The organism is Heyndrickxia sp. NPDC080065 (assembly GCF_050281185.1).
In the GTDB taxonomy this organism is placed as follows: domain Bacteria; phylum Bacillota; class Bacilli; order Bacillales; family Bacillaceae_C; genus Heyndrickxia.
In genome coordinates this window covers 230685-275963 of the sequence record NZ_JBNNWS010000007.1, presented here as the reverse complement: position 1 = coordinate 275963, position 45279 = coordinate 230685, and the positions used below count along the sequence as shown (strand labels likewise).

Below are 45279 nucleotides of genomic sequence, written 5' to 3'. Positions count from 1 at the left end.
ACGATAAGTACCTTGCGCTTCCTTAGTGGTTGGACGATGTGTACCCCCACAGTGGACTTTCACCACCAAGATAGTTGCCATGCCTGGCACACATAAAAAAAAAAAAAGGCGGATTTCTCCGCCTTGATTATAATGGTTTGAATGGTTCAGGTCTTTCATCGATCTCTTTGAAATAGTATTGGATTGCTTGAACAATCCTCCTCGATGCTTGTCCATCTCCATATGGATTGGTTGCCTTTGCCATTTTTTCGTACTCTGCTTCATTTGTTAACAATTCTGTTGCAAGTCGATAAATGGTTTCTTCATCCACACCAGCTAATTTAAGTGTACCAGCTTCAATTCCTTCTGGACGTTCAGTTGTATCACGAAGAACTAATACTGGTACTCCTAGTGATGGAGCCTCTTCTTGAACTCCACCAGAATCAGTTAAAATAAGGTGAGCGTGCTTAGCAAAATTGTGGAAATCTATCACATCTAATGGTTCGATGAGATGAATACGCGAATCATTTCCAAGAATTTCATTTGCTAATTCCCGTACAACTGGATTTAAGTGAACTGGATAGACAACTTGAACATTTGGATGATCTTCAACCAATCGCTTTACTGCGCGGAACATTTGACGCATGGGTTCTCCAAGGTTTTCACGGCGATGGGCAGTTAGCAGAACTAATCGATCATTCCCCAGCTTTTCTAGAACATTATGAATATATTCATTTTTAACCGTAGTTTTTAATGCATCAATCGCTGTATTTCCAGTGATAAATATGCTTTCCGGCTTTTTATTTTCTGCCAATAAATTATTTGCTGCTTTTTCTGTTGGAGAAAAATGCAAATCCGCAATGACACCTGTCAATTGACGGTTGATCTCTTCAGGAAAAGGTGAATACTTATTCCATGTTCGAAGTCCTGCTTCGACATGTCCAACTACAATCTTATTATAATAGGCTGCTAGGCTTGCAACAAAAGTGGTTGTCGTATCACCATGTACTAATACAATATCAGGCTTTGCCTCTTTCATTACACGGTCAAGGCCTTCTAATCCTCTAGTCGTAACATCTATTAGTGTTTGCCGATCTTTCATAATATTTAAATCAAAATGTGGTTTAATATTAAAAATATCAAGCACTTGGTCAAGCATTTGTCGATGCTGAGCTGTGACCGTTACTATCGATTCAATTGTATCAGGGTATTTCTGCAGCTCAAGAACAAGCGGGGCCATTTTAATCGCTTCTGGTCTCGTTCCAAAGATTGTCATTACTTTAATTGGTCTATTCATGTCCTGTCTCCTTTTTTGAGATGGGAAGAGTTTGGAGGAAATCGGCAAAAGCCGATTTCGGACTCTTCTTCCAATGAATTCTACTTTTTAAAGAAATAAAAACCCATACTTATTTTGTACCGAATAATCGATCCCCTGCATCTCCTAATCCAGGCACAATATAGCCTTTTTCATTCAATTTCTCATCTAATCCAGCAATATATATATCGATATCTGGATGCGCTTCTTTTATTGCTTCTACACCTTCTGGGGCAGCAATTAAACACATAAACTTAATGCTTTTTGCTCCGCGTTTTTTCAAGGAATTAATCGCTTCTACAGCTGAACCTCCCGTAGCTAACATTGGATCAACTAAAATGAAGTCCCTTTCCTCAACATCATTAGGAAGTTTTACATAGTATTCAACAGGCTTTAGTGTCTTAGGATCACGATATAAACCAATATGACCTACCTTGGCAGCTGGAATTAAATTCAACACACCATCAACCATACCGATCCCTGCGCGAAGAATTGGTACAATCCCGATCTTTTTGCCTGATAAAATTTTTGCTTTTGCTACGCTTACTGGTGTTTCAATTTCGATTTCTTGAAGCGGCATATCCCTTGTAATTTCAAATGCCATAAGCGCCGCTACTTCATCAACTAGCTCACGAAATTCTTTTGTTCCTGTATTTTTATCGCGTATGTACGTTAACTTATGTTGAATAAGAGGATGATCAATTACGTAAACATTTCCCATCTTTTTCTCTCCTTTTTATATCATTTATAATAAGTTTATTTTTATTACAGATTCACCATTCCCATTCTACACGAAAAAGGAGTTTGTTCTCAAGGCAGACCTGCAGAACAAACTCCTTTCTTTATATTACTTTTGTGGATATAATGGGAATTTTTCGGTTAATGCAGCAACACGAGCACGTGCTTCTTCTAGTTTTTCTTCATTCTCATGATTTTTCAGTGTATTTCCGATGATTGAAGCAATTTCGTCCATTTCTTCAATTCCAAAGCCGCGTGATGTTACTGCAGCTGTCCCAATTCGAATGCCACTTGTAACAAATGGGCTTTCAGGATCAAATGGAATGGTGTTCTTATTAACTGTAATGCCAATATCATCTAACACCTTTTCGGCTACTTTACCAGTTAGACTTAAAGTACGTAAATCTACTAATAATAAATGGTTGTCCGTTCCGCCTGAAACAAGACTTATACCTTCTTTTTTTAGAGATTCACCTAAGCGTTTTGCATTATCCACAATCTTTTGTGAATATTCTTTAAAACTATCTTCAAGTGCTTCACCAAACGCTACTGCTTTTGCAGCAATAACATGCATTAATGGACCACCTTGAATCCCAGGGAAGATAGACTTATCAATCTTCTTAGCAAATTCTTCTTTACACAAAATCATTCCACCACGTGGACCACGTAAAGTTTTATGTGTAGTAGTTGTAACGAAATCAGCATATGGAACAGGGCTTGGGTGTATACCTGTAGCCACTAGACCAGCAATATGAGCCATATCTACCATCAAATAAGCTCCTATTTCATCTGCAATTTCACGGAACTTTTTAAAATCAATCACTCGAGGATACGCACTGGCACCAGCAACGATTAATTTAGGTTTATGTTCACGAGCTTTATTTAATACATCTTCATAATCAATGGTATGGCTTTGTTCATCTACACCATACTCAACAAAGTTATACTGTACACCACTAAAGTTAACAGGGCTGCCATGTGTTAAATGGCCTCCATGAGAAAGATTCATTCCGAGAACAGTATCTCCAGGTTCAAGAACAGTAAAGTAAACGGCCATATTTGCTTGTGCGCCAGAATGCGGCTGTACATTTACATGCTCTGCACCAAATATTTTCTTAGCACGATCACGTGCAAGATTCTCGACTACATCAACATATTCACAACCACCATAATAGCGGCGTCCTGGATATCCTTCAGCATATTTATTCGTTAATACAGACCCTTGTGCTTCCATAACCGCTTCACTAACAAAGTTCTCAGAAGCAATCAATTCAATTTTTGTCTGCTGACGTTTAAGCTCATCTTGAATCGCTTGATACACTTCTTTGTCTTGCTCTGCAATCTTACTCATTTAAGTCCCCTCCTGCGTCAACAAATAGTCAAATACTTTCTTCATGTCTAGCTCCAGCGCCTAGCCCCTCGAGGTCAAATGAACTTTCACCAATGAAGTCAAAGAGCGGACTTCCTTGGTGAAAGTTCATTTGCTTGTCGGGGCTGACCAAGGCGCTTACGCTTTTCTTATTTTATCATAGTTTTCTTACAGGCAAATCAATTAATTCTAAAAGTTAAAAATTTCATGATATAAAATTTTAATATAAGGCTTTGTTAAACAATGTTGTTGTTTCATATAAAACCCTGTATGGTATGTGTTCAGCTAGTTTTACTTCGTAAAGAAGGCGCTTCACACATACCATACAGGTGATTTTATCAACAATAAGCTTTGATAAAGCCTAATATAAAAGAAAATCCCGCCATAACTAGCAGGATTCTTGATCATTATAAGTTGGATTTTCATATACTGCCCTAACTCCACCGATAAGTTTTGGACGAGTTTTTGCTAGAGTGACATGGGCAGAGCCTAGCTTATTTTGTTTAACTCTCACTGGAATAACAACATGTTTTAAATGCATCCCGATGAATGTATCACCTATATCGATCCCTGCATCCGCTCTTATATGTTCTACTACAATAGGATCGTTTAATTGCTGATAAGCTAGTGTTGCCATAGCACCACCTGCTTTTCGTACAGGGATAACCGAAACCTCTTCCCATCCCTTACTTTCAGCTACTTCTCTCTCAATTACTAAACTTCTATTTAAATGTTCACAACACTGAAATGCTAGATAGAGATCATGTTGTTTTGCAAAATCTGTCAACTCACTATATATCATAGACGCTACTTCTTCATTTCCTGATGTACCAATTCTTTTACCTATAACCTCAGAAGTAGAACATCCAACAATTAATACCTGTCCTTTTTTAAAGGAAACTTGAGATGAATAATCGTTTAATATTTGTTTCAACTGCTGTTTCCATTCCAAAATGTCAATTGCCATCCTAATTGCCTCACTTTTAGTGAAATTATATTTAGGAGCTTTTATCAGTTTTGATCCTCATAATTTGTAATTTTTTCAATCCGGTGCTCGTGTCTTCCACCTTCAAATTCAGTTGTCAACCATACCTTCGCAATTTCTAATGCTAAACCTGGGCCTATTACCCTTTCACCCATTGCTAACATATTTGTATTGTTATGCTGACGTGTAGCTTTTGCACTAAATACATCATGTACTAAAGCACAACGGATTCCCTTTACTTTATTTGCAGCTATACTCATACCAATTCCTGTACCACAAATTAAAATGCCACGATCAAACTCTCCACTTGCAACCTTTTTTGCAACAGGTAATGCATAATCTGGATAATCGACAGAACCTTCACAATCACATCCAAAATCTTGATACTCAATACCCATTTCCTCTAATAGATTACGGATTTCCTCACGAATATGGATTCCACCATGATCTGACGCTAAAGCTACTTTCATTTTAATTCCTCCGCTTACTTAAGTTATCCTTCTTAATCATATTTTTGCATACATTGATTATTTTATAAAGTATGTTCTTATTCTTTAATTACAATCCTTTAAAACATATTTAGATAGCAGTTGTTGAAAATTATCCAGTTCTTTCGTATGTTGTAGATGGGGACACGTATTTAAGGAAAGCAGTGAACTTTCTATCAAGAAAAGACGCGGCTTCTTATTATTTATCAGTTCCTCTTGTATGAAATCGAGCAACTGAAGATATTTCTTTCTTTTATTTTCATTTTCAATGACTGCTGCGATTGTTTTCTTTAAAGCAGTTGAAGAATTGAGTAGCTCATTAAAAAAATCATCATTATTATTAGAGGAATTTGATAACCAAATATTTAATAAATTGGGCTTCAATAATTGAACATGTGAACAACTTACATCATCAACTATTTTTTTTAGTCGATCGACACAATAGCGAATAATTTCAATTTCTTGAGTTTTTGATCCTTTATCCATAAAGTTATAATGAAGCATTTGCTGCAGCATCCCTGAAAAAACTATAGTACAATCCAAAAGATATGGCTTCTTCTCTTCTCCAAACAAGTCGAGAAAGCGGTTATACATCCAACTTATATGCATGAGTTGGAAACGCTTAATAAATTGTTTGAGTTCGGAGTCATTTGAAACAAATACCTCTTCTACAAGTCTAAATAATTTATTTTTTTTATTTGATTGCATCATTAGGTCCAGTTGTTTAACAAACACTTCAATGTCATCGAGATTTTCCCCAATTAATAATTCATTTCGTTCTCTTTCATATTTATTTTGAATGGAGAGAAAAACCGCTTTAATCAATTCGCTTTTAGAAGGGAAATAGTTGTAAAAAGTTCCTTTTGAAATCCCGCTATAATCTAAGATATCCTGTATGGACGTGGCTTGGAATCCTTTTTCAATAAATAATTGATGTGCCTTTTGTATGACTTGTTGTTTTCTTTCGTACATATGTATCACCTTTATCCAAAATCAGCTCATTAAAAAAGGGGGTTTTTAATGGTTGCTGCTAATTCCTATTAATAAAATAAAAAAATCCAACTTATTAAAAGTGTTCCCTTTGTATAGGAACTTTTCAAAATGAAGTTGGATTTCTTATTTTTTCTTTAAGCTCTTTTCGTATAAATTGTTGTTTTTAGACAATAAACTTAGTCCGTTGATTTCCGCTCCAGACACTTGCTTTCCGCGGGGAGGGATGGGAGCCTCCTCGGCGTTACCGCCTGCGGGGTCTCCCACTTCCCTCTTTTTCCCGCAGGAGTCAAGTGCCCTCCGCTACAATCAACTCAGATTGTTAATAAAATATCACTAAAATAGCAACAAACTTTACGAAAACAGCCTTTCTTTAATTCAAATGAAACTTCGAAATCGTTGCTTTTAATTTTTCTGCTTCGTCTTTTAGTTGGAAAACGAGTTGTTCGACATTTTCCATTACGGATGCTTGTTCATTGGTTGCTTCTGTTACTTCTTCTGCACCAGCTGAAGTTTCTTCGGCAATCGCTGCTACTTCTTGAGACTGCCTAGAGGTGAGCTGGACGCTTTCCATTTGCCTGTCAACGAGTGTCGAAATGCTTTGTACTTTATTTGCTACGATATGAATTGTATTGGTCATTGTTTCAATAACTTCATTTGTCTTTGCACCTTTTGAGGCTTCGTGATTTGCGGTAGCTACTTGATCTGTAATTTGTTTGACAACACTCTCAACACCATTTTGAATATTTTGGATTAATTCAGATATTCCTTGTACTGCCTTGGCACTTTCATCCGCTAATTTACGAACCTCTTCTGCTACTACAGCAAACCCTTTTCCGTGTTCACCTGCACGTGCAGCTTCAATGGAAGCGTTTAGAGCGAGCAGATTCGTTTGTGCAGCAATGTCACCTACTAAAAGGATAATTTGTTCTACCTTTTTAGCATTCTCTTCTAAATCAAGCACCACTTGTAATGAATTTTGATTTTCATTTGCTAACTTATCAATCCCACTAATAAGGGAATTAACAACTTCTTTACTTTCTTGTAATTCTTTCACCATTTCTTCTGATACTTGTTCAGAGGACTTTGCATTTTCTTGTACTTCATAAGCGATTTGAATAATATCCTCAACTGACTCTGCAGTAGCTTGAATCGCGATGGCTGAACTTTCCGCCCCTGCCGAAATCTCACTTATCGTGTGAGCAATGCTCTCAGCTTGTCCAGTTGCTCTAGTTGTTTTTTCCGAAATAGCAACGACTTTTCCATTTGTTTGTTGGAAATTATCTTCTATACTATGTACCATTACACGTAAATTTCCTAGCATTTGATTAAATGCCATTCCAAGAGAACGAATTTCATCATCAGACTTTGGCAATACAACATCTTTTTGAATGTTTCCTTGACTAGCATCAATGGCAGCATGCTCTAATCGTTGAAGCGGTTTAGTAATCACACCTGCTACAAAATAAGCTAACAAGCCCGTCCAAAAAATTCCTAAAAGAAGGGTAATACTATTAAAAAGAGATTCATCTATATTTGCAGCAAACTTCGAATGAACAATGCTAATAAAAAAGAAACTAGTTGAATAAGTAATTATTGCTAATAAAGTAACGAATAAAACTAATTTTTTTCTCAACCCAAACTTATATCTTTTTTTCATGTTAGCCCATCTCCCCTTGCTATTCCCTCTATGATATATTTTTGATTATTTTTTCTATAAGTTCTGTTAACTCATTATAAGTTTTCCGATAAATATCTACACTACCACCGTATGGATCTAAGACGTCGTGGTTTCCCTTATGTTCGTTTACAAACTCTTTAATAGTAAAAGTTTTATTGGCAGCAGAAGGGTATGTTTCTACTATGAAAAATTTATGATTTGATGTCATTGTAAAAATAGTAGAAGCCCAGTTAACATCCTCTTCTGTTAACATTTTGGATGAATGATTATGCTTAATATTGTGTTCTTCAAGAACTTTCTGAGCCTGTTGTGATGCATTTTGGCCATCCATTGCATAAATACCTGCAGATCTTACTGATATCCCTTTTATATTTTTATCTTTTAAAATAGCCTCCGCCATTGGACTGCGGCACGTATTTCCAGTACAAATGAATAATATATTCAATGAAAAAATCCCTCCAAATGCATGACTATCGATTCACTCTTCTTTCTTTATTATAGTCGAAAAGACTTAACTTCAATAGTAAGCTTTTGAAAATAATTTGAAAATTTAAAGACAAGTAAAAATAGTATCTTTTACTTGTCTTTAATGTCTTACTTTCATTTACTTGGCTGTTTTCGAATTAATTGTTAAAATCCTAATCACTTGATTCTACAAATACTTGGTTTATGAAAAACGCTAATTAGAAAAAAAACAAAAGCTTTAATCCAAATGCAAATAATATACTTCCGCCTAGCACTTCGCTGTATGTACCGATAACACCTTGAAACTTTCTCCCGATAATGAGACCTGCCCATGTTAATAGCGCTGCTGCAAATCCAAAGCAAATAACAACTGCAGCTGAACGAGCACCAAATATACCAAGTGAGAGGCCCACTGAAAAACTATCTAAACTCGAACTTAAAGCAAAAAAAATTAATCCCCAACCAAAAGGTTTGATAATTGTTTTTTCTTCTTTTTTAAAGCCGGATAGAGCCATTTGTATGCCTAAAATAATTAGGAGAATGCCACCGATATATTGCGCGAAGATTCCGAATCTATCCGATAAAAAATGCCCTGCAAATATTCCTAACATAGGCATCCAGATATGAAAAATTCCTATCGTTAAACCAATATAAAAAATTTGCTTATACCTCAGCTGGAACATGCCCATTCCAAGTCCAATCGAAAAGGCGTCCATACCTAAAGCAAATGCCATCAACATTAATGTAAAAAATTCTGCGATGATTGCTACCATTCAGGTTCCTCCTTTGGACGTGCCTATTGACAACATATGCATGTCCAAGGAGGATTAGAATTTTATTTTCTTTTCCTTTTAAAATTTCCTATTGTTCAAATCAACAACCCGAGATTCTATTGATTTTGATGTATCCAGCGATGTCCAGCAGCTTTTTCCAGGCGATTCATAATCGCCAGGCCAATTCCCTCTAATGGAAAGGTTTCCGAATAGATAATGTCGACATCTTTGCTGTTAAATGTCCTTAATGTTTCATAAAGAGAATGAGCGACCGATTGTAAATCGCTCCTTCTGCCACAAGCTAAAACAACATCTGCATGATAATCCTTTTTTGTTTCTTCTGTTGCAATCACACCAACTTTTAATCCTTCTCTTTGCTTCTTATTCACTAAATCCTGTAGAAAACTAAAGGTTCCATTCACTAAATAAACGGGTGCATCTGGTGCATAATGTGTATATTTCATTCCCGGCGATTTTGGACGACTAGGTGTCTCCTCATTTATGCTGGGATCAATGAAAACTTCACCAACCACATTTTCAATTTCTTCCTTTGAAATGCCGCCTGGGCGAAGAATCATAGGGATTTCTTGTGTACAATCAATGACAGTTGATTCAACACCTACACCGGTATCCCCACCATTCACCACTCCAGAAATTTGGCCATTTAAATCTTCTAACACATGCTCTGCTATCGTAGGACTCGGTTTTCCGGAACGATTAGCACTTGGAGCAGCAATAGGAAGTTGTGCTTTACGAATCAATTCAAGAGCAATTGGATGATCCGGCATCCGGATTGCTACTGTATCCATCCCAGGAGTTACCTTCTCTGAAAGAATATTAGGCTCCCTATTTAAAATAATTGTTAGTGGACCTGGCCAAAACCTATTGATAAGCAAGTTAGCTTTTTCTGGTACAAAAGTAACTAATTCTTCTAACTGATTAAGTTCTGCAATGTGGACAATCAGTGGATTATCACTCGGCCTTCCCTTTGCCTCGTAAATTTTTGCAACTGCAAGGTCTGATTTAGCATTTGCTCCCAACCCATATACCGTCTCTGTTGGAAAAGCAACCACTTCATTTTTCTTCAACAGATTGGCAGCTTCATCTAATTGTGGATTACTCATTAAATTATCCACATCTTTATCCACATACCACTGAATTGTCTTCATAACTTTCACCTTTTCTATAATGTTAAGTTTTTTCTAAAAAAGTAGGTATTTGTCGAATTTCCCCTTATTACTCCTTGAAAGTATATTAAAAATTGCTGATATAAACAAGTATTATCCACAATATGTGGATAATTTCAACAAAATAGTGGATAACTTTTAGGAATAGTGTGAATAAATAATTCCTTTCACATTACTTTTTCCATATAGATTGCTTGTTCATATGTTAATAACTGTTTTCCATATAATGAGTTGGCAAATTCCTTTGGAAGCGACTCCCGTTCTACTTTTTGAAACCCCATCATATGAAATAATCGGATTGATGTTTCGTTAACGGTTGTTAAGTATAGTGTGGATAAATTTTTTGCTATTGCTAACTTATACACATGTTGAAAGATTATGAGCAAGTCTTCTTCTTTCATTACCGGCTTAACGACCATTGAACGAAGAATGCCTACTTTCCCAGCTGGTTCTACCCCTAAAGTTGCTAAAAGATTTCCCTCGATGTCCTCAATTAACACAAAGTAATTAATAATAGATTCCACCCCTTCAGTACTTATCTTTGCCTCTGTAAGAAAAATTTTTACCTTTTCAATGTCCGGCTTTTTTCCCGTACGTATCATGTGCATGATCATTACTCCCTATCATTTTTTTACTTCTATTAATCTTCTTGTACAAACTATGAGAGAAAATAAGAAATAGACCAAAAAAGAAGAAGCCTGTTCTAGACTTCTTCAAAAAATTTTCTTAAATAGTTCTACGATGAAAAATTTAACCTTTACTTGATCCTCCTCTTCTTTCACATAGAGAGGCTGTTTTTGTTTTTTTGTTTGATCTTTGTTAATAACTGATTTTTTGTTTTCATCACTGATTTGCTGTTTTTCTGTTGTAGGTTCCTTTGAAGTCTCTTTTGCATTTTCATTATTTCCATCAAATCCAGGGCTTACTGCAACACCATTAGAAAAATCCATAAAACAAAGCGGGGGATAAAGGACACACCACCAATTTGCCCCTTCACCTTTTCCTAGAGTAATTAACACGGCTTCGTATTCTCCAGCAGGATATAAAAATTGCCCATAGAGTTTAGTAGGAAATTGAACTTGACCAAACTCGACTCGAACAGATTGATTACTCTTCTCTTCGCGGATGACTTGCTTGGCTATTTTTTCAATCTCAGGTAAATGAGCTTTTATGACTTTTCTAGCATCCTCTATAGAGGTTAAATTTTCTACCCATTTCGTTATCTCTTTATTTACCTCATCTCGTATTTTTCTTTTTAATGACTGATCCTTTTCTGTATCACTATTTGCTAGAATTCGAAGACGAACAGCCTCTTTAGGAATCACGATTGCTTCCTTTGCTGCAATTTCCTGTTTCGGTATATATAAACTTAATATAGTTCCAATCGATAAGATCATAATATAAATCCAAGCATAATTTTGTTTATTCATTTCTCCCCACCGTCCCTTCACTAAGACAGTTTGGACAAGAAAAGGGAATCTTAAACTAGTAAACTAAAAAAATGAATAAAATTTATTACATTAAGAAAATGCACCAAGATTGATTGAATTATCTATAGCATTTCAGATGTTTTGTTATACATTTTTTAGCGTCCGAAATATAAAAAAAGTGCCAAAATACTATTTAATAGCATTTTAGCACTGGTTAATATCATATGGTTGTCTTCGCATATATTGTTACTTTTCGTATATAGCTCTATCCTTAAATAAATTGACTTCGTGCTCTTTTCTTCATCCCATACTAATTTTGTTAGCAGTAAACAACCGTAAAAATCCTACTACCGATTTTTACTCTGTTACAAAAAGCAACAAAGTTTACGAAAGGAGCCTATTATAAAATTTCGCAAAAAACCATGCGATCCTTACCATTGATGTCATTAACAATTTCAACATGACTGTTAGGAAAAGTTTCTTTTAACAGATCGGCGACTTGTTCTCCCTGACCCATTCCAATTTCAAAACCAATCAATGCTTTCTTTTTAATGATTAACGGAATTTGTTCCATTAGTCTTCGATAAAAATCAAGACCATCTACTCCACCAAATAATGCTTGATGTGGTTCGTAATCCTTTACTACCTCCGACAATATTTCAATATCTTTATTTGGGATATAAGGAGGATTCGATAAAACAATGTCTACCTTTTCTCTATTTTCAATCATTGGCTGAAGTAAGTCTCCCTGAATAAAGGAAACATCTGCATGTAAATTTGCAGCATTCCTCTTAGCAACATTTAATGCCTGCTCAGAAATATCTATCGCTGTTACCGTTAATGGCGCACATTCCAGCTTCATGGTTATTGCTATAATGCCGCTTCCTGTCCCGATATCTACAAGCCTTAAGCCTTCCTGAATTGAAAAATTCCTCTTTACTCTTTTCAATGCTTCTAATATTAATTCTTCCGTTTCTGGCCGCGGTATAAGTACATTCTGATTAACGAAAAATTCTCTTCCGTAAAATTCTTCAAAGCCAATAATATGCTGGACCGGAACACCCTTCACATGCTCGTTAACTGCTTTATGAAAAGAAGCATACGCTGCTTCGGGAATAAGGAGCTGTTGATTTGCAAAAAGCTGTGCTCTATTCATTTGCAGTATATGACGGAGTAGAATTTCTCCTGCATTGGCATCTCGTCCATTTTCCTGTAAAAAAGAAGAAGCCCATTTCAGAGCTTCAAAAACCTTTCGATTTTGAACCATTAATCATTCACACTCTCAAGCTTATGAGATTGATCTTCCAAAATTAATGCATCAATGACTTCGTCAACTTTTCCTTGAAGAATTTGATCAAGCTTTTGAATCGTTAACCCAATACGATGATCAGTCACACGATTTTGCGGGAAGTTGTATGTGCGAATTCTTTCCGAGCGATCTCCCGTTCCAACAGCTGATTTACGATTTGCATCGTACTCTGCTTGTGCCTCCTGTTGAAACTTATCGTAAACACGAGCACGTAAAACCTTCATCGCTTTTTCTTTATTTTTAATTTGGGACTTTTCATCCTGACAGGACACCACTGTTCCTGTAGGTATATGAGTTAATCGAACCGCAGACATCGTTGTATTAACACTTTGGCCGCCAGGACCACTTGAAGCAAATGTGTCAACACGAATATCCTTTTCATGGATCTCCACTTCTACTTCCTCTGCTTCAGGCAAGACAGCTACTGTCGCAGTAGAGGTATGAATTCTTCCACCTGATTCTGTTTCTGGTACACGCTGAACACGATGGGCTCCATTTTCAAATTTTAATTTTGAAAAAGCTCCCTTCCCATTAATCATAAAGATAATTTCTTTATAGCCTCCAACACCAGTTGAGCTTGCCTCGATAACTTCCGTTTTCCAACCTTGTGATTCTGCAAAACGGCTATACATGCGGTATAGGTCGCCAGCAAATAATGCTGCCTCGTCTCCGCCAGCAGCTCCGCGAATTTCCATAATAACGTTTTTATCATCATTAGGATCTTTCGGTATAAGAAGAATTTTTAACCGTTCTTCCAAGTTTTCAATTTGGATTTCTAATTCATTGATTTCTTCCTTCACCATTTCCTTCATATCAGCGTCAAGCTTTTCTTCAAGCATAGCTTTAGCATCTTTATACTGTTGTTGTACTTCTTTATATTCACGATAAACCATTACTGTTTCTTGGATATCTGATTGTTCTTTAGAATAATCTCTTAATTTTTTCGTGTCATTAATGATTTCTGGGTCGCTTAAAAGCTCATTTAGCTTATCATAACGATCTTCTACTGCTTGTAATCGATCAAACATGGCATATCACCTCTTTTGTATACCTATCATTAAGAATGTATTATCGTTTCATTTTACCCATAACAGTACTATTATAGTATATACGCAAAATAAGGTAAAGATGAAATGCAGGAAGGGTGCTTGATTAACGAAAAAGCTTATTAAAAGAACAAAAGCGCAAGCGCCTTGCTCATCGGCGTACGGATTTCGTAGTCTTTGACTGAGATAAAGGAAACACGGCGAGGGACGAGCTGATGTTGACTTATCGTAGGGAGGAGACGGAGAAATCCGCTAGCCGATAGGCGCTGGAGCTAGACGTAAACCTCGCTCTTCGTAAAGTTATTCACAGTGCGAGTATTTTATAATTTTCTAAACGATCAAAATACCAGATCCTTTGGAATCTGGCATAGAAAACATGACAACTTATTTTTCTTCAATTTTCACATTAATATCATACCGTGGCAATGCTTGAATGAGCTTTTTATGGAGCTGTGCTTCTCGCTTCATACGCATATGAGGGGAAAGTCGTTCTCTCGTATGAGCAGTAACCCACATATTATTCCCATTAACCCAAACCGACACAGGTACATAATCTTTGTAGCTTTTCACTACTCCTTTTGCCTTATTCACATCTGATCCAATAGTTGGTGCAGGATTCCCCTTTTTTAAATCAATCATATTTGGATTCTCATCTGTAGTACTAGTTGTAATCCTTCTATATTTATTTTTTTCCCCCGTATTTGTAAGAGACCTATCATTCAATTGGTTAGAAGCGCATCCTGTTAGTAACACAATCAAGGAAAGAAAACCTATTGTTTTTCTCCACATAAAAACACCTCCATAATAGTAGGTTTTCCTTATGGAGAATACTTATGTAAAAAAAAATGTCTCCTAAAACCAGTTAGGAGACTCATTTCATATTATTTACGATTTGTTCAGAGGAAACACTCATCCCAGACGGCACTTCATGATGATGGCGGCATCGCGCCTCATATGCCTCAGATGCTCCGACTAAAATAATTGGATCGTCAGCACATGCTGGCTTTCCATTAATTAACCGTTGAGTGCGGCTTGCAGGTGATCCACAAACAGTACATACAGCTTGAAGCTTCGTAATTAATTCCGCGATCGCCATTAATTTTGGCATTGGCCCAAAAGGAACACCACGAAAATCCTGATCAAGTCCAGCCAAAATTACTCGATATCCACTATTCGCCAATGTTTGAACAACATCAACTATTTCTTCATCAAAAAATTGTGCTTCATCAATAGCAATGACATCGATACTTTTATGTACCATTCCAAAGATATCACTTGCTTTTTCGATCGGATGTGCAATAACAGAAGAACCATTATGGGATACAACCGCTTCTTTGCTGTAACGATCATCTAATCTTGGTTTAAAAACAGCAATCTCCTGTTTGGCAAATTGTGCCCGTCGTACACGTCTAATCAACTCTTCAGATTTCCCCGAAAACATACTGCCACATACAACCTCAATCCAACCCGAATGATTCATAACATACATTGTGGACTATATCCTCCCTCCGATTCATAAGAAAAGCGTAAGCGCCTTGGTTAGCCTCGGCAAAAACGTTCTCTAACAGGAAAGTCGGCGTTAGGACTTTCCCAGTAAATGAAGTCCGCTATTTGACTTCATTGATTGCTGGTTTTTGACCTCGAGGGGCTAGACGCTGGAGCTAGATATGTTAGAATTTATACTAATATACAGAAATAAAAAACAGGCAAGCTTTCTTGCCTGTTTTTTTACTATTATTATTTAAGACCGTATTTTTTATTGAATCGATCAACACGTCCATCAGCAGATGCGAATTTTTGACGGCCAGTATAGAATGGATGGCATTCAGAACATACCTCAATGCGAATCTCTTCTTTTACTGAACCACTTTCAAATTCATTACCGCAAGCACATTTAACCATTGCTTTTTTGTATCCTGGATGAATTCCTGCTTTCATTCTTTTCATCTCCTTTGCCCTGAGTCATTTCGAAACAGAGTTATATATTTCTATATGGAAAAATCAACATGCTGATTTTCCTCATTAGAATCTTTCTAAACACATGGATATATTATAACAAGCTAGTATTTGAATTGCAACAACACAATATTAACAATTACTATCTGTTTTTCCCAATTCTTACTATACGCTACGTCTACCTGTTGTACTACTTTTCATTTCGGAAGCTAAAATTCCAAAAAACTCTTCATTAGATTTTGTTTTCTTCAATTTTCGTAAAAATCTTTCCACAAAATCAGGAGTATCTGACATAGATTTTCGGATCGCCCATAGTTTGTCCAGGTGTTCTTTTGGAATAAGCAATTCTTCCTTACGTGTTCCAGAACGACGAATATCAATAGCAGGGAAAATACGTTTTTCAGATAATGAACGATCTAAATGAAGCTCCATATTTCCGGTTCCTTTAAACTCTTCATAAATAACATCATCCATTCGAGAACCTGTTTCCACAAGAGCTGTTGCTAGTATAGTTAGACTTCCGCCTTCTTCTATATTACGTGCTGCTCCAAAAAATCGTTTTGGTCTATGGAAAGCAGCTGGATCAATACCACCTGAAAGGGTTCGTCCACTTGGAGGAATAACTAAATTGTAAGCACGTGCTAACCGGGTAATACTATCCATTAATATAATAACATCACGCTTATGTTCAACAAGACGCATTGCTCTTTCTAATACTAATTCTGCAACTTTAATATGATTTTCAGGTACTTCATCAAATGTTGAACTAACTACTTCTGCGTTAACAGAGCGTTCGATATCTGTAACCTCTTCTGGTCGCTCATCAATTAATAAAACGATTAGCTCTGCATCAGGATTATTTGTTGTAATCGAATTGGCAATTTCCTTTAAAAGCATCGTTTTTCCGGCTTTTGGAGGTGCAACGATTAAACCACGCTGTCCAAATCCAACAGGGGAAACAAGGTCCATAATACGAGTAGATAATTTATTAGGCGCTGTTTCTAAAATGACTTGTCTATCCGGATATAATGGGGTTAATGCTGGAAAATGTACACGTTCCTTTGCTGTTTCGGGATTATCTCCATTAACAGCTTCTACATGAAGTAAACCATAATAACGCTCATTTTCCTTTGGAGGCCGCACTTTTCCAGAGACCTTATCTCCATTTCTTAAATCAAAACGGCGAATTTGAGAGGCTGAAATATAAATATCTTCAGAGCTAGGGGAATAATTAATCGGTCTTAAAAATCCGAAGCCTTCAGATTGAATAATTTCAAGAACACCTTCCATAAAGAAATAGCCTTCTTGCTCAGCACGTGCTTTTAATATCGCAAAAATTAGTTCTTTTTTTGTTAATTTACTATAATATGAAACTTTATACTCTCTTGCTAATGTATAAAGTTCCTTCAATGTCATATTATCAAGACTTGAAATTGATAAACTTTCCATATCTACACCACACTTAAATTTAATTATAAAATTACTAGTTAATATTCAATTCAGTAAAAAAGGCAATGAAACAAAAAAGTTTCAGTGGGAATCCCGTTTTTCATTTATAGAAATCTTTCTCTTATATAATAAATGAAACACAGCATCTGGTATTTTTTAAAGAGCTCAAGAAAAGGTTATAATCTGAAAATATTGAAGATTTAGAAGCTTCGGAAGTGCGCAAGCAAAAAGACTAAAAACAATATCTATTGTAACCATAATTATAAAAAAGAATCAATAAAAAGGAAGGAAATAAATTTGTACAGGTTACAACCCGTACAAATTTATTTTATTGAAAGGATTTTGGTTATCATTTAATGACAAGATTCGGCTTTTTCTTCAGGCTATGCTGCCCTTCGATAAAACGCACTGTCCCAGATTTTGCGCGCATAACAACTGAGTGTGTAGAGCCATAAGATCCTTTAAATTGAACTCCCCGAAGAAGTTCTCCATCTGTAACACCGGTGGCTGAAAATATTGCATCGTCGCCACGTACTAAATCTTCCATTCGTAAGACCTTATTAATATCATCTAGCCCCATTTTAGCACATCTCTGTATTTCTGCATCATTTTGTGGAAGAAGTCTGCCTTGTAACTCTCCCCCTAAACATTTCAACGCAACAGCTGCAATAACTCCCTCAGGTGCACCACCGGAACCGAAAAGAATATCCACTCCTGTGTGATCAAACGCCGTATTAATTGCACCTGCTACATCACCATCATTTATCAGTTTAATTCTTGCTCCTGCCGCGCGGAGCTCTGCAATAATATGCTCATGTCTTGGTCTATTTAGAACAGTTGCAACAACATCCTCAATATCCTTGTTTTTTGCTTTTGCTACAGCCTTTAAATTATCTAAAACGGAAGCATTAATATCAATTTGTCCAACTGCTTCTGGTCCAACGGCAATTTTATCCATATACATATCCGGAGCATGAAGTAAGTTTCCATGATCGGCTACTGCTAAAACAGCTAATGCATTCCATCCTCCAGAAGCAACAATATTTGTACCTTCGAGAGGATCAACTGCAACATCTACTCTTGGACCATACCCTGTTCCTAGCTTTTCGCCTATATATAACATTGGAGCTTCATCCATTTCTCCTTCTCCAATGACCACTGTGCCTTTCATCGGGATTGTATCAAAGACATCACGCATAGCTGAAGTTGCTGCTTCATCTGCTTCATCTTTTTTTCCTCTACCCATTAAACGAGCGGAGGCAAGTGCAGCAGCTTCTGTTACACGAACTAATTCCATGGATAAACTTCTTTCCATCTTTCTTCCCCCTATGTTATCAACATATAATTGTTGATTAATCCATAAATGGTATAACACAATTCCTTTATATTGTAGCACAATCAAGCGAATTTGTGTGTACTAATTTGGATTACTAATAGAGGTATTAATACTATAGGCTTTTTTGCTGCTCCATCTCTTCTTCAGTCATTTTTTCACGCCAAATCGTTGCGCCTAATCCTTCGAGCTTTTCAACGAGATTACTATAGCCTCGATCAATATGTTCTAATCCTGTAACTTCAGTAATCCCTTCAGCCATTAAACCTGCAATGACCAACGCCGCTCCGGCTCTTAAATCACTAGCTTTGACCTTTGCTCCTTGTAAAGTAACAGAACCATTAATGATTGCTGAGCGGCCTTCAACTTTAATGTTAGCATTCATTCTTCTCAGTTCATCGATATGTTTGAAACGTGCTGAATAAATTGTATCTGTTACTACTGAGGTTCCTTCGGCTTTCGTTAATAGGGAAGTAAATGGCTGCTGCAAATCTGTAGGAAAGCCAGGATAAACGAGCGTTTTAATATCCACAGCTTTTAATGAATCTCCTTTTCCAATAAAAATTTGCTCATCACCAACCTCAATTGGAACCCCCATTTCACGAAGCTTTGCAGTTAAAGATTCCAAATGATGAGGAATTACATTATCAATCAAAACCCCTTCACCAGCAGCCGCTCCAAGAAGCATAAATGTTCCCGCTTCAATCCGATCTGGGATAATCGTGTGACGGCACCCATTTAAATTGTCCACACCTTCAATCCGAATGACATCGGTTCCAGCGCCTTTTATTTTCGCACCCATATTAGTTAATAGTGTAGCAACATCAATAATCTCAGGTTCTTTAGCAGCATTTTCTATGATAGTCTTCCCTTTTGCTTTAACGGCAGCTAACATGATATTTATGGTTGCCCCAACACTTACAACATCCAAGTAAATTCTCGCACCACGCAATTCATCAGCTCGTAGATAGATGGCACCTTGTTCATTTGTTACTTTTGCACCTAAAGCTTCAAATCCTTTAATATGTTGGTCAATTGGTCGAGGTCCTAAATGGCATCCTCCAGGCAATCCTACAACTGCCTTATTAAAACGACCTAACATAGCTCCCATTAAATAGTAAGAAGCTCTAAGTTTTTTTACCTTTCCGTTAGGAAGCGGCATTGATACCATTTTTGTCGGGTCAACCACCATTTCTCCATTATTAAAAGTGACATTCCCACCAATTTCTTCCAATAGTGTTTTCAAAGTTTCCACATCAGATATATCTGGCAATCCTTCAATTGTTACAGGGGATTCAGCGAGGATAGTGGCAGGAATTAAAGCAACAGAGCTATTTTTAGCCCCACTTACTTTAATAGTTCCTTTTAAAGGATATCCCCCTGCAATCTTTAATTTTTCCATTTTAGACTCCCTTCCACAATTATGGGTGTTAGAATTGCAAAAGCCCTTGATTTCCTTCAAAATGTTTAATTTATCATATAGTATTAACGTTTTTTTGTTAAAACATAATTTGATACGCAGTTTTCTCATAATTTGCTTCTTTTGTATAGCAGCTTAAAATAGTTAAGAATAGGGGCATCTTTTCGCAAATAAAATTCATACAATCTATTTCCACGTTTGTTTAATTAAGATGTTGGATTAAAAGCACCACAGTTTACGAAAAGAGAATATTATTTATTTTGGAGATGACTGCTCCAATCCTGTAAAAACTGATCTATACCTTTATCTGTTAATGGATGCTGAAACAGTTGGTTAATCACTTTTAATGGCACAGTTGCAATATGAGCTCCAGCTAAAGCGGCATCTGTAACATGTTGTGGGTGTCGAATTGATGCAGCAATAATTTCAGTTTCTATTTGATGGATTTCAAATATTCCGGCAATAGTGGATACAAGTTCTATCCCATCATGTCCAATATCATCAAGTCTTCCTAAGAAAGGTGAAACATAGGTCGCTCCGGCTCTTGCTGCCAATAATGCTTGATTAGCACTAAAAATTAACGTTACATTTGTTTTTATTCCTTCAGAAGAGAAAATATGTACAGCTTTTAATCCTTCTGGAGTCATTGGGACCTTAATCGTAATATTCGGAGCAATTTTTGCAAGTTCTCGTCCCTCTTGCACCATACCTTCTGCATCTAATGCAATAACCTCTGCGCTTACAGAACCTGGAACTAGACTGGTGATTTCCTTTAATCGGTCATGAAATGATATATTTTCCTTTGCTACAAGACTAGGATTGGTTGTTACACCTGATAAAATCCCTAGTTCAAATGCTTGTTTAATTTCATCTAGATTGGCTGTATCAATAAAAAATTTCATATAATTTCACCCCATATTAAAAAATTTAAATACACGGAAACCGCCCCAATAAGGCGGTTTCAATGCTGTTATTTCATATGGATGACTAGCATCTATTTGATTATTTAGGCTTTATTAGAAGATCCGAATTCGCGGATTTTACCAATGACTGTTTCTTTTATTACGTCACGTGCTGGTCCAAGATATTTACGTGGATCATACACTTCAGAATCTGCAGCAAGAACTTCACGAACTTTTTTAGCAGAAGCAATTTGGTTTTCAGTATTTACATTAATTTTCGCTGTTCCTAACGAAATAGCTTTTTGAATATCTTTAGTCGGGATACCTGTTCCACCATGAAGAACTAAAGGAAGTCCAGTGGCAGCACCAATTTCCTCCATTTCCTTAAACCCTAAATTTGGTTCACCTTTGTATGGTCCGTGAACAGAACCTAGTGCTGGTGCAAGAGTATCAATTCCTGTACGTTTCACTAATTCTTGACATTCGTTAGGGTCTGCGTAAATGACACCATTTGCAACAACATCATCTTCCTGACCGCCAACTGTACCAAGTTCAGCTTCTACTGATACACCTTTAGAATGTGCATACTCTACCACTTTTGAAGTAATTTCAACATTTTCTTCAAATGGGTGATGAGAAGCGTCGATCATAACAGATGTAAAGCCTGCATCAATGGCTTCTTTACATTTATCAAAGCTTGATCCATGGTCTAAATGAATCGCTACTGGCACAGTAATATTATAATCTTCCATTAATCCTTCAACCATTTTTACTACAGTTTTAAAACCACCAATATATCTGCCTGCACCTTCAGAAACACCAAGAATAACCGGTGATTTTTCTTCCTCAGCCGCAAGAAGAATTGCTTGGGTAAATTCTAAATTATTAATATTAAATTGACCAACAGCATAATGCTCATCTTTTGCTTTATTAAGCATTTCAGTCATAGAGACTAATGGCATGATTCATTTCCTCCTTCGAATACCTTGTCAAAATGTTTTCATCTTGGCGGTTCATTAAAATCTTATTAAACGAAGATTTCCTTTTTTATAGATTAAACAAACAAATTGACATCATACAAAATTTATTTTCATTTTCATCATACCAAACTAGTTTTTCTTTTACCAATGAACATGTTTTAGTTTTTAAAAATATAATTTTCAAAAATTTCTACCTATTGACAAATAAATGATCTTTCACAGCTTTCCGTATATCATCAATATCGAACGGTTTTGCAAAATGGGTTAGTGCGCCTAAATCTTTTGCTTCTTGGATCATATCCAATTCTCCATACGCTGTCATAATAATTACTCGAATATCAGGTTCAATACTCTTCATTCTTTTGAGTATTTCGATTCCATCCATTCCAGGTATCTTCATATCTAGCAGCACAAGATCGGGAGAGTGAGTTTTAGTTATCTCTAATGCTTGTACTCCATTCGCCGCCTGAAAAGTTCGGTATCCTTCTTTTTGCAGGACTTCATTTAATAAAATTCGAATGCCAAATTGATCATCTACAATTAGAATCTTTTCTTCCACTATTCTTCCCTCCCATTTTCAACCTTTATATAAAGGTAAGAAAGTATAAAATTTACTAAGGATATTAGACATGAAAAGTGTCTGCTGTGTCTAGCTCCAGCGCCTATCGGCTAGCGGATTTCTTCGTCTTCTCCCTACGATAAGTCAACATCGGCTCCTTACTACCTCGCCGTGTTTCCTTTATCTCAGTCGAAGACTACAAAATCCGTACGCCGATGATCAAGGCGCTTCCGCTTTTCTTATTTGCTTTTATATATTACTTATGTATGATCATATTGAAATATATTCTATTTTAGTTGAACATTTTCCTGCTAAAATGAAACTATTTAAATTCCCAAAAAATCTTCCCTATTAAGGAGTGTACACCTATGAAAATGTTGTTAACCCAAATAAATGGGCTATTTTCAAGAATTTACGAAAAAGAACAATTATCTATTGAAGATAGTGCTAGACTTTTAGCTCAGGCTGCAATTGGAGAAGGCAAAATTTATATAAAAGGGTTTAAAGAAATGGAAGCAATACCCCTAGAAGCAATAAATGGAGCTGAACCCATGAATTCCGCCAATCTATTAACAAATGTAGCTAACTTAACCAATGCTGATCGTGCAATTATCATTTCCAGATTTTCAAATGATTCTGAAGCAGTAAAGCTTGCTAAAGAGCTTGTACAACAAAAGGTTCCTTTTACAGCTATTTCAGGAAATTCCTCAAACGATGAGATGGATCTTACTCAACTAGCTGATGTACATATTAATACATCCATACTAAAGCCCATGCTGCCTACAGAAACTGGAGAAAGAACCTGCTTTCCATCTTCCATGGCTGCACTATTTATTTACCATTGCATAAAGCTTACATTTGATGAAATTATCGAAGAATACTAAAGATCAAAAGCGCAAGCGCCTTGCTCATCGGCGTACGGATTTTGTAGTCTTCGACTGAGATAAAGGAAACACGGTGAGGTAGTTCACGAGCCGATGTTGACTTATCGTAGGGAGGAGACGGAGAAATCCGCTAGCCGATAGGCGCTGGAGCTAGACGTAAACCACGCTCTTCATAAAGTTATACACAGTGCGAATATTTTACAATTTCCTAAACAATAAAGAAAGGCTGTCTGACACTTTGCTTTTCAGACAGCCCCTCTTTTTATCCCTAATTATAAACTTACTTATTATTTAATGCTGCTTCTATAAATCCACGGAATAAAGGTTGTGGACGTGTTGGTCTTGATGTGAATTCAGGATGGAATTGAGATGCTACGAACCACGGATGATCCTTAACCTCAATAATTTCAATCAATCGTCCATCAGGACTTGTACCAGAGAAAATAAATCCTTCTTTCTCCATTTGTTCACGATACTCATTATTAAACTCATAACGGTGGCGGTGACGTTCACTCATTTCTTCGTTCTGATAAACCTCATATGCTTTTGTACCCTGTTTAATTTTAAAAGGATATAACCCTAAACGTAATGTACCGCCCAAGTCCTCAATATCCTTTTGCTCAGGCAGAAGATCAATAATAGGATACTTTGTATTCGGGTCAAGCTCAGAAGAATGAGCACCTTCTAAACCAAGAACATTACGAGCAAATTCAATAGAAGCAAGCTGCATTCCTAAGCAAATACCAAGGAATGGAACTTTATTTTCGCGTGCGTATTGAATCGCAAGGATTTTCCCCTCAACTCCACGATCTCCAAATCCGCCCGGTACTAGTATTCCGTCAGCATTCTTTAAAATATCTTGTACATTTTCCTTTGTTACATGTTCCGCATTAATCCAGTCGACATCAATATCGGTATCAAACGCATAACCTGCATGCTTCAATGCTTCTACAACTGAAATATAAGCATCTTGGAGTTCAACATACTTTCCAACTAAAGCAATTTTCGTTACTTTTGATAAGTTCCTTACTTTTTCAACAAGTTTAACCCATTCTGTCATATCTGGCTCATGGCATTGTAATTTTAAATGTTCGCAAACAATTTGGTCGAGATTTTGATCACGTAATGCAAGTGGAATGGAATACAATGTATCAGCATCTCTTGACTCAATGACAGACTTTTCATCTATGTCACAGAATAATGCAATCTTATCTTTCATATCCTGTGAAATCGGCATTTCTGTACGAACAACAATAATGTTTGGCTGAATACCCAGACTGCGTAATTCTTTTACACTATGCTGTGTAGGCTTTGTTTTCATTTCTCCAGCAGCTTTAATGAATGGTACAAGTGTACAATGGATGTACATTACATTGTCACGGCCAACATCACTTTTAATTTGACGAATGGCTTCCAAGAAAGGAAGAGATTCAATATCACCAACGGTTCCGCCAATTTCAGTAATAACAACATCAGAATCAGTTGCTTCACCCGCACGGAATACACGGCTCTTTATCTCATTGGTAATGTGAGGGATAACCTGAACAGTACCCCCGAGATATTCTCCTCTTCTTTCTTTTCTTAACACTTCAGAATAGACTTTACCAGTTGTTACACTACTGTATTTCGTTACATTGATATCAATAAAACGCTCATAGTGACCTAAGTCTAAATCTGTTTCAGCACCATCATCTGTTACAAAAACTTCTCCATGCTGATAAGGGCTCATTGTTCCTGGATCCACATTTATATATGGATCAAACTTTTGTGTCGTTACTTTCAACCCACGATTTTTTAATAATCTTCCTAAAGATGCTGCAATAATTCCTTTTCCAAGTGAAGATACTACTCCACCTGTTACAAAAATATATTTTGTCACAAATTCTTCCCCCTTCAACATACATTATTGTTTCACAATATAGTATCAGTTAGTCTGATATAAGTAAGATAATGAGGGTAAAAAATAAAAAAGCTCCCCTTATTTTACTAAGGGGAGCATTCGTATACTTTTTTGTCCCTTTTAAGGGAGCCCAAATAAAATACTACCTTCCTAATGAAAAGAAGTCAAGCGGATTATTTATCCTCTTCTTCCTCTTCTTTATCAAATTCCTCGTCATCTTCATCTAAATCATAGTCATCTTCACCAATTAGTTCTTCATCTTCGAAAACTTCATCGTCGTCGTCATCATCAATGTCTTCAAAGTCATCTTCATCGATTTCTTCATCATCTTCGATAAGATCTTCTTCATCTTCAAAGTCATCTAAATCATCATAATCAAGATCTTCTTCTTCAATGAATTCATCCTCTTCTTCTTCAACGACTTTCTTCGCCTTTTTCTTCTTCGATTTAACAGGTGCAGTAACTTCCTCATCAATTTGATCATATGGATACCAAGTTCGCAGTCCCCATCTATTTTCTCCAAGACTGATAAATCGTCCGTCAATATTTAAATCGGTATAGAATTGAACCATTCGCGAACGGATTTCATCCTTTGACAAGCCGATTAGATTTGCGATTTCATCTACTAAGTCAGTAAAGGATATAGCTTGTTTGTTTTCCTCCAAATATTGATGAGCTAGCTCAATCAAAGACATTTCATGTAAATCTTCTTTTGATAATTGCTGTAAACTCAAATTCCGCACTTCCTTCCTCTGCTCAAACTCTTATTTTTTCAGGACCAAAAAAGGGCATGATTTTATATAATGGCAAAATACATATTTACCATTATAAACAAATTCAAAACATTTATGCTACCTTAAAAATGTCCTTTACTATGTTTTTTATTACACCTGATTACATAAAGATGATTGGTTTAAAGCTTTATTCCTTTTTAGAACGCTTCATATGACGAAAAGATATGTAAAAAAGTATGATGGATAAAAGCAAAAATGGAATGGCGCCTAACTGTTTCGTATATAGAAAATATCCAAAAATAACAAAAGAAAGGATACCGATGTATTTCAGTAATTTTTTGTATTGCATCATCTCACATCCTATTTAGGCAGCATCCATTATAACTAAATAATTTTATTTCTATATTTGATTTTACCTTTTACTTGATCCATCATACAATAGCTTCATAATAAATTTCTATTTTCTCGTCCTGTTTAAAGGCTATTTTCCTTTAGATTGTAAAAATTTATATCGATATTTACTTCGTAAAATCTTTGCCGATTTTAAGTTGTATCGAATTGTAACAAAGTTTACGAAAAGAGCTTTTAAAAAAACTCCTCAGCTAGGTCTGCTAAGGAGTCCTTTTATAAAGGAGGTGTTTTTCACTACATATTTCTGCGATATTGACCACCGACTTCATACAATGCCTTTGTTATTTGACCAAGACTTGCTACCTTTACGGTTTCCATTAACTCTGCAAAAATATTTCCACCATTTACCGCGGTCGATTTAAGTGTTTGTAATGCTTGAATAATTTTATCTTTGTTGTTTTCATTAAATAGATTTAGATTACGAATCTGTGTTTCTTTTTCTTCCTTTGTAGCTCGTGCAAGCTCTATACTATTCATTTCCTCTTCGGAAGGAGGATTTGGATTTAAATAAGTATTTACACCAATAATCGGAAGCTCACCACTATGCTTTTTCATTTCATAGTACATCGACTCTTCCTGTATTTTCCCTCGCTGATATTGAGTTTCCATTGCCCCAAGAACACCGCCTCGATCATTCAATCGATCAAATTCAGTAAGAACAGCTTCCTCTACTAAATCAGTTAATTCTTCAATAATGAATGAGCCTTGTAACGGATTTTCATTTTTCGTTAAACCATGCTCTTTTGTAATGATCATTTGAATGGCCATTGCTCTCCTTACCGACTCTTCCGTTGGTGTTGTAATCGCCTCATCATAAGCATTCGTATGGAGTGAGTTACAATTATCATGTAATGCCATTAAAGCTTGTAGTGTCGTTCTGATATCATTAAAGTCAATTTCCTGTGCATGCAGGGAGCGTCCAGAAGTTTGAATATGGTATTTAAGTTTCTGACTTCTTTCGTTTGCTCCATACTTATCTCTCATAACAGTTGCCCAAATTCTTCTAGCTACCCGGCCAATCACACTGTATTCTGGATCAAGCCCATTCGAGAAGAAGAAGGATAAATTAGGTGCAAAATCATTAATATCCATTCCCCGGCTCAAATAATATTCTACATATGTGAAGCCATTCGCTAAAGTAAAGGCTAATTGGGAGATTGGATTCGCCCCTGCTTCTGCAATATGATAGCCAGAAATTGAAACAGAGTAATAATTACGTACTTTATGATCAATGAAGTATTGTTGAATGTCTCCCATCAAACGAAGAGCAAACTCTGTTGAGAAAATGCATGTGTTTTGCCCTTGATCTTCTTTTAAAATATCCGCTTGAACCGTTCCTCTAACTACCTGGAGAGTAGCTTCCTTTACATCAGAAAATTCTTCAACCGTTAACATTCTTCCAAGTTCTTTTTCCTTTAATTGGACCTGCTGATCAATAGCCGTATTCATGTACATCGCTAAAATAATTGGAGCCGGACCATTAATCGTCATGGAAACCGATGTCGATGGATGACACAAATCAAATCCTGCATATAATTTTTTCATATCATCGAGAGTACAAATACTTACACCTGATTCCCCAACTTTTCCATATATATCAGGACGATAATCTGGATCCTCTCCATATAAGGTAACTGAGTCGAATGCAGTACTTAATCGTTTTGCAGGATCATTTTCAGACAAATAATGGAAGCGACGGTTTGTTCGTTCTGGTGTTCCTTCACCCGCAAACTGTCTTTTTGGATCCTCACCTTCCCGTTTAAATGGGAACACCCCTGCGGTGTATGGGAAAGAACCCGGAACATTTTCTTTATAGACCCATTTTAAAATTTCCCCATAATCCTCGTATTTTGGAAGAGCTACTTTTGGAATGTCCAACCCAGATAAGCTCTTTGTCGTTAATTCTGTAACAATTTCTTTATCACGAATTTTAGTGACAAACTGTTTGCCCGAATATTTCTCTTTTAATGCTCCCCAGTTTTTTATTATTTTTTTCGATTCTGCCGTGAGTTGTTCATATACATCATTTTTCAGTGCTTCTAAAGAAGTAATAACTGCAGCATTTGCTTCTTTTTCTTGAACAGCAGCAATTGCTCCCTCAAGTTGAAAAAGCTTTCGCGCATAACGAACTTGAGCGTCCGCGTTTTTATGATAATTCCGTACGGTTTCGGAAATCTCTCTTAAATAGTATCTTCGACTATTTGGGATAATCACATTTTGTTTTTCAACCTTTGCATCCTTGGAAAAAGACACCTTCCACTCCGTACCCGTTTTTTCATTTATTTTTTCAATTAATGCAGCAAATAACGCATTCGTACCTGGGTCATTGAACTGACTTGCAATCGTACCGTAAACAGGCATTTTTACAAGATCTTGATCAAACAATAAATGACTGCGTTGATATTGCTTTTGAACCTGGCTTTTAGCATCTTCGGAGCCTTTCCGTTCAAATTTGTTGATCACAATTAAATCTGCAAAATCAATCATATCGATTTTTTCCAGCTGCGAAGGTGCACCAAATTCACTTGTCATAACATACATCGCAATATCACTTATTTCCGCGATTTCGGCATCCCCTTGCCCAATCCCGCTCGTTTCAACAATCACTAAATCATAGCCTGCTGCTTTCACTACATTGATTGCATCTCTTATCGCAAGAGACAACTCACTTCTTGATCCCCGTGTTGCTAAGCTTCTCATATACACACGGGAATGGAAAATGGCGTTCATTCTAATTCGGTCGCCAAGTAATGCCCCGCCTGTTTTTTGCTTTGTAGGATCAATCGATAAAATAGCAACTTTTTTATCCGGAATTTCGTTTAAAAATCTGCGAATCAGTTCATCTGTTAAGGAGCTCTTTCCAGCACCGCCTGTACCTGTAATCCCGATAACAGGTGCCTTTTTTGCTAATGTCTTGATCTCTTCAAAAGCTGTTTCAACAGCTGATGCCACCTCATCCCTCACACCTACTTGGTTCTCCGCAAGTGTGATTAGCTTTGCAATTGACCGAATATTACCTTCCTTTAATCGATTGATTTCCTCGCTAAGGTGACTAGTGATGGTTGGATAATCACACTCCTCGAGCATGATGTTAATCATCCCTTGAAGTCCGTATTTACGACCATCATCTGGCGAGAAAATCCAAGCAATACCATAGTCATGAAGCTCTTTAATTTCACGCGGAATGATGACACCGCCTCCGCCGCCATATATACGAATATGAGATGCTCCCTTTTCTTGGAGAAGGTCATACATATATTTAAAATATTCCACGTGTCCGCCTTGATAAGACGAAATCGCAATCCCCTGGACATCCTCTTGAATCGCCGCATTAACCACTTCTTCAACGGAACGATTATGGCCGAGATGAATTACCTCTGCACCACTTGATTGCAGGATTCTTCTCATAATGTTTATCGAAGCATCATGGCCATCAAAAAGACTCGATGCTGTAACGAAGCGTACAGAATTTTTTGGTTTGTAAATGTCAACCGTGCTCATTCTTCTCCCCCTGTTCGTCGTCATTTTTCAAATCCATAGATTCCTTTAAAAAGCAGATTCGTTTGTAATTCAATATATTCTTCGATCGAATAATTCTTTTGAAGTGCCCAACGTCTAAATCCCCACATCTGGCCTTGAACAAAAATATTATGGGCTAATAAATCAACATGTGGATCATCCATTTCCAGTTCACCATTTTGAATACATCGACGAATCAAAGTTTCAAACATGCCTACCATTTCCATTTCTTTCTTTAACACATATGGCAATGCATCTTTGGATAATGATTTTGCTTCCTGATACATAACCAAAACCTCATCTTGCATTTCGTTCATGATGTTAAAATAATAGGCAATTCCGAGCTTCAAGCTTTCAAGTGTCCCCTTTTCTAAATCCATTCCTTGCAAGCGGTCTCGAACTTGATCATAAATGCTGTCACAGACGAGATATAAAATATCTTCCTTTGTACGAATGTATTCATATAATGTACCAATACTAAATCCGGCTTCTTGGGCAATTTCTCTCGTTGTTGTACGGTGAAACCCTTTTTGTTTAAAAAGGGCTACCGCTCCTCGAATCATTTGCGTCCTTCGCATATTAACAAGACGCTCATCCTTTACCGATGCATGTACTGCTCTTTTATTACTCACAAAATCAACTGCTTTCTCAATCAGATATAAGGAACCCCGATCCTCTGTCTGTTTCTTCGTTATATCGAATACCCCTTTGACCGTTTTTATTCTTATTAGTTGTTACTTTGTCAGCATTCGCGAGATTACTAGTCTTTGAATTTCTTGTGTACCTTCATAGATTTGGGTAATTTTTGCATCACGCATATATCTCTCAACAGGATAATCCTTTGTATATCCATAGCCGCCAAAGATTTGAACCGCTTCTGTTGTTACCTTCATAGCTGTATCTCCGGCTAGAAGCTTCGACATTGCTGACTCTTTTCCATATGGTAGGTCATTCGACTCCAGCCATGCCGCTTGGTAAGTTAGAAGACGTGAGGCTTCAATACTAGTTGCCATGTCTGCAAGTTTAAAAGAAATCCCTTGATTAGACGCAATAGGTTTACCAAACTGATGACGCTCTTTTGCATAAGCTACAGATGCATCTAGAGCTCCTTGAGCGATACCAACTGCTTGCGCTGCGATTCCATTACGTCCTCCATCAAGAGTCATCATCGCAATTTTGAAGCCTTCCCCTTCTTGACCCAATAAGTTTTCTTTTGGAACTTTACATTCCTCAAAAATGATTTCCGTTGTCGGTGATGAACGAATGCCTAGCTTTTTCTCCTTTTTCCCAACGGAGAAACCAGGAAAATCCTTTTCGATAATAAATGCACTTGTTCCTTTATGTTTGCTTGTCGGGTCAGTTAAAGCAAATACAACATAAATATCAGCGATTCCACCATTTGTAATGAAGATTTTTGAACCATTCAGTACGTAATGATCTCCTTCTAATCTAGCAGTTGTTCTCATTCCGCCCGCATCTGAACCGGAACCAGGTTCTGTTAATCCATAGCCGCCAATTTTTTCACCTTGTGCCATAGGCTTCAAATATTTTTGCTTTTGCTCCTCAGAACCGAATTTATAAATTGGCCAGCCAGCAAGAGAGGTATGTGCTGAAAGAGTTACACCTGTAGAAGCACAAACCCTTGAGAGCTCCTCAACAGCAATACAATAAGCTAAATAGTCGCTCCCAATTCCACCATATTCCTCTGGCCAAGGAATCCCGGTTAAACCGAGTTCAGCCATTTTATCAAAAATTTCACGATCGAAGCGTTCTTCCTCATCACGCTCAACAGCAGTTGGTGCCACTTCGTTTTCCGCAAAATCACGAACCATTTTTCGAATCATTTCATGCTCTTCAGATAACTTAAAATTCATCTTTATCTTCCCCTATCTATTGTTTACATCGAAACCTTGTGTTCTATAATTGTTTGCTTATGACTAATCGTTGTATTTCGCTTGTTCCTTCATAGATTTCGGTAATTTTGGCGTCACGGAAGTATCTTTCTACTGGATAGTCTTTTGTGTATCCATAACCTCCGAATATTTGAATCGCTTCGGTTGTTACTTCTACTGATGTACGAGAAGCAAATAGTTTCGCCATCGATGCTTCCGTTTTACAAGGGAGCCCTAATGTCCGCAAATTTGCGGAACGATAAACTAATATTTTGGCAGCCTCCACATTGGTTGCCATATCAGAGATCTTAAACCCTACCCCTTGTTGTGCAGCAATAGGTTTTCCAAATTGAACACGTTCTTTTGCATATGCAATAGATTTTTCAAGTGCGGCTTCTGCAATCCCCAGGCTTTGAGCGGCAATTCCAATTCTGCCTACATCTAAATTAGCCATCGCAATCTTGAATCCTTCGCCTTCCGCCCCTAGTAAATTTTCAGTAGGAACAGCCATATCTTCAAATGTCAGCTGTACTGTACGAGAGCCATGTAGCCCCATTTTGTGTTCATCTTTACCTATAACCAGACCTGGTGTATTTTTATCGACGATAAATGCCGAAATACCATCCTTCCCAGCCTCTGGATTCGTCTTCGCAAATACGATATAAGTATCTGCTTCCCCGCCATTTGTAATAAACACTTTTGAGCCATTGAGGACATAATGGTCACCTTTTTTAACTGCTTTAGATTTCAAATTCCCTGCATCTGAGCCTGCGCTAGGCTCTGTTAAACAAAATGCTCCTAAATATTCCCCTGACGCAAGCTTTGGAATGTATTTTTGCTTCTGATCCTCTGTACCGAAATATAGGATTGGGTTCGTTCCAACCGATGTATGCACGGATAAAATAACACCAATAGTTGCACTTACTCTCGATAACTCATTGATCGCGATGATATATGAGGTAAAGTCCATTTCTGAACCGCCATACTTTTCCGGAATCGTTATACCCATCAACCCTAAATCTGCCATTTTGCGAATAATTTCTCTAGGAAACTCTCCTTCTTCCATCTTATCTATGAAAGGAGCAATTTCTGCTTCTGCAAAGTCACGAACCATTTTCCTCATCATTTTCTGCTCTTCGGTGAATTGTAGATTCATTATTGTCTCCCCTTAATCAAGTCGTTTACAAACTGTTTTAGTAAGAAAGGTTTTGTTGTTACTAATAAAACCCTGTATGGTATACACTTTCTATAGTTTTACTACGTTAAGAAATCGCTCCACGTTTACCATACAGCTGATTTTTCAGTCGGTTTTAGAAAAAAGCCACCGAAATCATTCGTAAGTATAAAATCCTCTGCCAGATTTTTTACCAAGCCATCCAGCCTTTACGTATTTTCTAAGAAGTGGACAAGGGCGATATTTATCGTCTCCAAAGCCTTCATGCAAGGTTTCCATAATATACAAGCATGTATCTAAACCAATAAAGTCTGCTAAGGTTAAAGGTCCCATTGGATGATTCATCCCAAGCTTCATTACTTCATCAATCGCTTCTTTTGTTGCCACTCCTTCATATAAGGTGTAAACGGCTTCATTAATCATTGGCATCAATACTCGGTTTGAAACAAATCCTGGAAAATCATTGACTTCTACCGGAATCTTGTTTAATGACTTAGTCATATCTTCTACTGCTTGATATACTTCATCTGCAGTTGCGAGTCCACGAATAATTTCTACTAGCTTCATTACTGGGACAGGATTCATAAAATGCATACCAATCACTTTTTCCGGTCGATTGGTTGCGGCTGCAATTTCTGTAATTGGTAAAGATGATGTATTTGAAGCTAAAATAGCATGAGGCGGTGCAAATTGATCTAATTCCTTAAAAATTTTGCTCTTTACTTCCATATTTTCCACAGCTGCTTCAATCACAATATCTACTTTTTCAGAGTCTTGTAGACTAGTAGATGAAATAAAATTTGAAAGAATGTCGCTTTTTTCTTCTTCAGTCATTCTTCCCTTATCCACTTGTCGTGATAAATTCTTCGAAATAGCTCCCATCCCTTTTTCGACGAATTCTTCTTTTAAATCATTTAAATAAACCTTATATCCTGCTTGTGCACATACTTGAGCAATTCCTGAACCCATTTGTCCAGCACCAATGACCATAACTGTTTGAATTTCCATGTGAAATACCCCCTCTGAAAAATTATCTGCACGAAACAGACACCAATTCACACGAAATAACCGATTATTCGCGCGAATGAGATAGAGATCCGCACGAAAAAGTACTTTTTATGCACGAATCACTACTAAAGTCCTAGTTGTTTCTTACTTCACTTCAATCATAATAGCGTCGCCTTGACCTCCGCCTGAACAAATCGCTGCAATTCCAATTCCGCCGCCACGTCGTTTTAGCTCTTGAATAAGAGTCAAGATTATTCTTGCTCCGCTCGCACCAATTGGATGACCAAGTGCAATGGCTCCACCGTTGACATTTACCTTTTCAGTGTCTAAATTTGCTATCTTACCGCTTGCAAGAGCAACAGCTGCGAAAGCTTCATTGATTTCAAATAAGTCAATTTCATCTAATGTTTTCCCCGTTTTCTTTAACAGCTCATTAATCACTAAACCAGGTGTTTGCGGAAAATCTTTAGCTGGAATTGCAACAGCTGTTTGAGCAACAATAGATGCAAGTGGTTCGAGTTCTAATTCTGCTGCTTTTTCTTCACTCATTAGGACAAATGCCGCTGCCCCATCGTTCACCCCTGGGGCATTTCCCGCAGTTATCGTTCCATCCTTATCGAAAGCGGATGGTAATTTCGCTAATTTTTCAATAGATGTATCACTTCTTGGCGCTTCATCATCTTTCACAATAAGAGGAGTTCCTTTTCTTTGCGGCACTTCCACTGGAACAATTTCTTCTGCAAACTTTCCTTCTCGGATTGCCTTTACTGCCCTTTCATGACTCCTCAATGCCCAAACATCCTGCTCTTCTCTTGAAATGGTGAACTCACGAGCAGTATGATTTCCGTAAGAACCCATAGGAACACCAGAAAATGAACATGTTAAGCCATCATATGTCATTAAATCCTTTACATCGGCATCACCCATTCTTAAGCCCCAGCGTGCATTGGGTAATATATAAGGAGCATTTGACATCGATTCCATCCCACCGGCAACAATGATATCCTCATCACCCGCACGAATGATTTGATCCGCTAATGTCACACTTCTCATTCCAGAAGCACATACTTTATTAATCGTTTCTGTCTTCACTTCCCACGGTATATCTGCTAATCTAGCAGCCTGTCTTGAAGGTATCTGTCCTTGCCCTCCTTGCAGAACGGAACCAAAAATGACTTCCCCTACATCTCCGGGTGAGATATTTGCCCGTTTCAATGCCTCTTTAATGGCTATTCCTCCCAGCTCAGAGGCAGTAAGTGAACTTAATTTTCCACCGAATTTTCCAAAAGGTGTCCTTGCTCCACTGACAATGACTGTCTTTGACATCTTAATCCTCTCCTTTAAGAAATAGATGATGCTTTAAATATAGTAACCGCTTACAAGAAGTTGACTGAACGCTCGCTCAACGTACAGCTTTTTGAAAAGGGACTTAAAAAGCCCCTTATAAAATATTTTTTTATTCAAATGTTCAGTCAATAATTATCGTTAACACTATTTTATCGAAAAAATAGTAGAAATTGAAACACTTTATTAAAAATTCACAATTATTTATGTGCTCAATTTCTACTACAGGTCAATTTATCGGTCAGTTTTTAATAATATCAGCCAATTTGCTATTATATCGGCCAGTTTTCAAATATATCGGTCAATTCCACTAATATATCGATCATTAGCTGATTTTTTATGATGCAATGGTTTGCTCTTGTTCACCACAAACAGCTTTTTCAAGTAATTCAGCCACATCATAAGTTTTAACTGTTTCTTCTACTTCCTTCGCTTTTGTTCCATCCGATAACATCGTTAAGCAGTATGGACATCCGGAACTAATAACAGATGGGCTAACAGCTAATGCCTGTTCGGTACGAGAAACGTTAATGCGATGTCCAGTATCCTCTTCCATCCACATTAAGCCGCCGCCAGCACCACAGCACATTCCTTTTTCACGGTTTCTTTGCATTTCTACCAGCTTCACACCAGGAATAGACTTTAAAATTTCTCTTGGTGGGTCATACACCTCATTATAGCGACCTAAATAGCATGAATCATGGAATGTAATCTTCTCATTTACCTCATATTTTGGTTTTAGTCGGCCTTCTTTCACTAATTGGTAAAGAAGCTCTGTATGATGGTAAACCTCTGCCTCTAAACCGAAATCAGGATACTCCTTCTTAAAGATGTTATAGGCATGAGGATCAGTCGTAACAATCTTCTTCACTTCGTTTTTCTCAAACTCAGCAATATTTTGTCCGGCTAACTCTTGGAATAAAAATTCGTTTCCTAAACGACGCGGAGTATCACCAGAGTTTTTCTCCTTGTTTCCTAGAATCGCAAATTTTACACCTGCTTCATTCAGAAGCTTTGCAAATGAAAGTGCGATTTTTTGACTACGGTTATCGAAGGAGCCCATGGAGCCAACCCAGAATAGGTATTCGAATTCTTCTCCGGCTTTTTTCACTTCTTTTACGGTAGGAATATGAACATCCTCGCGGGCATCACGCCATTTTTCGCGATCTTTGCGATTTAACCCCCATGGATTTCCTTGTCTTTCAATGTTTTGCATCGCTCTTTGAGCATCTGCATCCATTTTTCCTTCTGTTAAAACTAAATAACGGCGCAGATCAATAATTTTATCGACATGTTCATTCATAACCGGACATTGATCTTCACAGTTACGGCACGTTGTACATGCCCAAATCTCTTCTTCAGTAATGACCTCTCCAATAAGGTTCGGATTGTAGCTTAACGCTGCTGCTGATTCCTCTGCACCTTGCCCTGCACTTGCTAATGCAATTTGATTTCCTTTTGTATTCGCAAAGGCAAAGGTTGGTACCCATGGCTGCTTTGATGTGACAGCTGCACCATGATTCGTTAAATGATCTCTTAATTTGAGGATCAAATCCATCGGAGAAAGCATTTTCCCCGTACCGGTTGCAGGACACATATTCGTACAACGTCCACACTCAACACACGCATATAGGTCAACTAATTGATGCTGGGTGAAATCTTCAATTTTTCCAACACCATAGGACTCTTGTGATTCATCTTCAAAATCGATCTTGCTTAGCTTTCCAGCACCATCAAGACGGTTTAAGTATACATTCGCAGGTCCAGCAATTAAGTGGGCATGCTTAGATTGTGGAACATAGACTAGGAATGAGAGTAGGAATATTAAATGCACCCACCAAGCAATATAAAAAATGACGATGGAAGCTGTTTTTCCAATCCAGCCAAATGCTAAGGCAACGAGTGAAGCAATCGGTTCTGTCCATGATACTTCTTCACCATGCCAAATAATGCCCATCCCATTTCCGATCAATACCGATACCATTAATCCGCCAATAAATAAAAGAACAAGTCCAGATTTAAAGCCTCTTTTTAAACGAACTAATTTCTCAATATAACGGCGATAAAACGCCCAAACAACTGCTACTAAAATGACAAGTGTGACGATTTCTTGGAAGAATGTAAATCCAGCATAAAGCGGACCTAACGGTAAATGAGAATTTGGTCCAAGACCTTTCCAAATGAAATCAATTGCTCCGAATTGGACTAGGATAAAGCCATAGAAGAACATGACATGAATCGCACCGCTCTTCTTATCCTTAAGCAATTTTTTCTGACCAAACACATTCACCCAAATCTTTTGCAAGCGTTCTTTTACACGATTATCAAATTCAACTTTTTTCCCCAGTTTAATATATTGAATTCGGGTTTTAACTACATAAACAAATAATGAGACCGCGTAAACGGTTACAAAAAGGAACGCAATCCAGTTCACCCATAGTAACCATGACATAATGATACCATCCCCTCCATATAATACTTTCCTATAAATACCCCTAAATTTTCTGAATGTTGCTTAATTATATTATATAGTGAATGAGCATTCAGTCAACGATTTTATTAAAAATTTTTCGACTATGCTTTATTTTCAAAGAAGAGTTAATTATTGATATTCTTCCTTGAAAAAATGTATTTCTGATAAAGTCCTGTAGAGTATGCTTTAGCTGATATAACTTTTATGTAGTTCCTGCCCCTCATGTTTATCGGATTTATGGAAATACTAATCAACACGTCATCTTTCAAATGGGAGAGAGATTTATGCTGACATGGCTTTGGATATTGATCGTATTTCTTTTAATAATCATTGCTCTATGTGCAGCAGATTATTTTATAGGAAAAAGAAATTACCAAAAACAATTAAAAAAGAGGGAGTATCCAGAGCGGAAAGGAGATATTCACCTGGTTACACGAGGAAACGATTTATTTTCAATCTTTTTTTCTGATATAAGAAAAGCAAAATCTAGTATCCATGTTCTGTTTTATATTGTAAAAGGTGATCAATTTAGCAAAGACTTTTTATTATTATTGGAACAAAAAGCTTTAGAAGGTGTAGAAGTACGACTGCTATTAGACTGGATTGGGAGCCATAGTATTCCAAAAACATTGGTGAGGAAATTAAGAAAGGTTGGAGTGGAAATAGCCTTTTGCCATCGGCCGCGTTTCCCTTTTTTATTTTTTACTCTGCAACAAAGAAATCATCGCAAATGCGCAGTCATTGATGGAAAGATTGGCTATGTCGGCGGCTATAATGTTGGAAAAGAGTACATAGATAAGGATCCAATCTTATCTCCTTGGCGTGATTATTGCTTACGATTTACTGGAGAAAGCGTTACAGACTTGCAACAAGAATTTTTGGTAAATTGGCTAAGGGCTACTGGTAAATCTTATGTTGAGGAAAAAAAGTATTTTCCCGACTTAGGTAAAGGACCTATGTTACATCGATTTTTTCCAACGGATGGACTGTATTTTGAAACAGAAGTTTGCAAGCTTATTGACCATGCCAAAGATATCATTTATATTGGAACACCTTATTTTATTCCATCGATTCGTATATTAAACAGTCTTACTTCTGCATTAAAAAGAGGAGTAGCGATCAAAATTTTGGTTCCTGAAAAAGCCGATCATATGTTAGTAAAAGAAGCCTCTTTCCGTTATTTCCGCAGCTTAATTACAGATGGGGCTGAAATTTTCCAGTATTTAAACGGTTTCTATCATGCAAAGGTGATGCTTGTGGATCAATCCGTATGTCAAATTGGAACAGCAAATTTTGACCGAAGAAGCTTCTTTCTGAATCATGAATTAAATTGTTATATTTATGATCAAGATTTCATCGAAAGAATGACTAAAGTCGTTGAAAAGGATATTTTAGATTCTCATCAAGTTACTATAGATGAACTTCTTAATACAACCTTCCTATCAAAAATAAAAGAACTCGGTGCAAGGGCAATTGCCGATATTTTATAAGGAAATTACTCGACAAATTTTTGGTTGCTATCCTTTAAGAAAATAGCTTCATTTCTAGTTTCCCGTATTTTTTAATCAAACGTTTGATTAATAATTTTCTAGTGACAAAGATGGGGTATTATGTCAATACATGTCGTGTCATGTGGTTTCTTTGTCTGACTTGCTCATTTTCTTTAGTTGAGTGATTTTCTCTCGACAATTTTCATAGAACCTATTTTTAAAAAACAGTATGGATACAAGCAGTTCATCTTTTTTAATCAAACGTTTGATTAATTGTGTTTAAGTGGTTTAGATAATAGATTTTGTAGAAACACCTCGGGTAACGGAGGTTCTTTAACTAAATTGCTTATTTCTTTTATACAAGATGTTTTTCTTCTACATTTTTCGGAGAACATTTCCATGAAAAACGGCGTGAATACTAGTAATTCTCCTTTTTTAATCAAACGTTTGATTAATTACCTTAGATAAAATTTAAGTCGAAAAAACAGGTATCCTTAGATACCTGTTTTCACTTTCGATGCTATTACATTTTTTCTGGAGCAGAAACACCGATTAACGCTAATGAATTTTTTAATGTGATTTGTACAGCCTTAATTAATGCTAGGCGTGCTTTTGTCAGTTCAGTATTTTCTTTATCTAATACTTTTTCTGCATTGTAAAAGCTATGGAAGGTTGATGCTAAATCATTAATATAATTCGTGATGCGGTGAGGGATTCGTTTCTCTGCCGCTTCAGCAACGACTGCAGGGAAATCACCTATTTTCTTCAATACTTCTATTTCTTTTTCCGCTTTAATTAAGTCAAAGCTTGCTTCTTTATCTACGACAAATCCTTGTTCTTCCCCTTGGCGTAAAATGCTGCAAATACGTGCATGGGCATATTGAGCATAATAAACAGGGTTTTCATTTGATTGTGAAACAGCTAAGTCTAAATCGAAATCTAAATGAGTATCGGCACTTCTCATTGCAAAGAAATAACGAACACCGTCAAGACCTACTTCTTCAATCAAATCACGCATCGTTACTGCTTTTCCTGTCCGTTTACTCATTTTCATTTTTTCGCCATCTTTATAAAGATGAACAAGCTGAATGATTTCCACTTCTAAATCAGCTGGGTTAAAGCCTAACGCTTCCATCGCTGCCTTCATCCGTGGAATGTATCCATGGTGATCGGCACCCCAAATATTGATCAGCTTTTCAAAGCCACGGTCAAATTTATCCTTATGGTAAGCAATATCTGGAGTTAAATACGTATAAGATCCATCATTTTTAATAAGTACTCGATCCTTATCATCCCCGAAAGTCGTTGAACGGAACCATGTTGCACCGTCCAATTCATAGACATGCCCTCTTTCACGAAGAACCTTCAGCATGTCATCAATCTTTCCGTTTTTATAAAGAGAAGTTTCAGAATACCATACATCAAATGGGACACGGAAATTTTCCAAATCCTTTTTTAATTTTTCCATTTCGAACTCTAACCCATACTGACGGAAAAATTCGTAGCGCTCTTCATCACTTTTTTTCGTATATTCGTCACCGTATTGTTCAGCTAACTTTTTACCAATTCCAATGATGTCTTTTCCATGATAGCCATCCTCTGGCATTTCTTTTTCCATGCCAAGGGCTTGGTAATAACGAGCTTCAACAGATACAGCTAAATTATGAATCTGATTTCCTGCATCATTAATATAGTATTCACGACTGACATCATAGCCAGCTTTAGCCAAAACATTGCATAAGGAATCCCCTACTGCCGCACCACGAGCATGTCCTAAATGTAAATCTCCGGTTGGATTAGCTGATACGAACTCAACTTGAATCTTTTGTCCTTTTCCTGAGTCTGTTTGGCCGTATCCATCACCAGCTTCGATAATTGTTGGAATAAGATCTGTTAAGTAGCTATTATTCATATAAAAATTAATAAAACCTGGTCCGGCAATTTCAATTTTTTCAATGGATGCTTTAGAAGTATCGAAGTGAGAAACAATCGCTTCTGCAATCATTCTTGGTGCTTTTTTCGCAACTCGTGCAAGCTGCATCGCTATATTCGTTGCATAGTCACCATGTGCTTTTTCTTTTGGTGTTTCTAATATAATATCTGGAATTTGCTCCTCAGTTGCTAAGCCAGCTTTTAATACTGCATCTTTAATTTCATTTTTTAAATTGAATTGAATTTGTTCAACAATATTCATGAATTATTTTGCCTCCCTATATGTGATGTACATTTCATATGTTCCGGATACTTCACCATTCATACAAAGATCATATTTTAATAAAAATTGACCTTCACTTGTTTCTATCTTTTTTGTCCTTGTTGATAGCAATAATGTGCCATATGGACTTTCATAGGATCCGTTTTTCTCCACATCGGCATGAAAACTTAACCGCATCTTAACAGCTCCACTACGTAAAATCACTGCATCTCGGTCAGACATTTTAACAATCGTATGTACCGTTCCCTCTTCCAGTACTTCATCATACTTCAAAAAGGCGGCATTTCCTTTTTGATAAAAAAGCCCCTGCAGCATTAGTTCATAATTATCTTCTTCTTGATCCTGTTTAATAACTGTCTTTAAGTGAATATTGACAGGAATTTGATTGATATCAGCTGCCAAATATTTCTCATCCTTTTCAAAGGTCATAAGAAGGTAGGAATGAAGAAAAACGTCCCACCCATTTATAACCTAAATTCATATATATAAAATTTTTTGATTTTCATTATAACCTATTAAGTATAAAAATATTTCATAAGAAAATCAATCCACTATAAGATTAGTAATAGTGCACTAAGAGCTGGTGTCATAATCATTGCTGTTTTTAAAATCGCTTTCGGTACAAGATTAGTAAATTTAGCACCGAAATACGCACCTAGCATCGTACCAACTAATACTTGAAGTAGTAGCACAACATCTAAGAAGCCTTCAGATGAAAAGCCAACACCGCCTCCAACAGCGATTGGAACAATGGCAAGCATCGTTGTCCCCACTGATTGACGAAGAGACAGACCTAAAAAGGTTAGAAGACCTAATTGAATAAAAGGTGTTGAACCAATTCCGAACGTACCTGAGAGAATCCCTGTATTGATACCTAATATAGCTGCTTTCATCAATGTAACCAAGTTTATTGACCAAGCATCGGTATTCTTCTCCCTCTTTTTCATAAAAAATAAGCGAAATACTAATAAGAGTGCCGAAAGAAATAGCATTCCTGCTGTTAAATAATGCATATCATTCGTCGGGATAAACGCTGCAATTTTAGAGCCAATAAATGCCCCAACAGCACCAAACCCACCGACAAGAAGCCCTGCCTTTACAGAAATATTTCCTTCTCGGTAATGACTGAATGCTCCTGATAAGCTAGTAAACGCCATTGCCGTTAAAGAGGTCGCTAAAGCTATATGAATAGGAACCTTATACACAAGGGTAAGTATTGCAATAATAAATCCTGAGCCACCTGCTCCAATAAAGCCAAGAATTGCTCCTAGGACGAGCATGGTAAGTACAATAGCCATGGCTGTCACTCCATTCAAACAAAATTCAAAAAATCAGCGAATCATTTTTATAATTACTTGACTATTATAACGTATTAAATTCCTTTTTCTAATGAAAGGTATTTTATTAGAAACTGTTTTTTGTAAAAAGGACTTTATTCCACATTAGATGGTGTCTTTTAATTTTTCAGTTCAAAAATAATAAAGTTAAAAAAACAAAAAACGCCTGTTCGAATACAAGCGTCAAATTTAAAAGCGTTTTATCTTATTAATGGGCATTTTCAATCTTCTTATATTTTGAAAGATCCTTTTCGAAGACCTTTTCATTTACCCCTTTATCTATTTTGATACTCTTAGTTTTAAAGTAATGCTTCACCTTATTGTTTTCATCATAAACATTGAAAGACAATAAAAGCCCTGCGCTTTTTTCAACAATCATATCAAATTTTCCAGCCAAACTTTCTGACACTGACTTATCTATTACTCCTGTTATCTTATAGCTGGGCAGCCCCAGATAGGTTACTTCTTTAAAGTTCCAGTCTTCATATCTAATAAGGTAAATAGAATTTTCTGTATGGATTACGTTTGCTGCCTTGGCAAAAGTATCATCAGTTCTATCTTTCCCATATAGCCTTTCAGTTGGGCTGAGTTTCGCATAATCCTCATTTTTAGACATTGGTACAGGCGGAAATTCTTGATAAGTATGGTCATTCTCATAAAACTCTATTTTTTTCTTTTCCTTTTCCAACCTCAAAATTGTTTTATTATCTTCTACAGAAAAAACTACTGATCTTCTTCCCTTAACATCTACGGCATATTTAGTAGTCCATACTTCATTCACATCGCGGCTAAATACTTGGTACTCCCCTTCCAAGGTTTTAATGTAGTCTATTGAATCTAGCATTCTTAAAAGAATTTTTTCCTTTTCTGGATATTCTGCATTGTTTTTCGTTTCGTCTTTTATCTTGTTTATGGAAACCTCATCCCCAGTTGAACTACTTGTCTTTGATTGAGGTTTACCAAAAAAATCAAATTGATATAACAAAAAAGCAGACATAATAGCAATCACTATGATTGGCACAACTAACTGTTTCACTTTCACTTTTTCATTCACCGCCTTTTTATTCTTTTTCTCATAAAAAACACATTCCATGTGCATTTAAAACAAAAATTAAATTAATCATTTAATGAAATTCTATGCTTGTACATTTTCCCCTGATTATATTTAAGAAGATAAAGATCAGCTTTTGATTTAAGGTCTACTCCCCATTCTTTTCGCATCGAATAAATCAACATCACCTTTGTTGTAGAATTTGGCGAAAATCCTTGTTTTATATTCTTATTTAGTGGATGTGAAAGAAATCGTTCAAGATCTATTTCATTATTTACTGAATTGCTCCGTATAGATATATCAAGTCCAAGATTTATTATTTCTTTTGTTGTATTTTCAATTTGTAGTGGAACTTCATAAAGAATTTCTTTATCTAACTCTTTCATTGATGGCTTACCAAAGGTGTAGGTAAGATCTTTGACTGTAAAAGGTTTCCCCAACGTTTCTTTCATTTCAATTACAGCATAATCTTTATATGGGCGATTCACTTGCTGATAACGAAAAAGGCTAAAACTAACGAAAAGGAATAAGAATATTAAAACGAGAATCCATCTAGTTTTTTTAGACCGCAACATGAGTAATCACCTCATGTCCAACTATTTTCCCTCCGTCAATTTGATAAATTTCATCAGAAACTTTATCCAATGATTCCCGATCATGACTAGCGATTAAAATCGTTTTCCCAGCGTTCTTTAAGTCAAGAATGATTTGATTTATACTCTCGACCCCTTCTTCATCTAAAGCATTCGTCGGTTCATCTAAAATGATGAGATCGGGGTTCTCCATTATTGCTTGTGCAATCCCTAACCTTTGCTTCATTCCGAGAGAATATTTTTTAAACTTCCTTTTATCCTTGGGATCTAGACCTACTTTCTTAATTGCTTCTTCTACTTGTTCCTTAGTAATTTTGCGTTGGATAAAGGATAGAAGCTCTAAGTTTTTCAGGCCTGTATATTCTGGAATAAATCCTGGACTCTCTATAAGCAAACCTAAATTCTCAGGAAAAGAAATATCCTTCCCAATAGTCTTCCCATCTACAACAATGGTCCCTTTTGATGGACGGATAAGCCCGGCAATCGCTCGAAACAGCATCGTTTTCCCTGAACCATTTTTGCCTCTAAATCCATATATTTTTCCTTTCATTAATTGTAGGTTAATATTATTTAATACCGTGTGACTTTGTATCGTTTTTGAAACATTTTCAATAACTATATATCGACTCATTTCCATCAGTCCCTTTCCTTTGGAAATATATCCATTTTTTTAAATAGGAAATATCCACTACAAACAACGATTAAAAGAATAGCTATTATATAAATAATCACCATAGTCCAAGTAAATCCGTACTCCGAGTCAAGAGAATGGTGTCTCAAAATCATACTGTAACTTCCAGGCACCAATCGACTCGTTGTAAAAACAGAAACTACAAGCATAGATAACATAATAATAAATGCATAAATGGGCCTCATAAAAACAGTGAATATTGCTTGAAC

General features: G+C 36.7%; 41 protein-coding genes (1 of these 41 cut by a window edge). 2 read left to right on the top strand and 39 right to left on the bottom strand.

Annotation, left to right across the window (positions count from 1 at the left end; all coding sequences use genetic code 11):
* Positions 1-127: 127 nt before the first annotated feature.
* From wecB to ACQKP0_RS10535, 23 genes are all read right to left on the bottom strand, one after another.
* Positions 128-1276, bottom strand: coding sequence for a non-hydrolyzing UDP-N-acetylglucosamine 2-epimerase (gene wecB / locus ACQKP0_RS10645; RefSeq protein WP_427405814.1), 1149 nt, complete (start codon positions 1274-1276; stop codon positions 128-130).
* 109 nt (positions 1277-1385) lie between these two features.
* The gene (gene upp / locus ACQKP0_RS10640; RefSeq protein WP_427405813.1) at positions 1386-2015 is read right to left on the bottom strand and encodes a uracil phosphoribosyltransferase; all 630 of its coding nucleotides are present in this window, start codon (positions 2013-2015) and stop codon (positions 1386-1388) included.
* Between the two features lie 126 nt (positions 2016-2141).
* Positions 2142-3383, bottom strand: coding sequence for a serine hydroxymethyltransferase (gene glyA / locus ACQKP0_RS10635; protein WP_427405812.1), 1242 nt, complete (start codon positions 3381-3383; stop codon positions 2142-2144).
* A 406-nt stretch (positions 3384-3789) separates the two neighbouring features.
* Positions 3790-4368 carry a TIGR01440 family protein gene (locus ACQKP0_RS10630; RefSeq protein WP_427405811.1) on the bottom strand — a complete coding sequence of 193 codons (579 nt, stop codon included), beginning with the start codon at positions 4366-4368 and terminating at the stop codon, positions 3790-3792.
* Positions 4369-4412: 44 nt separating this feature from the next.
* Positions 4413-4856, bottom strand: coding sequence for a ribose 5-phosphate isomerase B (gene rpiB / locus ACQKP0_RS10625; protein ID WP_427405810.1), 444 nt, complete (start codon positions 4854-4856; stop codon positions 4413-4415).
* Positions 4857-4940: 84 nt separating this feature from the next.
* Complete coding sequence (locus tag ACQKP0_RS10620) at positions 4941-5846, bottom strand: TetR/AcrR family transcriptional regulator (protein ID WP_427405809.1); 906 nt, start codon at positions 5844-5846, stop codon at positions 4941-4943.
* A gap of 391 nt (positions 5847-6237) precedes the next feature.
* Positions 6238-7524, bottom strand: coding sequence for a methyl-accepting chemotaxis protein (locus ACQKP0_RS10615; protein WP_427405808.1), 1287 nt, complete (start codon positions 7522-7524; stop codon positions 6238-6240).
* Between the two features lie 28 nt (positions 7525-7552).
* The gene (locus ACQKP0_RS10610; RefSeq protein ID WP_427405807.1) at positions 7553-7990 is read right to left on the bottom strand and encodes a low molecular weight protein arginine phosphatase; all 438 of its coding nucleotides are present in this window, start codon (positions 7988-7990) and stop codon (positions 7553-7555) included.
* 238 nt (positions 7991-8228) lie between these two features.
* Positions 8229-8783 (bottom strand): manganese efflux pump MntP family protein, encoded by a 555-nt coding sequence (locus tag ACQKP0_RS10605; protein WP_427405806.1) that lies wholly within the window; start codon positions 8781-8783, stop codon positions 8229-8231.
* 116 nt (positions 8784-8899) lie between these two features.
* Entirely contained in the window at positions 8900-9952 is a 1053-nt protein-coding gene (locus ACQKP0_RS10600) for an L-threonylcarbamoyladenylate synthase (RefSeq protein WP_427405805.1), read from the bottom strand.
* Between the two features lie 185 nt (positions 9953-10137).
* Positions 10138-10578 carry a GNAT family N-acetyltransferase gene (locus tag ACQKP0_RS10595; protein WP_427405804.1) on the bottom strand — a complete coding sequence of 147 codons (441 nt, stop codon included), beginning with the start codon at positions 10576-10578 and terminating at the stop codon, positions 10138-10140.
* Between the two features lie 105 nt (positions 10579-10683).
* Entirely contained in the window at positions 10684-11400 is a 717-nt protein-coding gene (gene spoIIR / locus ACQKP0_RS10590) for a stage II sporulation protein R (protein WP_427405803.1), read from the bottom strand.
* Between the two features lie 400 nt (positions 11401-11800).
* Complete coding sequence (gene prmC / locus ACQKP0_RS10585) at positions 11801-12667, bottom strand: peptide chain release factor N(5)-glutamine methyltransferase (protein WP_427405802.1); 867 nt, start codon at positions 12665-12667, stop codon at positions 11801-11803.
* A complete protein-coding gene (gene prfA, locus ACQKP0_RS10580) occupies positions 12667-13737 on the bottom strand; it encodes a peptide chain release factor 1 (protein ID WP_427405801.1) in 1071 nt (356 codons plus the stop codon). The genes prmC and prfA overlap by 1 nt, the downstream gene beginning before the upstream one ends.
* 402 nt (positions 13738-14139) lie before the next feature.
* On the bottom strand, positions 14140-14544 hold the full coding sequence (locus tag ACQKP0_RS10575; protein WP_427405800.1) for a hypothetical protein: 405 nt from the start codon (positions 14542-14544) through the stop codon (positions 14140-14142).
* An 82-nt stretch (positions 14545-14626) separates the two neighbouring features.
* Positions 14627-15244 carry a thymidine kinase gene (locus ACQKP0_RS10570; protein ID WP_427405799.1) on the bottom strand — a complete coding sequence of 206 codons (618 nt, stop codon included), beginning with the start codon at positions 15242-15244 and terminating at the stop codon, positions 14627-14629.
* A 248-nt stretch (positions 15245-15492) separates the two neighbouring features.
* Positions 15493-15693: a 50S ribosomal protein L31 gene (gene rpmE / locus ACQKP0_RS10565; protein WP_427405824.1), complete on the bottom strand. Its 201-nt coding sequence runs from the start codon at positions 15691-15693 to the stop codon at positions 15493-15495.
* A 183-nt stretch (positions 15694-15876) separates the two neighbouring features.
* Positions 15877-17160, bottom strand: a complete 1284-nt coding sequence (rho, locus tag ACQKP0_RS10560) for a transcription termination factor Rho (RefSeq protein WP_427405798.1) — start codon at positions 17158-17160, stop codon at positions 15877-15879.
* Positions 17161-17509: 349 nt separating this feature from the next.
* Entirely contained in the window at positions 17510-18475 is a 966-nt protein-coding gene (gene glpX, locus ACQKP0_RS10555) for a class II fructose-bisphosphatase (RefSeq protein ID WP_427405797.1), read from the bottom strand.
* 133 nt (positions 18476-18608) lie between these two features.
* On the bottom strand, positions 18609-19895 hold the full coding sequence (locus ACQKP0_RS10550) for a UDP-N-acetylglucosamine 1-carboxyvinyltransferase (RefSeq protein ID WP_427405796.1): 1287 nt from the start codon (positions 19893-19895) through the stop codon (positions 18609-18611).
* Between the two features lie 269 nt (positions 19896-20164).
* A complete protein-coding gene (gene fsa / locus ACQKP0_RS10545; protein ID WP_427405795.1) occupies positions 20165-20815 on the bottom strand; it encodes a fructose-6-phosphate aldolase in 651 nt (216 codons plus the stop codon).
* A gap of 104 nt (positions 20816-20919) precedes the next feature.
* On the bottom strand, positions 20920-21777 hold the full coding sequence (locus ACQKP0_RS10540; protein ID WP_427405794.1) for a class II fructose-bisphosphate aldolase: 858 nt from the start codon (positions 21775-21777) through the stop codon (positions 20920-20922).
* A 208-nt stretch (positions 21778-21985) separates the two neighbouring features.
* Positions 21986-22354 (bottom strand): response regulator, encoded by a 369-nt coding sequence (locus tag ACQKP0_RS10535; RefSeq protein WP_427405793.1) that lies wholly within the window; start codon positions 22352-22354, stop codon positions 21986-21988.
* Between the two features lie 368 nt (positions 22355-22722).
* Here ACQKP0_RS10535 and ACQKP0_RS10530 point away from each other — a divergent pair, with 368 nt between their 5' ends.
* Complete coding sequence (locus ACQKP0_RS10530; RefSeq protein ID WP_427405792.1) at positions 22723-23238, top strand: DUF2529 family protein; 516 nt, start codon at positions 22723-22725, stop codon at positions 23236-23238.
* Between the two features lie 280 nt (positions 23239-23518).
* Here ACQKP0_RS10530 and ACQKP0_RS10525 read toward each other — a convergent pair whose 3' ends face one another.
* From ACQKP0_RS10525 to ACQKP0_RS10485, 9 genes are all read right to left on the bottom strand, one after another.
* Positions 23519-25117 (bottom strand): CTP synthase, encoded by a 1599-nt coding sequence (locus tag ACQKP0_RS10525; protein WP_427405791.1) that lies wholly within the window; start codon positions 25115-25117, stop codon positions 23519-23521.
* A 194-nt stretch (positions 25118-25311) separates the two neighbouring features.
* The gene (gene rpoE / locus ACQKP0_RS10520) at positions 25312-25872 is read right to left on the bottom strand and encodes a DNA-directed RNA polymerase subunit delta (RefSeq protein ID WP_427405790.1); all 561 of its coding nucleotides are present in this window, start codon (positions 25870-25872) and stop codon (positions 25312-25314) included.
* Between the two features lie 645 nt (positions 25873-26517).
* Positions 26518-29784 carry a fused isobutyryl-CoA mutase/GTPase IcmF gene (gene icmF, locus ACQKP0_RS10515; RefSeq protein WP_427405789.1) on the bottom strand — a complete coding sequence of 1089 codons (3267 nt, stop codon included), beginning with the start codon at positions 29782-29784 and terminating at the stop codon, positions 26518-26520.
* 20 nt (positions 29785-29804) lie between these two features.
* Positions 29805-30434, bottom strand: coding sequence for a TetR/AcrR family transcriptional regulator (locus ACQKP0_RS10510; protein ID WP_427405788.1), 630 nt, complete (start codon positions 30432-30434; stop codon positions 29805-29807).
* A 102-nt stretch (positions 30435-30536) separates the two neighbouring features.
* The gene (locus ACQKP0_RS10505; protein WP_427405787.1) at positions 30537-31676 is read right to left on the bottom strand and encodes an acyl-CoA dehydrogenase; all 1140 of its coding nucleotides are present in this window, start codon (positions 31674-31676) and stop codon (positions 30537-30539) included.
* A 43-nt stretch (positions 31677-31719) separates the two neighbouring features.
* The gene (locus ACQKP0_RS10500; RefSeq protein WP_427405786.1) at positions 31720-32850 is read right to left on the bottom strand and encodes an acyl-CoA dehydrogenase; all 1131 of its coding nucleotides are present in this window, start codon (positions 32848-32850) and stop codon (positions 31720-31722) included.
* 174 nt (positions 32851-33024) lie between these two features.
* Positions 33025-33876, bottom strand: coding sequence for a 3-hydroxybutyryl-CoA dehydrogenase (locus ACQKP0_RS10495; RefSeq protein WP_427405785.1), 852 nt, complete (start codon positions 33874-33876; stop codon positions 33025-33027).
* Between the two features lie 144 nt (positions 33877-34020).
* A complete protein-coding gene (locus ACQKP0_RS10490) occupies positions 34021-35202 on the bottom strand; it encodes an acetyl-CoA C-acetyltransferase (RefSeq protein WP_427405784.1) in 1182 nt (393 codons plus the stop codon).
* A 355-nt stretch (positions 35203-35557) separates the two neighbouring features.
* The gene (locus tag ACQKP0_RS10485) at positions 35558-37672 is read right to left on the bottom strand and encodes a heterodisulfide reductase-related iron-sulfur binding cluster (protein WP_427405783.1); all 2115 of its coding nucleotides are present in this window, start codon (positions 37670-37672) and stop codon (positions 35558-35560) included.
* 305 nt (positions 37673-37977) lie between these two features.
* Between ACQKP0_RS10485 and cls the strand changes: the two genes are divergently transcribed.
* Positions 37978-39183, top strand: a complete 1206-nt coding sequence (gene cls / locus ACQKP0_RS10480) for a cardiolipin synthase (protein WP_427405782.1) — start codon at positions 37978-37980, stop codon at positions 39181-39183.
* A gap of 523 nt (positions 39184-39706) precedes the next feature.
* Here cls and argS read toward each other — a convergent pair.
* The 7 genes from argS to ACQKP0_RS10445 all read right to left on the bottom strand — a co-directional run.
* Positions 39707-41377 carry an arginine--tRNA ligase gene (argS, locus tag ACQKP0_RS10475; protein ID WP_427405781.1) on the bottom strand — a complete coding sequence of 557 codons (1671 nt, stop codon included), beginning with the start codon at positions 41375-41377 and terminating at the stop codon, positions 39707-39709.
* Between the two features lie 3 nt (positions 41378-41380).
* Entirely contained in the window at positions 41381-41827 is a 447-nt protein-coding gene (locus ACQKP0_RS10470; protein WP_427405780.1) for a DUF1934 domain-containing protein, read from the bottom strand.
* A gap of 122 nt (positions 41828-41949) precedes the next feature.
* Positions 41950-42696 (bottom strand): sulfite exporter TauE/SafE family protein, encoded by a 747-nt coding sequence (locus ACQKP0_RS10465; RefSeq protein WP_427405779.1) that lies wholly within the window; start codon positions 42694-42696, stop codon positions 41950-41952.
* 247 nt (positions 42697-42943) lie between these two features.
* Positions 42944-43789, bottom strand: coding sequence for a hypothetical protein (locus ACQKP0_RS10460; RefSeq protein WP_427405778.1), 846 nt, complete (start codon positions 43787-43789; stop codon positions 42944-42946).
* Between the two features lie 62 nt (positions 43790-43851).
* Positions 43852-44274: a hypothetical protein gene (locus tag ACQKP0_RS10455; RefSeq protein WP_427405777.1), complete on the bottom strand. Its 423-nt coding sequence runs from the start codon at positions 44272-44274 to the stop codon at positions 43852-43854.
* Between the two features lie 73 nt (positions 44275-44347).
* The gene (locus tag ACQKP0_RS10450) at positions 44348-45010 is read right to left on the bottom strand and encodes an ATP-binding cassette domain-containing protein (protein ID WP_427405776.1); all 663 of its coding nucleotides are present in this window, start codon (positions 45008-45010) and stop codon (positions 44348-44350) included.
* A 5-nt stretch (positions 45011-45015) separates the two neighbouring features.
* Positions 45016-45279, bottom strand: partial view of a hypothetical protein gene (locus ACQKP0_RS10445; RefSeq protein ID WP_427405775.1) — the 3' end only. It continues 594 nt past the right edge of the window; the window shows 264 of its 858 coding nt (coding positions 595-858); its start codon lies beyond the right edge, outside the window; its stop codon occupies positions 45016-45018.

Coding starts and splice junctions, on each gene's coding strand:
- wecB (WP_427405814.1), bottom strand. CDS start 1,276: ATGAATAGACCAATTAAAGTAATGACAATCTTTGGAACGAGACCAGAA.
- upp (WP_427405813.1), bottom strand. CDS start 2,015: ATGGGAAATGTTTACGTAATTGATCATCCTCTTATTCAACATAAGTTA.
- glyA (WP_427405812.1), bottom strand. CDS start 3,383: ATGAGTAAGATTGCAGAGCAAGACAAAGAAGTGTATCAAGCGATTCAA.
- ACQKP0_RS10630 (WP_427405811.1), bottom strand. CDS start 4,368: ATGGCAATTGACATTTTGGAATGGAAACAGCAGTTGAAACAAATATTA.
- rpiB (WP_427405810.1), bottom strand. CDS start 4,856: ATGAAAGTAGCTTTAGCGTCAGATCATGGTGGAATCCATATTCGTGAG.
- ACQKP0_RS10620 (WP_427405809.1), bottom strand. CDS start 5,846: ATGTACGAAAGAAAACAACAAGTCATACAAAAGGCACATCAATTATTT.
- ACQKP0_RS10615 (WP_427405808.1), bottom strand. CDS start 7,524: ATGAAAAAAAGATATAAGTTTGGGTTGAGAAAAAAATTAGTTTTATTC.
- ACQKP0_RS10605 (WP_427405806.1), bottom strand. CDS start 8,783: ATGGTAGCAATCATCGCAGAATTTTTTACATTAATGTTGATGGCATTT.
- ACQKP0_RS10600 (WP_427405805.1), bottom strand. CDS start 9,952: ATGAAGACAATTCAGTGGTATGTGGATAAAGATGTGGATAATTTAATG.
- ACQKP0_RS10595 (WP_427405804.1), bottom strand. CDS start 10,578: ATGCACATGATACGTACGGGAAAAAAGCCGGACATTGAAAAGGTAAAA.
- spoIIR (WP_427405803.1), bottom strand. CDS start 11,400: ATGAATAAACAAAATTATGCTTGGATTTATATTATGATCTTATCGATT.
- prmC (WP_427405802.1), bottom strand. CDS start 12,667: ATGGTTCAAAATCGAAAGGTTTTTGAAGCTCTGAAATGGGCTTCTTCT.
- prfA (WP_427405801.1), bottom strand. CDS start 13,737: ATGTTTGATCGATTACAAGCAGTAGAAGATCGTTATGATAAGCTAAAT.
- ACQKP0_RS10575 (WP_427405800.1), bottom strand. CDS start 14,544: ATGTGGAGAAAAACAATAGGTTTTCTTTCCTTGATTGTGTTACTAACA.
- ACQKP0_RS10570 (WP_427405799.1), bottom strand. CDS start 15,244: ATGTATGTTATGAATCATTCGGGTTGGATTGAGGTTGTATGTGGCAGT.
- rpmE (WP_427405824.1), bottom strand. CDS start 15,693: ATGAAAGCAGGAATTCATCCAGGATACAAAAAAGCAATGGTTAAATGT.
- rho (WP_427405798.1), bottom strand. CDS start 17,160: ATGGAAAGTTTATCAATTTCAAGTCTTGATAATATGACATTGAAGGAA.
- glpX (WP_427405797.1), bottom strand. CDS start 18,475: ATGGAAAGAAGTTTATCCATGGAATTAGTTCGTGTAACAGAAGCTGCT.
- ACQKP0_RS10550 (WP_427405796.1), bottom strand. CDS start 19,895: ATGGAAAAATTAAAGATTGCAGGGGGATATCCTTTAAAAGGAACTATT.
- fsa (WP_427405795.1), bottom strand. CDS start 20,815: ATGAAATTTTTTATTGATACAGCCAATCTAGATGAAATTAAACAAGCA.
- ACQKP0_RS10540 (WP_427405794.1), bottom strand. CDS start 21,777: ATGCCATTAGTCTCTATGACTGAAATGCTTAATAAAGCAAAAGATGAG.
- ACQKP0_RS10530 (WP_427405792.1), top strand. CDS start 22,723: ATGAAAATGTTGTTAACCCAAATAAATGGGCTATTTTCAAGAATTTAC.
- icmF (WP_427405789.1), bottom strand. CDS start 29,784: ATGAGCACGGTTGACATTTACAAACCAAAAAATTCTGTACGCTTCGTT.
- ACQKP0_RS10505 (WP_427405787.1), bottom strand. CDS start 31,676: ATGAATTTTAAGTTATCTGAAGAGCATGAAATGATTCGAAAAATGGTT.
- ACQKP0_RS10500 (WP_427405786.1), bottom strand. CDS start 32,850: ATGAATCTACAATTCACCGAAGAGCAGAAAATGATGAGGAAAATGGTT.
- ACQKP0_RS10495 (WP_427405785.1), bottom strand. CDS start 33,876: ATGGAAATTCAAACAGTTATGGTCATTGGTGCTGGACAAATGGGTTCA.
- ACQKP0_RS10490 (WP_427405784.1), bottom strand. CDS start 35,202: ATGTCAAAGACAGTCATTGTCAGTGGAGCAAGGACACCTTTTGGAAAA.
- ACQKP0_RS10485 (WP_427405783.1), bottom strand. CDS start 37,672: ATGTCATGGTTACTATGGGTGAACTGGATTGCGTTCCTTTTTGTAACC.
- cls (WP_427405782.1), top strand. CDS start 37,978: ATGCTGACATGGCTTTGGATATTGATCGTATTTCTTTTAATAATCATT.
- argS (WP_427405781.1), bottom strand. CDS start 41,377: ATGAATATTGTTGAACAAATTCAATTCAATTTAAAAAATGAAATTAAA.
- ACQKP0_RS10470 (WP_427405780.1), bottom strand. CDS start 41,827: ATGACCTTTGAAAAGGATGAGAAATATTTGGCAGCTGATATCAATCAA.
- ACQKP0_RS10465 (WP_427405779.1), bottom strand. CDS start 42,696: ATGGCTATTGTACTTACCATGCTCGTCCTAGGAGCAATTCTTGGCTTT.
- ACQKP0_RS10450 (WP_427405776.1), bottom strand. CDS start 45,010: ATGAGTCGATATATAGTTATTGAAAATGTTTCAAAAACGATACAAAGT.